At 60.8% G+C, this 56,316-nt stretch carries 54 protein-coding genes and 1 pseudogene (2 of these 55 running past the window's edge); 31 read left to right on the top strand and 24 right to left on the bottom strand.

What is annotated here, in order from left to right; all coding sequences use genetic code 11:
* Positions 1 to 420, top strand: the end of a protein-coding gene (locus NL528_RS33550; RefSeq protein WP_375144089.1) for an amidohydrolase family protein. The gene continues 894 nt to the left of window position 1, outside the view; 420 of the gene's 1,314 nt are visible here — the last part of the coding sequence; its start codon lies off the left edge, out of view; its stop codon occupies positions 418 to 420.
* 267 nt (positions 421 to 687) lie between these two features.
* On the opposite strand, the gene NL528_RS33545 is transcribed toward NL528_RS33550, so the two are convergent.
* Positions 688 to 1,820, bottom strand: a protein-coding gene (locus tag NL528_RS33545) for an IS3 family transposase (protein ID WP_143206051.1) whose coding sequence is annotated in 2 segments (ribosomal slippage) — positions 688 to 1,565 and positions 1,565 to 1,820 — 1,134 coding nt in all. Because the reading frame shifts where the segments join, the coding sequence is not laid out codon by codon here.
* 918 nt (positions 1,821 to 2,738) lie between these two features.
* Here NL528_RS33545 and NL528_RS33540 point away from each other — a divergent pair.
* Complete coding sequence (locus NL528_RS33540; RefSeq protein ID WP_309178644.1) at positions 2,739 to 3,338, top strand: hypothetical protein; 600 nt, start codon at positions 2,739 to 2,741, stop codon at positions 3,336 to 3,338.
* A gap of 35 nt (positions 3,339 to 3,373) precedes the next feature.
* Here NL528_RS33540 and NL528_RS33535 read toward each other — a convergent pair whose 3' ends face one another.
* The gene (locus tag NL528_RS33535; protein ID WP_309178643.1) at positions 3,374 to 3,949 is read right to left on the bottom strand and encodes a hypothetical protein; all 576 of its coding nucleotides are present in this window, start codon (positions 3,947 to 3,949) and stop codon (positions 3,374 to 3,376) included.
* A 450-nt stretch (positions 3,950 to 4,399) separates the two neighbouring features.
* On the bottom strand, positions 4,400 to 4,786 hold the full coding sequence (locus NL528_RS33530) for a cupin domain-containing protein (RefSeq protein WP_309178642.1): 387 nt from the start codon (positions 4,784 to 4,786) through the stop codon (positions 4,400 to 4,402).
* A gap of 259 nt (positions 4,787 to 5,045) precedes the next feature.
* Here NL528_RS33530 and NL528_RS33525 point away from each other — a divergent pair, with 259 nt between their 5' ends.
* The 3 genes from NL528_RS33525 to NL528_RS33515 all read left to right on the top strand — a co-directional run bounded on the left by NL528_RS33525 (position 5,046) and on the right by NL528_RS33515 (position 9,153).
* Entirely contained in the window at positions 5,046 to 6,038 is a 993-nt protein-coding gene (locus NL528_RS33525) for an ABC transporter substrate-binding protein (protein ID WP_309178641.1), read from the top strand.
* Between the two features lie 285 nt (positions 6,039 to 6,323).
* Positions 6,324 to 8,534: a SulP family inorganic anion transporter gene (locus NL528_RS33520; RefSeq protein ID WP_309178640.1), complete on the top strand. Its 2,211-nt coding sequence runs from the start codon at positions 6,324 to 6,326 to the stop codon at positions 8,532 to 8,534.
* Positions 8,535 to 8,682: 148 nt separating this feature from the next.
* A complete protein-coding gene (locus tag NL528_RS33515) occupies positions 8,683 to 9,153 on the top strand; it encodes a DUF6998 domain-containing protein (RefSeq protein ID WP_309178638.1) in 471 nt (156 codons plus the stop codon).
* Between the two features lie 624 nt (positions 9,154 to 9,777).
* On the opposite strand, the gene NL528_RS33510 is transcribed toward NL528_RS33515, so the two are convergent.
* Together NL528_RS33510 and NL528_RS33505 are read right to left on the bottom strand one after the other, a co-directional pair.
* Positions 9,778 to 10,755 (bottom strand): GAF domain-containing protein, encoded by a 978-nt coding sequence (locus NL528_RS33510; protein ID WP_309178636.1) that lies wholly within the window; start codon positions 10,753 to 10,755, stop codon positions 9,778 to 9,780.
* Between the two features lie 135 nt (positions 10,756 to 10,890).
* On the bottom strand, positions 10,891 to 11,685 hold the full coding sequence (locus tag NL528_RS33505) for a class II aldolase/adducin family protein (protein ID WP_309178635.1): 795 nt from the start codon (positions 11,683 to 11,685) through the stop codon (positions 10,891 to 10,893).
* A 203-nt stretch (positions 11,686 to 11,888) separates the two neighbouring features.
* Here NL528_RS33505 and NL528_RS33500 point away from each other — a divergent pair, with 203 nt between their 5' ends.
* Positions 11,889 to 13,376, top strand: coding sequence for a M81 family metallopeptidase (locus NL528_RS33500; RefSeq protein ID WP_309178634.1), 1,488 nt, complete (start codon positions 11,889 to 11,891; stop codon positions 13,374 to 13,376).
* A 20-nt stretch (positions 13,377 to 13,396) separates the two neighbouring features.
* Positions 13,397 to 14,407, top strand: coding sequence for a glutathione S-transferase N-terminal domain-containing protein (locus NL528_RS33495; RefSeq protein ID WP_309178633.1), 1,011 nt, complete (start codon positions 13,397 to 13,399; stop codon positions 14,405 to 14,407).
* Between the two features lie 66 nt (positions 14,408 to 14,473).
* Here NL528_RS33495 and NL528_RS33490 read toward each other — a convergent pair whose 3' ends face one another.
* From NL528_RS33490 to NL528_RS33465, 6 genes are all read right to left on the bottom strand, one after another.
* Positions 14,474 to 14,746 (bottom strand): hypothetical protein, encoded by a 273-nt coding sequence (locus tag NL528_RS33490; RefSeq protein ID WP_309178632.1) that lies wholly within the window; start codon positions 14,744 to 14,746, stop codon positions 14,474 to 14,476.
* 75 nt (positions 14,747 to 14,821) lie between these two features.
* On the bottom strand, positions 14,822 to 15,451 hold the full coding sequence (locus NL528_RS33485) for a DsbA family protein (RefSeq protein WP_309178631.1): 630 nt from the start codon (positions 15,449 to 15,451) through the stop codon (positions 14,822 to 14,824).
* 629 nt (positions 15,452 to 16,080) lie between these two features.
* On the bottom strand, positions 16,081 to 17,991 hold the full coding sequence (locus tag NL528_RS33480) for an NAD(P)/FAD-dependent oxidoreductase (protein WP_309178630.1): 1,911 nt from the start codon (positions 17,989 to 17,991) through the stop codon (positions 16,081 to 16,083).
* A 9-nt stretch (positions 17,992 to 18,000) separates the two neighbouring features.
* Positions 18,001 to 18,774 (bottom strand): SDR family NAD(P)-dependent oxidoreductase, encoded by a 774-nt coding sequence (locus NL528_RS33475; protein ID WP_309178628.1) that lies wholly within the window; start codon positions 18,772 to 18,774, stop codon positions 18,001 to 18,003.
* Positions 18,764 to 19,420: a TetR/AcrR family transcriptional regulator gene (locus NL528_RS33470; RefSeq protein ID WP_309178627.1), complete on the bottom strand. Its 657-nt coding sequence runs from the start codon at positions 19,418 to 19,420 to the stop codon at positions 18,764 to 18,766. The genes NL528_RS33475 and NL528_RS33470 overlap by 11 nt, the downstream gene beginning before the upstream one ends.
* Complete coding sequence (locus tag NL528_RS33465; RefSeq protein WP_309178626.1) at positions 19,417 to 20,913, bottom strand: AMP-binding protein; 1,497 nt, start codon at positions 20,911 to 20,913, stop codon at positions 19,417 to 19,419. Before NL528_RS33465 ends, NL528_RS33470 begins: the two co-directional genes overlap by 4 nt.
* A 169-nt stretch (positions 20,914 to 21,082) precedes the next feature.
* On the opposite strand from NL528_RS33465, the gene NL528_RS33460 reads away from it, so the two are divergent.
* The 10 genes from NL528_RS33460 to NL528_RS33415 all read left to right on the top strand — a co-directional run bounded on the left by NL528_RS33460 (position 21,083) and on the right by NL528_RS33415 (position 30,614).
* Positions 21,083 to 22,342, top strand: coding sequence for an ABC transporter substrate-binding protein (locus tag NL528_RS33460; protein WP_309178625.1), 1,260 nt, complete (start codon positions 21,083 to 21,085; stop codon positions 22,340 to 22,342).
* 100 nt (positions 22,343 to 22,442) lie between these two features.
* Positions 22,443 to 23,345, top strand: a complete 903-nt coding sequence (locus tag NL528_RS33455; RefSeq protein ID WP_309178624.1) for a branched-chain amino acid ABC transporter permease — start codon at positions 22,443 to 22,445, stop codon at positions 23,343 to 23,345.
* The gene (locus NL528_RS33450; protein ID WP_309178623.1) at positions 23,342 to 24,373 is read left to right on the top strand and encodes a branched-chain amino acid ABC transporter permease; all 1,032 of its coding nucleotides are present in this window, start codon (positions 23,342 to 23,344) and stop codon (positions 24,371 to 24,373) included. Before NL528_RS33455 ends, NL528_RS33450 begins: the two co-directional genes overlap by 4 nt.
* A gap of 2 nt (positions 24,374 to 24,375) precedes the next feature.
* Complete coding sequence (locus NL528_RS33445) at positions 24,376 to 25,134, top strand: ABC transporter ATP-binding protein (RefSeq protein WP_309178622.1); 759 nt, start codon at positions 24,376 to 24,378, stop codon at positions 25,132 to 25,134.
* On the top strand, positions 25,131 to 25,847 hold the full coding sequence (locus tag NL528_RS33440) for an ABC transporter ATP-binding protein (protein WP_309178621.1): 717 nt from the start codon (positions 25,131 to 25,133) through the stop codon (positions 25,845 to 25,847). Before NL528_RS33445 ends, NL528_RS33440 begins: the two co-directional genes overlap by 4 nt.
* Before the next feature lie 28 nt (positions 25,848 to 25,875).
* Positions 25,876 to 27,093 carry a CoA transferase gene (locus NL528_RS33435; RefSeq protein WP_309178620.1) on the top strand — a complete coding sequence of 406 codons (1,218 nt, stop codon included), beginning with the start codon at positions 25,876 to 25,878 and terminating at the stop codon, positions 27,091 to 27,093.
* Positions 27,090 to 27,866 carry an enoyl-CoA hydratase/isomerase family protein gene (locus tag NL528_RS33430; RefSeq protein WP_309178619.1) on the top strand — a complete coding sequence of 259 codons (777 nt, stop codon included), beginning with the start codon at positions 27,090 to 27,092 and terminating at the stop codon, positions 27,864 to 27,866. Before NL528_RS33435 ends, NL528_RS33430 begins: the two co-directional genes overlap by 4 nt.
* Positions 27,866 to 28,321: a MaoC family dehydratase gene (locus NL528_RS33425; protein ID WP_309178618.1), complete on the top strand. Its 456-nt coding sequence runs from the start codon at positions 27,866 to 27,868 to the stop codon at positions 28,319 to 28,321. The genes NL528_RS33430 and NL528_RS33425 overlap by 1 nt, the downstream gene beginning before the upstream one ends.
* Positions 28,322 to 28,326: 5 nt before the next feature.
* On the top strand, positions 28,327 to 29,184 hold the full coding sequence (locus NL528_RS33420) for a CoA ester lyase (protein ID WP_309178617.1): 858 nt from the start codon (positions 28,327 to 28,329) through the stop codon (positions 29,182 to 29,184).
* A 197-nt stretch (positions 29,185 to 29,381) separates the two neighbouring features.
* Positions 29,382 to 30,614 carry an acetyl-CoA C-acetyltransferase gene (locus tag NL528_RS33415; RefSeq protein WP_309178616.1) on the top strand — a complete coding sequence of 411 codons (1,233 nt, stop codon included), beginning with the start codon at positions 29,382 to 29,384 and terminating at the stop codon, positions 30,612 to 30,614.
* Positions 30,615 to 30,626: 12 nt separating this feature from the next.
* On the opposite strand, the gene NL528_RS33410 is transcribed toward NL528_RS33415, so the two are convergent.
* The 3 genes and pseudogenes from NL528_RS33410 to NL528_RS33400 form a co-directional block, all read right to left on the bottom strand.
* Positions 30,627 to 32,216, bottom strand: a complete 1,590-nt coding sequence (locus NL528_RS33410) for an ATP-binding protein (protein ID WP_309178614.1) — start codon at positions 32,214 to 32,216, stop codon at positions 30,627 to 30,629.
* Positions 32,213 to 32,916: pseudogene (locus NL528_RS33405) on the bottom strand (response regulator). The gene NL528_RS33410 and the pseudogene NL528_RS33405 overlap by 4 nt, the downstream one beginning before the upstream one ends.
* 23 nt (positions 32,917 to 32,939) lie before the next feature.
* A complete protein-coding gene (locus tag NL528_RS33400; RefSeq protein ID WP_309178613.1) occupies positions 32,940 to 34,721 on the bottom strand; it encodes a DUF4173 domain-containing protein in 1,782 nt (593 codons plus the stop codon).
* On the opposite strand from NL528_RS33400, the gene NL528_RS33395 reads away from it, so the two are divergent.
* Together NL528_RS33395 and NL528_RS33390 are read left to right on the top strand one after the other, a co-directional pair.
* A complete protein-coding gene (locus tag NL528_RS33395) occupies positions 34,720 to 36,024 on the top strand; it encodes a glycoside hydrolase family 3 N-terminal domain-containing protein (RefSeq protein ID WP_309178612.1) in 1,305 nt (434 codons plus the stop codon). The genes NL528_RS33400 and NL528_RS33395 overlap by 2 nt on opposite strands.
* Before the next feature lie 152 nt (positions 36,025 to 36,176).
* On the top strand, positions 36,177 to 37,205 hold the full coding sequence (locus NL528_RS33390; RefSeq protein ID WP_309178611.1) for an LLM class flavin-dependent oxidoreductase: 1,029 nt from the start codon (positions 36,177 to 36,179) through the stop codon (positions 37,203 to 37,205).
* 12 nt (positions 37,206 to 37,217) lie between these two features.
* On the opposite strand, the gene hydA is transcribed toward NL528_RS33390, so the two are convergent.
* From hydA to NL528_RS33370, 4 genes are all read right to left on the bottom strand, one after another.
* Positions 37,218 to 38,672, bottom strand: coding sequence for a dihydropyrimidinase (gene hydA / locus NL528_RS33385; RefSeq protein ID WP_309178610.1), 1,455 nt, complete (start codon positions 38,670 to 38,672; stop codon positions 37,218 to 37,220).
* 191 nt (positions 38,673 to 38,863) lie between these two features.
* A complete protein-coding gene (locus NL528_RS33380; protein WP_309178609.1) occupies positions 38,864 to 40,018 on the bottom strand; it encodes an OpgC domain-containing protein in 1,155 nt (384 codons plus the stop codon).
* Positions 40,019 to 40,158: 140 nt separating this feature from the next.
* Complete coding sequence (locus tag NL528_RS33375; RefSeq protein WP_309178607.1) at positions 40,159 to 40,467, bottom strand: hypothetical protein; 309 nt, start codon at positions 40,465 to 40,467, stop codon at positions 40,159 to 40,161.
* Positions 40,468 to 40,640: 173 nt separating this feature from the next.
* Positions 40,641 to 41,279: a S24 family peptidase gene (locus tag NL528_RS33370; RefSeq protein ID WP_309178606.1), complete on the bottom strand. Its 639-nt coding sequence runs from the start codon at positions 41,277 to 41,279 to the stop codon at positions 40,641 to 40,643.
* Here NL528_RS33370 and NL528_RS33365 point away from each other — a divergent pair.
* Together NL528_RS33365 and NL528_RS33360 are read left to right on the top strand one after the other, a co-directional pair.
* Positions 41,278 to 41,937 carry a GcrA family cell cycle regulator gene (locus NL528_RS33365; protein WP_309178605.1) on the top strand — a complete coding sequence of 220 codons (660 nt, stop codon included), beginning with the start codon at positions 41,278 to 41,280 and terminating at the stop codon, positions 41,935 to 41,937. The two genes, NL528_RS33370 and NL528_RS33365, sit on opposite strands and share 2 nt — an antisense overlap.
* A gap of 44 nt (positions 41,938 to 41,981) precedes the next feature.
* Complete coding sequence (locus NL528_RS33360) at positions 41,982 to 42,557, top strand: DUF6456 domain-containing protein (protein ID WP_309178604.1); 576 nt, start codon at positions 41,982 to 41,984, stop codon at positions 42,555 to 42,557.
* On the opposite strand, the gene bamA is transcribed toward NL528_RS33360, so the two are convergent.
* Complete coding sequence (bamA, locus tag NL528_RS33355; RefSeq protein ID WP_309178603.1) at positions 42,538 to 44,895, bottom strand: outer membrane protein assembly factor BamA; 2,358 nt, start codon at positions 44,893 to 44,895, stop codon at positions 42,538 to 42,540. The two genes, NL528_RS33360 and bamA, sit on opposite strands and share 20 nt — an antisense overlap.
* Before the next feature lie 239 nt (positions 44,896 to 45,134).
* On the opposite strand from bamA, the gene NL528_RS33350 reads away from it, so the two are divergent.
* Complete coding sequence (locus NL528_RS33350) at positions 45,135 to 46,187, top strand: hypothetical protein (protein ID WP_309178602.1); 1,053 nt, start codon at positions 45,135 to 45,137, stop codon at positions 46,185 to 46,187.
* 18 nt (positions 46,188 to 46,205) lie between these two features.
* Here NL528_RS33350 and NL528_RS33345 read toward each other — a convergent pair whose 3' ends face one another.
* On the bottom strand, positions 46,206 to 47,774 hold the full coding sequence (locus NL528_RS33345) for a winged helix-turn-helix domain-containing tetratricopeptide repeat protein (RefSeq protein WP_309178601.1): 1,569 nt from the start codon (positions 47,772 to 47,774) through the stop codon (positions 46,206 to 46,208).
* Between NL528_RS33345 and NL528_RS33340 the strand changes: the two genes are divergently transcribed.
* The 5 genes from NL528_RS33340 to NL528_RS33320 all read left to right on the top strand — a co-directional run bounded on the left by NL528_RS33340 (position 47,667) and on the right by NL528_RS33320 (position 51,388).
* The gene (locus tag NL528_RS33340) at positions 47,667 to 47,921 is read left to right on the top strand and encodes a hypothetical protein (protein WP_309185346.1); all 255 of its coding nucleotides are present in this window, start codon (positions 47,667 to 47,669) and stop codon (positions 47,919 to 47,921) included. The genes NL528_RS33345 and NL528_RS33340 overlap by 108 nt on opposite strands.
* Complete coding sequence (mddA, locus tag NL528_RS33335; protein ID WP_309178600.1) at positions 47,918 to 48,694, top strand: methanethiol S-methyltransferase; 777 nt, start codon at positions 47,918 to 47,920, stop codon at positions 48,692 to 48,694. The genes NL528_RS33340 and mddA overlap by 4 nt, the downstream gene beginning before the upstream one ends.
* A 33-nt stretch (positions 48,695 to 48,727) precedes the next feature.
* Complete coding sequence (locus tag NL528_RS33330; protein WP_309178599.1) at positions 48,728 to 49,150, top strand: GFA family protein; 423 nt, start codon at positions 48,728 to 48,730, stop codon at positions 49,148 to 49,150.
* A gap of 313 nt (positions 49,151 to 49,463) precedes the next feature.
* Positions 49,464 to 50,726: a CoA transferase gene (locus NL528_RS33325; RefSeq protein WP_309178597.1), complete on the top strand. Its 1,263-nt coding sequence runs from the start codon at positions 49,464 to 49,466 to the stop codon at positions 50,724 to 50,726.
* Positions 50,727 to 51,202: 476 nt separating this feature from the next.
* Positions 51,203 to 51,388: a hypothetical protein gene (locus NL528_RS33320; RefSeq protein WP_074274285.1), complete on the top strand. Its 186-nt coding sequence runs from the start codon at positions 51,203 to 51,205 to the stop codon at positions 51,386 to 51,388.
* 31 nt (positions 51,389 to 51,419) lie between these two features.
* Here NL528_RS33320 and NL528_RS33315 read toward each other — a convergent pair whose 3' ends face one another.
* The 4 genes from NL528_RS33315 to NL528_RS33300 form a co-directional block, all read right to left on the bottom strand.
* Positions 51,420 to 51,740 (bottom strand): cupin domain-containing protein, encoded by a 321-nt coding sequence (locus NL528_RS33315; protein WP_309178596.1) that lies wholly within the window; start codon positions 51,738 to 51,740, stop codon positions 51,420 to 51,422.
* Positions 51,737 to 52,423: a YqcI/YcgG family protein gene (locus NL528_RS33310; RefSeq protein WP_309178595.1), complete on the bottom strand. Its 687-nt coding sequence runs from the start codon at positions 52,421 to 52,423 to the stop codon at positions 51,737 to 51,739. The genes NL528_RS33315 and NL528_RS33310 overlap by 4 nt, the downstream gene beginning before the upstream one ends.
* A 94-nt stretch (positions 52,424 to 52,517) precedes the next feature.
* Positions 52,518 to 53,810 carry an MFS transporter gene (locus NL528_RS33305; RefSeq protein ID WP_309178594.1) on the bottom strand — a complete coding sequence of 431 codons (1,293 nt, stop codon included), beginning with the start codon at positions 53,808 to 53,810 and terminating at the stop codon, positions 52,518 to 52,520.
* Positions 53,810 to 54,523, bottom strand: coding sequence for a hypothetical protein (locus NL528_RS33300; RefSeq protein WP_309178593.1), 714 nt, complete (start codon positions 54,521 to 54,523; stop codon positions 53,810 to 53,812). The genes NL528_RS33305 and NL528_RS33300 overlap by 1 nt, the downstream gene beginning before the upstream one ends.
* 63 nt (positions 54,524 to 54,586) lie before the next feature.
* On the opposite strand from NL528_RS33300, the gene NL528_RS33295 reads away from it, so the two are divergent.
* The 4 genes from NL528_RS33295 to NL528_RS33280 all read left to right on the top strand — a co-directional run.
* Entirely contained in the window at positions 54,587 to 55,606 is a 1,020-nt protein-coding gene (locus NL528_RS33295; RefSeq protein WP_309178592.1) for a DJ-1/PfpI family protein, read from the top strand.
* A 55-nt stretch (positions 55,607 to 55,661) separates the two neighbouring features.
* Positions 55,662 to 55,823, top strand: a complete 162-nt coding sequence (locus NL528_RS33290) for a hypothetical protein (protein WP_309178591.1) — start codon at positions 55,662 to 55,664, stop codon at positions 55,821 to 55,823.
* 33 nt (positions 55,824 to 55,856) lie between these two features.
* The gene (locus tag NL528_RS33285) at positions 55,857 to 55,985 is read left to right on the top strand and encodes a hypothetical protein (RefSeq protein WP_309178590.1); all 129 of its coding nucleotides are present in this window, start codon (positions 55,857 to 55,859) and stop codon (positions 55,983 to 55,985) included.
* Between the two features lie 96 nt (positions 55,986 to 56,081).
* A protein-coding gene (locus NL528_RS33280) for an alpha-hydroxy acid oxidase (RefSeq protein WP_309178589.1) crosses the window boundary here: on the top strand, positions 56,082 to 56,316 show its 5' portion. Its footprint extends 899 nt past the window's final position; the window shows 235 of its 1,134 coding nt (coding positions 1-235); the start codon lies at positions 56,082 to 56,084; its stop codon lies beyond the right edge, outside the window.

The following is a 56,316-nucleotide window of genomic DNA, read 5'->3' as shown; positions in this document are numbered from 1 at the left end:
TTGAGACAAGGCTTTCCGGTAGGCTCAGTTCAACGAGCCAAGGCTGATGAAGTTTGGCCCGGCATAGCCGCGACATACGAACTGGCGAAGAAGTACAAGATCAAGACGGCGTGGGGCACCGATGTCCTGTTCTCCCAAGCGCTCGCGCAGCAACAGGGGGCAATTCTGGCCTCGCTTGTCCGCTGGTACAGCGCTGCCGAATCGCTCGCAATGGCAACCGGCGCCAACGCCGAACTGCTAGCATTGTCCGGCAAACGCAATCCGTATTCTGGGAAGCTCGGCGTCGTTGAACAGGGCGCGCTTGCCGATCTGCTGCTGGTCGACGGCAATCCACTGGAGAACATCAATCTAATCGCCGACCCTGCCAAGAACTTCAAGGTCATCATGAAGGATGGGCGGGTATACAAGAACACCCTGTGACCGTAGCCACTCCGGTCCGTTGATGTCTCTTGTTGGCACAACTCGGACAAACCGCCGTGGTCGCTCTATGTCCGTTGTTGGGGGTAGAGCGGAAAACATATGCTCCCATTGAACTTTTCAGCTTTTGGCCCAGAGCGGTCATCAGCCGCCGTATTCGGGAACGAGGTTGATATAGATCAACACTTGATGAAGTGCATCGTCGGTACTGAGCTGGCCCCGGTTGTCTGAACAAAAATTCCGCGTCGATAAGTGGAGCCTCTGCCGAGGTTAGGCCGCCGCGCGGAGCGGCGGAAGATCGAAGTAGGCTTGATCCGGGGTCATGTCGTCAAGACTCGAATGAGGACGTCGGCCGTTGTAAAAGTCGAGATACCGGCCGATCGAATGTCGCGCCTCGCCGACGGTTTCGTAGGCTCGCAGATAGACCTCCTCGTATTTGACGCTGCGCCACAGCCGTTCGACGAACACATTGTCCCGCCAGGCCCCTTTGCCATCCATGCTGATGGCGATGCCATTGCTGGCGAGCAGGCCGGTGAACGCCGCGCCGGTGAACTGAGAGCCCTGATCGGTGTTGAAGATGTCCGGCTTGCCGTGGCGAGCCAAGGCATCTTCCAGGGTCTCGACGCAGAAGGCCGCCTCCATCGTGATCGACAGCCGCCACGACAGAACACGACGTGTCGCCCAGTCCAGCACCACGGCGAGATAGACGAAGCCGTGCGCCATCGGAATGTACGTGATGTCCATGGCCCAGACCTGGTTCGGCCGCCGGATCTCGATGCCGCGCAGCAGATACGGATAGATCTTGTGGCCGGGCTCGGGCTTGGTGGTGCGCGGACGGCGATAGAGCGCCTCTATCCCCATCCGCCGCATGAGCGTCTTCACATGCCGGCGGCCGATCTTGCACCCCTGCAAAGCCAGCAGGCCTCGCAACATACGCGAACCGGCGAAGGGATACTCCAGGTGCAGCCGATCGAGACGCTGCATGATCTCGAGGTCGGCTGAAGAGACTGGACGCGGCAGATAGTACACGCTGCCGCGACTGACCTTCAAAATCTCTGCCTGCTTGGTGATCGACAGATCGTGCTTACGGTCGATCATCGCTTTGCGCTCAGCAATCCCGCCTTGGTGAGCGCGCCTTCTAAAAAATCGTTCTCCAGCGTCAGCTCCCCGATCTTGGCATGCAGCGACTTCACATCGACCGCGGGCGTGGCCGGCGTCCCGCCCCCCGATCCGAAAATATCAGAGGCGCCGCCCTCAAGCTGTGATTTCCAGGCCGTAATCTGATTGGGGTGAACGTCGAAATGCTCCGCCAGCTGGGCTATCGTCCGATCGCCCTTGATGGCGGCCAGAGCCACCTTCGCCTTGAAGGCCGGTGAGTGGTTCCGCCGGGGTCGTCTGCTCATGGTCTCTCCTGTTCACGGCAATTATCGCCGCTGTCAGGCAGAAATTCCACTTATCGTTCTGTCCAGATTTCCGCGACCGGCTCTGTACTGTAAAAATGATGCTCGTAGTCTCTTCGCTAGAAATAAGCTGCAGCAAAGGGTTAGTCAGTTGTTCAATCACTGATATCATATGGAGACGCGCAAATGAGTAAGCTTGTTTCGGTAGGACTGATCGCCGCGGCCATGTTCGCTAATCCGGCCATGGCGGCGTGGTACGACAAAAACGGCGGAGTCATCCATCCTTCCCGCGTCGTTCACTGCATCCGGGCTCCAGACGTTGGCCAGTTTGCCGGAGGTTCGTGGAATAATCCTCCCTGCGAACCGGCAACCCGGGGCTCAGGCACCAGGGCGGCGTGGTACGACAAAAACGGCGCAGTCATCCATCCCTCCCGCGTCGTTCACTGCATCCGGGCTCCGGACGTTGGCCAGTTTGCCGGAGGTTCGTGGAATAATCCTCCCTGCGAACCGGCAACCTGGCGCTAAGGCGCCAGGTAACACTAAAAGCGCGTATGGGTGGGCGAAAAGCCCGGTCTGTCCGGCGCTGCCTTCTTCGACCTCTACACCCAGCCTGTGTGAAAACGTGCACGCGTGGAGAGCGAACAGAGAAGTGTGTTCTCTGTTTTCTTCTTTCGGCGGTGCCGGCCAGAGCAGTCCTTTTCTTATTCAACGTATTCGAGACAAATATTCTCCGCGAAAGTTTGACTTCGGAGTTTTCACACAGCCTGGACCCATTTCGGAACTCGCAACTTCTTGGGTGAAGTCCGGTCAGACCGCGGACCACTCTTAGGTTTGATATTGACTCACATCAAAAATAGCTTGGCGGGGCGTGTTAACCAACAACATGGGGCGGCACCATTCGACATTCATGGAGACGAGCAAATGGTTACGCAAAGCAATATCCACTTCTTTACAAATTGGGCCAAGGAGCGTCTCGATGAAATGGACGCAACGGTGACATCGCTTGAGGGCAAGGCGGCCGAGGTGCAGGCCGATGTCCGGGACAAGGCCAAGAAGGTTCTTGCTGACCTGCGTAAGCAGCGTGATGACTTTCGCGACACCATGAAGAAGCAGTCGGAAGCTAACGAGGCCGCCTGGATCCAGGCAAAAGCAAAACTAGATGCTGACTGGCGCTTGTTCGAGGCCGAGGTCAAGAAATATATCGAAGGCTTCGGCAAGCAAATCGAGCACCAGCATGCGACGTTCAAGCTTCAAGCCGATGCCCAATTGAAAGCGTGGCGCGAAGCAGCCGACAAGCTTGGCAGCGATGCCAAGAAATTCGCTTCTGAGCGTCGGGGCGATATCGACGCCGCCGTTAAGCGTATGAACGCCGATGCAGTCGAGGCGGAGAAAAAACTCGAGAAGTTGAGCCAGGCGGGGACCCAGTCATGGTCCGCACTCATGGCGGCTTTGACGGAAACGCGAACTGCCTTCGATCGCGCCAATGAGGCTGCGCGGGAAGCGTTCAAGCGAGCTGCTTGATCGGGAGGCGGTCTTTCTTTTTTGCTCGACGAGGATCAAGAAATGACATTTGGCGGACTTCCGATTTTGGCACGAAGCTGCCGAACCGAGATGTCCGCTCTACAGTCGCTATCGGGGGTAAACCGGACATGACGCGGACAGGCCGATTCGGTCAGGAATGACCCGAAGTAGCGGAGATGCCTGAGGCAGACCGCACGGGTGTGGAGACTCACCTCAGTGGGCCCCGAATGCCCCCGGTGTTCTTCTGAGAACACGTGCGCATAGAGGTTAGCTATCCATTGCTTGCCCTCCTGCGTGACCTGCAAATACCGGAGTGCATCGCCGATATAGGGACGGACCGCCTGCCAGAAGAAAGCGGGGTACGCTGCTCTTAAATCATCCGGAGTCTGATATCCGAGCTTCTCGCTCGCGCCGGTTTCCTGGAATTCTGCAAACAACGCCGACGTCTTGCGCAGATAATCAATGTCGGCCAACTGGCCGATCAAGTCCGCGGCACGAAGCAGGCCTGGGTAATCTGCCGTGCTGGTATGCTGCTCGTCCTCCGGCACCGGAAACCGCGTGTGCTCGATGTTTGCCTCAATTTCTCGCGTATCGATGTGGGCTAAGCTCACTTTCCCGCAACGCTCGCGGACAAAGACTTTAGATCGCGTGACATGATAGCTCCCGCGGATATGGGTACGAGATCACCGTCTTCGTTACAAACATAATGTCCATTACGGTCGCCCCGACATACCCTCCGTACATAGCCGATGTCGTGGCATCAGAGGGAAATCATAAAATGGAGCCAATCGCGTGGGGTAACGCCGCCCTCGCTGGTGTGTTTCCCAAGTAAAATTTCCTGGCCGACTAACGTCACCATGATGGTGTGGTTCATGTCGTGGTAGGCCGCTTCACTATTGGCAATATTCTCTAGCGCGAGGCGCCCAACAAAACCAATGATGTCCGGATAGGCGGGCTCAAGGATTCCATAGATTTAGCCGTACCTATTTTTAAACTCCCCGACAAACGCTTGGATGACAATTTGACTAGGATTGAATATGATTTCCTCCAATCCTCGGATGCTATTCCGGTTCGGGCGTAAGTGCGGCGGCGAGAAGATAACCCGATGTGAGAGGAACATAATCGTATTCACCGATACCCTGTAGAACCAAAAACGTGAGCGACTTGGTGCCACCGTTGGTCACTAGATGAGGTCGCGCTGCCCTAACAACACGGATTTCGCCGGGCTTCAGATTCACTTCCTCTTTCGGGTCCTGCAAGAACAGCCTCATGTGGCCTTCCAAAACGTAAAAAGTATCGGTGATATTGGTGTGGCTGTGCCACGGCACCTTCTGCGTCGGCGAGAGCTGCAACTCCATAATGCGAAAGCCGGGGCGCGCGGCATGCTGAACGCGACGCTCCACTTCGTAAAGATGACTGGCGTCCCGAATTGACTGCCCTTGGCTCATATCGACCTCCCTCAATTACTGCGGAGGCTGCTAGTAAATCCCACGCTGCGACGCATCGCAATGTGAATGGTGTTCTTCCGCTGTCGGCACGTTTGAGACATGCCGACTGACGCCGGCAATGTCTGCTTTCTGGGCTATTTCGGAAGTCCCGTTTCAGGCTCGTCAGGACCGGTTTTGACCCGACTCCGACATTGCCGCTGACTGATGGTCGCAAAATGGGTATTCTAAGGTGCGATCCTTGGCTCGTTGAGAGGGTCGGATGCAATTCGATCAACTCAAACGCCGCGACTTCATCGCGCTTCTCGGCGGCGCGGCGGTATGGCCAATGGCTGCGCGCGCGCAGCAGGCCGGGAAGCTGCCAACCATCGGGTTCTTCAGCCCTCGTTCGGCTGCGGCGGCGAGGCGTTCGGTTGCTGCACTGGTACAGCGGCTGGGCGAACTCGGCTGGATCGAAGGTCGCACCGTGGCGATCCAGTATCGTTGGGCGGACGAACATGACGAGCAGCTCGCTGCGATCGCGGATGAGTTCGCCCGCCTCAAGGTCGATGTCATCGTCACACACGCGACCGCGCCAGTCAGAGCGGCAAAACAGGCGACAGCGGTTATCCCCATCGTGTTCGCATCGGCTGCAGACCCGGTCAGCAACGGACTGGTCGCGAGCCTGTCCCGGCCGGGCGGCAACGTCACCGGAATATCGAGCTTGACAGTGGAGCTTGCCGGGAAGCGTCTCGAACTTCTGCGCGAACTCATCTCCTCTGTTCACCGGCTGGCGATCATGAGCAACGCCGACGGCCCCGGTGCCGTGCGGGAGATGGCCGACGCTCAGGCAGCCGCGCGCACGCTCGGGCTTGAGATCGTCACATCAGAAATTCGACGAGCCGAGGATATCGCGCCTGCATTCGAGGCGCTCAAAGGCCGTGCGGATGCACTTTATGTTGTGACCGACCCGCTCGTAAACACTAATCGAATTCGGATCAACGCTTTGGCGCTTGGCGCGCGACTGCCGACGATGCATGGGTCTCGGGACTACGTGGAAGCCGGAGGCCTGATCTCCTATGGACCGGACGTTCTCAGTATGTACCGGCGCGCCGCCGAATTGGTTGACAAGATTCTGCGCGGTGCGAAGCCAGCCGACATTCCGGTCGAGCAGCCCACTAGGTTTAATCTTGTGGTCAATCTTAAGACTGCCAATGCCCTCGGGCTTGCCATTCCGGAGGCTTTCCTCGCGCGCGCCGACCAGGTGATCGAATAGAGTTTGCTGCGGTGCATGAGTCAGGAATTGGCACTTTTGAGACATACAGACCGTCCCTGGGGATGTCCGTTCCCGGAGGAAGACCGGAAGTCATCGGCCAACGTCTAAAGCGACGCGATTGCCCAAAACGGCCAATCGACTGAATGCCCGCTGTTTCAACCCAGGCAGACATGCCAGCATTGGGTTCTCCACCATAATGATGAGACGATGGAGCTGGATGCGTCGTCTGACGTCTTCGCAACGATGCAGATATACAAGTGAGGTATGGCAGTATAAAAACACTGCATGGGGGAATTCCGACAATCCACGCTCCGCGACGACTTATTCGGGGGGCTTGTCTCCGTCTCCCTCGCGATCCCGCTCGCCATGGGCTACGGTATGTTTGCTTTCACCGCTCTCGGTGACAGCTATTTTGCACATGGTGCGCTTGCGGGCCTCTACGCTGCGATTGTGGCCGGTGTTGTTTGCGTCGGACTGGGCGATCGCACCACAACGGTTTACGCACCGCGTGTGACCACTACGTTTTTGCTCGGCGCGTTGCTATACGACCTGGTGCATTCCGACGCAGAAGTCCTGCGTGGTGGTAATGTGCACCTCATTGTCATCGCCTTCTTCTCGATTATTTTTCTTGGCGGCGTGTTCCAGGCATTATTCGGCTTGGCTCGGCTTGGTTCACTGATCCGATTTGCGCCGCATCCTGTTATGGCCGGCCTGCAAAATGCCGCAGCAGCGCTCCTCTTTCTCGTACAGTTGGGAGATGTGTGCGGCTTCGACCACAACATCCCCTTCAAGGCGGTCTTGGGACATCTGGCGGAGGTGAAGCCTCTCAGTTTGGCGGTGGCCCTTGTTACATTCGTCGTGATGTGGAAGGCGCGCGTCAATACTACGAAAATCCCCCCGCTGCTGGTCGGCCTCGGCATCGGCACCGTGCTTTATTTTGTACTTGTGCTGACGGGGTTCGGCGCGCAGCTCGGTCCTGTGATCGGCGTGCCGGTTGCGGTGGAAAGTCCAACGCCTTACAGGGCCATCAGCGATCAGATCCACCTCGGAGACTTTGCCGAACTTTTTCCGTTCATCGTCGGTGGCGCTTTCGCGCTTGCGCTTGTAGCTGCAATCGACGCGCTTCTTTGCGCCAAACTTGTCACGCCGGCTGGTGCGAAGAAAGCCGACGGCAACCGGCTGCTGATGCGGCTCGGTATCGGAAATGTGCTCTCAGCCTGTGTCGGCGGAATCACGAGCGGCATCAACATCGGACCGAGCCTTGCCAACCGTGCTTTTGGCGCAAAGACATCGCTTTCGGTCCTGATCAACGTGACGGTTTTGCTTCTGATGAGCAGCGTGCTGTCCCCGGTCGTAAGCTACATACCTCGTGTCGTACTTTCGGCCACCATCATGGTCATCGCAGTCCAGCACATCGACCCCTGGTCGATTGACCTCGTTCGCCGCATAAGCACGAGCGCATCGCGCCACCGAGGTTTGATGCTGCTCGATCTGTTGGTGGTAGCGGTCGTGACCGCTCTCTCCGTAATTATCAATATAGTAACCGCTGTCTTCCTTGGGATTGTCATCGCGATAGCGCTTTTCATCGTGCGCATGAGCCGTTCAAACATTCGCCGACGGTATAACTGCGACAAGATCCATTCACGCAAGGCGCGGACACCGGAAGAGGCGGCGTTACTTGAGAAGCGGGGCGGAGATATTCTAGGACTTGAGCTCCAGGGCGTGCTCTTTTTCGGCAGCGCCGAAATGCTCAGTGACGACATCGAGCGCGCGTCCGCCGCCGGCCTTCGTACGATCATCCTCGACCTGCGGCGTGTGACAGAAATCGACGCGACCGGCGCTCGAATATTGGCCGACATTCAGGTCTCACTCGCTCGCAAAAATCAGCACCTAGTGCTTGCGCTCGCCAAAAATAGCGAGACTGCCGCACGTCTTTCTGAGGCCGGTATTATTGAGGCGATGGGGGCCGGTTGCCTGTTCGAGGACATCGATCGGGCCATGGAGTGGGCCGAGGATGAGCTGATCCGAACTGACGCCAAGGATACGAAGAGCAACGAGATTCCGCTCGCCAGCGTCGATCTGCTTTCAACCTTGACCTCCGCGGAACTCGAAGCCATAGAACACCACACGCGGCGTGAAACCTTTCCCCGCGGGAAAGTCATTTTCCGAGAAGGCGATCCGGGCAGCGAACTTTTTATCGTCACCAAGGGCCGCACCAGTGCCTATCTCAACCTGATCAACGGTGGGGATATTCGTCTCGCAACGTTCGCTCCGGGCACCATATTCGGCGAACTCGCCATTCTCGATACGGGACCGCGCTCAGCTTCCGTCGTCGCCGACGATGACGTTATTTGCTACGTTCTCAGCGAGCAGCAATTCGCCGCTCTTGCAAAGGATGCGCCTGCTGTCGCCATCAAGCTACTTTCGGGTCTTGGGCGCGAACTGAGCAGAAGGCTTCGCCGCGCCAACCAGACCATTCACCAGCTGGAAACTTGAGTTGTACATTCGCAAGGCCCGGGCAGCCGTTGCAAAGCCGTCCCGGATATAAGGCGCTCATGATAAATCGCGATGTCCGTTGATAGGGGTAGAGCGGAAGTGACGGACCGGGTGCCAAACCGTCGCTTTATTCCAGCTTCCACTCGAAGTGCGCCCGCTAACCGACGCCCGGATCGCGGTTCGCGACTACCATCGTCGCAAGGGACTGAATCTCGAATTCTCGTTCGACGGCAACTTGGTCGGCGATTTGGGCGAGGCCTGCGCCGTCGAGGAATACGGCATGAAACTCGTCAAGGCTCGTTCAAACGCCGGGTTCGACGGCTACACGCCCGACGGAAAGCGGACCATTCAGGTCAAGGCCAAAGGCCCTTCCACCAAAAACATCGCGTTCAGCTACTCGGAGGTGCATGCCGACCATCTGCTCGTCCTCGAACTCGATTTTGATCGCGGCACAGGCCGCGCCGTCTACAATTGTCCGGAGCACTATGTGCGGACGTTCCTGCCCGGCGAGCCGTGGAAGGGGCAGAAGCAAGTCCCTCTTTCGCGGCTTCGACAAGCGGCGGCACGGATTCGCGATGACGAGCGTCTCCCGATGGTCGGGACCATCAAAGAATGCTGACCCGCCGCCTGACCGATCTCCCCGACCGTCATCAGGATGTTTAGCAAGACACCCGACACCATCTCTTGCTAGCGGTTCGTGCTGACCCGTCCGACATTGCGCCCGCTGGCATCAGAGCGGACCAAAAAATAATATCAACAGTGACCGGCCTTCGCGCTGAAAAGCTCGTGGGGACACAAGCGAGGACACAACAGTCGTACCGCATTGATTTGTCGAGACTTTCTGCGTCCTTATTCTCCCTTGCGCAGGGAATGCCGGAGTGCCTCCGCTGAACCTGTATGCTCGTGTGCGGCTCTTCGCACAAATTTGCACACGAGACCGCGGGTGCAGCGTGCGCCCGGCATTCCCTGCACCCTCCTTGTTGAGGGGGGACAGACCGGCTCCAGCAAAGCTCGGGCAAACTGTGCCGCGAGAGGGCGGACGCGTATCTGTGGTTTGAAAATTGAATCATGATCTCACCACGTCATTGCGAGCGAAGCGAAGCAATCCATTGTCACCCCGCTTGCGGAAGGATGGATTGCTTCGCTTCGCTCGCAAGGACGGGGAGAGAGCCGCGCGATCCGGTGGCTCGCAATGACGGTTAGAGTTGTCGTGGCTGTTTTGAAAAATCGAATCCGTTGCAATTCACAGATACCAGGCGAGCACTGCCTTGAGCAGAGCGTTTTCGATCACCGGCAGCACGACGATTTGATTCATGCCGGCCGCACGGGCCAGCGACGACGCCACCGATTCGTCGATCTTCAGATGCTCATTGATGGCGGGCATCCCCGTCGCCCAGGCACCGCCGATGCTGCCTTCGCCCTTGCCGATCGTCTGCGAAGCGTAGAGCGATGCGAGATCGGTGTTCTTGCTGCAATCGCCGGAGTGAAACACCAGCGCCGATCGCGCCCGATCCGGCACCCAAATTTCAAAGCGCTTTGCGATTGGGGTTGCCTGTGCCGACAGGAACGTCATGACCCAGGTCTGGTCGTTGCCTGTCGTGTAGGGGATGCCGACGCCGCAATTGATTCCGATTTCGGAGGCCTCTTCCCAGCGCAAAAATCCCTTGGAATTGTGCAGGTCCTTGATGATCAAGAGCATGCCGGCTTTCCAGGTCCGGCCGGGCAGGCCAAATCCCCGCGGGAATTTGGTGTGCCGGGAATTGAACTCGAACATGTCGGCGGTGCCGTAATAGCCGTCGACAAGGCCCATCTCGTGAGAGACTTCCGCATCATTGTGCCAGAGCTCGATGGCGCCGATTTGCTTTTCGTCGTCGCCGCAAAACAGCACCATCACGGCCATCAGGAATTCGCCGGCAAAAACCGGCAGCGCGACGCCGCAGGTCAATCCGGCTTCGATCGCCTCGTCGGTGCGCTTGAAACAGGAGTCGGCGAATTTCGTCAGAATGACCGGATGGCCGGCGGCCCGCGCCTTGCCGGGCAGGCCCTCGTCATAGGCAAACAGCGCGTTTTCACTGATCGCCTTGAACTCCGAAAACTCCGCGCTGCAGAGACTGCCGCCGAATTCGAGTCGCGTGCGCGTCCGGTCCGGCACCCACAATTCAACAACGCGAATGAAGGTCTTCATCGGGACGCACCTGATCGCCTCACCGATGACAACCATCGGCGATTTTCCGGCAGCGTGTGCGATCAAATTACAGGCAGCTTGCGCCCAAAGATCGTGCGAAAGCTGCGAGCATGGGGAGTGACAGCGTTGCCGCCATCACCGCTAATCAGGGCTGTCGAACCTGACGGAACCTCAGTTCCGATACGACGGATCGGTGCGATCGAGCTTGCGCAGCAGCGCCGGCCAGGCGAGGCCGCCGTTGCGCGCGGGCCGGTCGGGACGCGATCGCATCTTGTCGTAGGTCTCTTCCATCACGCTTTGCGGCGGGTAGGCCAGTTTGGTGTTGCAGGACAACGCCATGACCTGCACCTGGCAGGCGCGTTCGAGGCGCCACAGCACATTGAAAGCCGCGGGCACGGTGCGGCCGACGACGAGCAGGCCGTGGTTGCGCAGGATCATGGCTTCGTGGTCGCCGAGGTCCCTGACCAGCCGCGCGCGCTCGTCGACATCGTCGGCGATGCCTTCGAAATCATGATAGGCGATGTGAAGAAACCGCATCGCGGTCTGCGCCAGCGGCAGCAGGCCGCATTCCATCGCGGAGACGGCCATGCCGGCCGGCGTGTGCGTATGCGCCACGCAATCCATATCGTGCTTGGCCATATGAATGGCGCTGTGAATGACGAAGCCGGCGAGGTTGACGTTATAGTCGGTCGCGTTCAGCAGCGTGTTGCCCTCGACGTCGACCTTGATCAGGCAGGAGGCGTCGATCTCCTCGTAAAGCATCCCGTAGGGGTTGATCAGGAACTGATCCGTCGTTCCAGGCACCCGGCAGGAGATGTGGTTGGCGATCATCTCGGTCATTCCGTAGATCTCGGTGAGGCGGTAGCAGGCCGCGAGATCGACCCGTGCCTGCCATTCCTCGGGGCTCACCTGTTCGCGGACCGACTTGACGACCTTGACGGCGGGAGCGCTGACGGGAGGGTTCATGGCGTTTCTCCACTGGGGCGGGTTATTGGGCCGGGCAGGGCCCGATCGTTGGCGGCCAGGATAGCGGCAAAATTCGCTGCGCCGCAAGGCAAGCCCGCAGGCTTAATTGCAGGTCTGGCGGGCGAAATCCGAATGCGCCGTTGGCGCCAAATCCGCTGTGATGCCAGTATGAGGAAAGGGTAGCCACCGAAGGCCGAGCCGCAATGAACAACCGTTCCATCCGTATCGCCGTGCTGCATTTTTCCCATGAAACCGTGACGTTCCTGAAGAACGACACGACCCTCGACGACTTCATCTATCCGGGGTCGCCGGCCAGGGGCGAGGCGTTGCTGGGATCGTATCCGAAATCCTATATGGGCGGCTTTGTGAAGCTGGCGCGGGAGTTCGACGGCGTCGAACTGGTCGGAATTGAATCGCCGCTGTGGCCCAGGACAGGCACCGGATCGGGATGGATCACCGAACAGGCCTTCGAGACCTTCGTCGGCAGGATGATTGCCGGCATCAAGGCTGACGGTCCGTTCGGCGGCGTCTATCTCTGCCTGCATGGTGCCATGGCGGTGCGCGGCGTGCCGAGGCCGGAGGCAGAACTGGCGCGGCGGGTTCGCGAAGCGGCCGGGCCGAAGGCCTTCATTGCCGCGACCTTCGACCTGCACGGCAACGAGGATGAAGCGTTTTTGCAGCATGCCGATATGGCGTTCACGGTGAAATACTTCCCGCATTACGACGAATACCTGCAGGGCGAGCGCGCGGCGCGCACGCTGGTGCGGGCGATCCGGGGTGACTACAAGCCTGCGCACGTGACCATCCGCGTTCCCGTCATCTCACCCACCGTCCTGCAATGGACCGGTGCCTCGCCGTGGATGGATCTGGTGCAGCGCGCGTTGGTTTGGGAGGCGCGCGAGCCGGATGTGTATGTGAATGTCTTCTTCGGTTTTCCGTTTGCCGATGTGCCCGACGTCGGCATGACGGTGCAGGTCGTGACCAACGGAAATCCTGAACTCGCTGAACGTATCGGCCACGATCTTTCGAACGCGATCTGGCGGCAGCGCGAGGCGCTGCTAACATCCACGAAAATCCACACCATTCCGGGCGGCGTCGCGCTGGCAAAGCAGGCCGTGGCCAGCGGCAACACGCCGGTCGTTCTGGCCGATCACAGCGACCGTTCCGGCAATGCGACCTGGCTGCTTCGGGAGATCGTGGCGCAGGATCTTTCCAACACGCTGATTGCGACAATCGCCGACGCCAAGGCCACTGCCGCGCTCAAGGCGATGGGCGCCAAGGCCGGTGACAGTTTTGACATGGAGATAGGTGGCCTCGCCGATGAATCCGCCGGCGATCCCGTGCGCATCCAGGGAACGATCATGAACGCGGTCGAAGGCTATGGCCAGTTCTGGGTCTGCATCCGGTTCGGCCGCAACAACGTCCTGATCCTCACGACATATCTGATGCAGATCATGGAGCCGTTTTCACTGAAGGCGCTGGGGCTGGACATCGGCGCGTTCGAGGTGATGGCGATCAAGTCGCGGGTTCACTTCCGGCGCGGCTTTGACGACAACGGTTTTGCCAGGACGATCCTGCTGGTTGAGCCGGAGCAGCCCTTCCTCGGAACGACGCGCCTCGACAAGTTGCCGTATGAGCATGTCGATCTCGCGCAGTATTATCCTTACGGCGATCCGGCGTTTCATGCCTGACCCATCAAGTGAGCAATGCAATGACCGAAGGACGCTATCGCCTGATCGGATCGACCGCGTCGCCCTACGCCATCAAACTGCGCGCGCTGTTGCGCTATCGAAGGATTCCCTTCGACTGGATCATCATGACCAAGGCGCTGCGGAAGGCGACTGAGCATCTGCGCCCGAACCTGATCCCGGTGCTGCAATATCCCGATGGTACGTTCCGTGGCGAGACCACGACGCTGGCCTACGATCTGGAAGCGCGTCATCAGGAGCGCTCTGTCATTCCCGGGGACAAGGCGATCGCGTTCGTCTGCGATCTCCTGGAAGACCTCGCCGACGAATGGGCGGTCAAACCGCTATTTCTGTACCGGTGGTGGGATCCGGAGGATCAGGCCTATGTCTCGCGCTGGGCCGGCGAAGAGTGGTCGGTGTCGGAGGCTGCGACCGGCAGCACCGAAGAGATCGAGCAATTTCGCCAGCGGCAGATTTCGCGCATGGTGATCCTTGGTGCGACGGCGGAAAACAAGCCGCTGCTCGAGGAAAGCTACCTGCGAATGCTGGCCGCATTCGAGCCGCATGTCAGGATGACCAACTATCTGTTCGGCAACCGGCCGTCGCTTGCGGACTTCGCCTGGTTCGGCCAGCTCAGCGAAATGGCGACCGATCCGACGCCGATGCGGATCATGCGCGCGAAGGTGCCGTTCACCGATCACTGGGTAAGGCGGCTGGATGATGCCTCCGGCGTTGAAGGCGAGTGGTATCCGCGCGAGCGTGCGCTTGGTGGAATGGCCGAGGCGTTGCTGCAAATTGCCGGCGAACTCTATTTGCCGTTCCTGGTCGCCAATGCGGAAGCCTTTGCGAAGGGCGTCGATCGGCTGGAGATCAGCGTCTGGGGCCTGACTTATGCGCTCGCGCCGTTCAAATATCAGGTCAAATGCTTGCAGCAACTTCGCGGCAAGTTTGCCGCGCTCAATGGGGAAGACCGAGCGGCGCTAAAGGCTGTGCTGGAGCGTACCGGCTGCTGGGCGCATTTGAATGCCAACTAGAGCGTTTTCAAGCGAAGTGGACTCCGGTTCGCGTGAAGAAAACGCGTCAAAAAAGTCTATGGCCGCTCAGCCCTTTGGAAAATCCTTGCGCATCGCAATTTCGGCGGCGTCGCCGGGCGACAGGACAGGGCGGTCGAACGCCGGCTGGCGTTCCGTGAAGATGTCGTAGAGCGAGATTTGCTTGATCGGCTTGGCCAGCAGTTCCCTGATGCAGTCCGCCAGCGTGCCGTTGTAAACGAGATACGGCGTCTTGCTGGTGACCCGCTCGTTCCTGAGCGAAGGCCACTTTTTCAGGTCGGCAGGCGCGTCATAGGCGATCGGGAGGCTTTCTCTGAACATGCCTCGGTTCCGGCGTTTCAACCATCCCGCAGGGTAGCCAAGGATGGTAAACAGATTCGAAACGCGGCGGGCGTCTCATGCCCGATGCCGGCTACCCAGCGCGGTCGCGATGGATTCCGGGTTTTTGATGCGCTCGATCAGCATGTCGATGCGGTCACCGCCCCAGAACAATTCGCCGTTGAACACCATGGTCGGCACGCCGAATACGCCGAGCGTCTCCGCCTCGTCGATAATGCGGTCATGTTCGGCCCGCGCCGGGCCGTGGACGTAAGCCTCGAACTCGCTCGCCGAGCCGCCGACCGAAGCGATCACGCCCGAAATATCACTGAGCTCGTCGATTTCGAGGTCGTGGCTCCAGAAGCGGCGGAACACCGTGTCATGGTAGGGCCGGAACAAGCCATGACGTTGCGCGAACAGCATGCCGGCGCTGGAATAGAAGGCGTCATAAATGCGCCGCGGGCCTTTCATGGTGAGGCCCTGGGCGTTGGCATAGCGCCGCGCGTCCATATAGGCGTAACGCACCTTGCGCCAGAAATGCGGCGTCCGCTCTTCGACCGTTCCCATGAATTCGGCGACCCGCAGCGTATAGGGCAGCCATTCCAGTTCGACGCCGTATTTTTCCTCCAGCTCGAACAGCCGCTTGTTGGCCACAAACGCATAAGGACTCTTGTAGTCGGTGTAGATGCGCACGCGCGGTTTGGCCATCGCCGGTCCTCGTTCCGATCGAACGATCCTTCCCGATCCGGACCAGGGATGCAATCTGCGGGCGCTATCATTGATGTGGGAGAGCGGTCGACTGACCCGGTGTCAGCAGATTTGGAATCAGAAGATTTGAAGTCAGTAGAACTTGCGCCAAACGAATGGGCCCCGGTGCATTCAAGCATCGCGGGGCCCTACATCTTCGTTTTAGGCGAAGGATTTCTGATAGACATCAGCTCATTTTCAAGATCGAATACCGCGTGGCCTTTGCGTTCCGATCCCGTGGATATGATGTTTAGATTGTTGGCGACGCAGTGGGGCGAGCAGCTGCTGTTCACCTCTATGCGCCGAGACCTTGCCGCTGAGCAAGGTCACTGGCCTGAGCCGGTGGCGTCATGCTCCTCTCCAAGTGTGGTCCCCACGGAAAACTGTCCGCGTCCGCTGCCTGCCGTTCGATCATATGATCGGGCGCCAATACCCGCGAAGCGAGGAGCCAGATGCTCCGCTACCCCGATGGGCGCAGCGTCGAAATGCTGCGGCAGATATCGTCGGGTGTCAAGTTAAGTCGGACGGAACCCGCTTGAGTTCCACCGCCGGCCTCACTATCCACACGCGAAACATGCGACCGATCGAGGTCAGGCCTTGGTCTGGCGATACTGGCTGAAGTCGGGATCGTGGGTCATTTTCCAGTAGTCCACGAACCGCCACGGCATCGCCGAGAAAACCCGGCCCTGACTGTTGCGGTAGTAGGTCGTCATGCCCGGATGCGTCCAGATCAGCTGCTCATGCTCGGCGTCCACTTGTCGGATGTATTGATCGTGCGCGTCGTGGCGAACGTCGATCGCGGCGATGCCATGCTCGATCATCTCGACGAGGCAGGCTGAGATGTAGCGGCTCTGACACTCCGATTGAAAGATCACGCTGCCGCCGTGCGCCGGACCGGAATTGGGACCAAGCATCAGGAAGAGGTTCGGAAAGTCCGGTACGGTAAGGCCGAGATAGGCGGTGGGATTGTCGTTGGCCCAGGCAGCCCTGAGATTCTTGCCGTCGCGTCCACTAATGTTGAGGCGCGCCGCCATTTCCGAGACTTTAAAACCCGTGGAAATCACGATGATGTCGGCCGGCCGCAATTTCCCATCCGATCCAACGATGCCATCGCGCGCGAAATGGTCGACCCTGTCGGTGACCAACTCGACGTTGGGCTTGGTGAGCGTCTTGAACCAGTTATTGTCCAGCAGGATGCGCTTGCCATAGGGCGGATAGGTCGGCACGCATTTCTCGATCAGGTCGGGGCGCTCCCTCAGTTCGGACAGGATGAAATCGGTCAGTTCCTCGCGATGCCGGTCGTTGCCCTTGTTGACAGCGCGATCGGGGTGCGGCCAGTCCGGGTCCTTGCGCAGGAACGGCAGCAAGCCGTCGCCGTAACGCCAGAACATGTTGAAGCGGTACCACTGCACGTAGAACGGCAGATGCGCGAGCAGCCATTGCGCCCCCTCGGCGATCCGATCGGAATAGCCCGCGACCGGCCGCGCCCATTGCGCGGTGCGCTGATAGACCGTGACCGACGCGACGCGATCGGCGATCGCCGGCACCAGCTGCATCGCGGTTGCACCGGTGCCGATGACGGCAACGTGCTTGCCGTCGAGCTGGATGTCATCGGACCACAGCGCGGAGTGCAGCATCGTGCCCTGAAAATTTTCCTCGCCCTTGAAATGCGCAGGCGAGGGGTCGTTGAGCTGCCCGATCGCACTGACAAGCGTGGTCGATTCAAACGTCTCCTCGCCATCTCCGGTCTTCAGCGTCGAAATCCAGCGTCGCTTGTTTTCGTCCCAGCGCGAGGCGATCAGTTCCGTGTTGAGGCGGATGTGGCTGCGGATGTCGTATTCGAGCGCGACCTTTTTGAGGTAATCGAGCAGTTCCTGTCGTTGGGCGAAATACCGTGTCCACGGGTTTCGTGCACCGAACGAGAAGGAATAGGAATGGTTCGGCGTATCGACGCCGCAGCCGGGGTAGCGATTGACGTACCAGGTGCCGCCAAGCTCATCGTTCTTCTCGACAATGGTGTAGGGAATCCCGAGCCGGCCGAGCGCGACGCCGAGCGCAATGGCGCAGACGCCGGCGCCGACGATCAGCACATGCTGCTGCGCCAGCGCCTCATTGGGCGGACGCCTGGTCCAGCGCGCGTCGCGCGGAATAAAATCCATTTCCTCGCGCATCAGCGGCGCATATTCCGGGGCGACGTTTTCGCCGAGCGTTGCGTTCATCATTCTCAGCATCAATTCGTTGCCGGGATCAGTAATGACGGGCTTGGGTTCACCTTTCGAAAACAGGTTCAGCACCGCGGCGCGGATTTGGTCCTGGATTTTCGGCGGCAAACCGGCCTGGGGATCGGGGATCAGGCGGACATCGCGCCGGGGCCTGTAGGGCGGCTCCAGCCAGCGCGCGTCACCGGTCATGTGCACCAGCACCATTAGCAGGACGCGGATATCGCCTTCGGCGATCGCCGACGACAGATCGAGCTTCTTGCGCGGTACCTCGATGTTCATATTTTTCCTCTACGCTTCCGGTGCTTCCGGCAAGCCGCCATAGGCTGCCCATGTGGTGCCAGCGATAAATCCGGCATCGACCGGCAGATTGATGCCGGTCACGCCGCTGCTCATCGGCGAAAGCAGCCAGGCGATCGCCTGCGCCACCTCGACCGGCTCGACCAGCCGGTTCATCGCCGTGGGGTGTGCAAGCAGATCCTTGTTCAGTGCGCCCGAAGCGATGCCGGCCTCGAGTGCGACGGTGCGGGTAAATCCCGGTGAAACGGCGTTGACGCGCACGCCGACGCGGCCCCATTCGGCCGCGAGCGTCTGCGTGATCTGAATGACGCCGGCTTTGGCGGCGGTGTAGGCGTGGATCGGGCCGGACGTCATGCCGGCGATGGACGCGACATTGACGATGGCGCCATGCCGCCGCTGCGCCATCCGCACGCCGACGCTGCGGGCGACCAAAAACGTGCCGCGCAGATCGACATTGACCTCACGATCCCATTGGTCCATCCGCACGCGTTCGACCGGATGCATCTTGCCGAATACGCCGGCGGCATTGACGAGGCCCGTGATCGGGCCGTGCGCGGCCTCGATATCGGCGATGCCGCTGACCACGGCGCTTTCGCTGGCGACATCGAACGGGGCGGGCCAAAGGATCGTCCGCGTTCCCGCAGGCGGCTCGGGCGCGATATCCGATATCACCACGCGCCGGCCTTGATCGGCCAGAAGCGTTGCAGTCGCGGCACCGATGCCGCGGCAACCGCCGGTGACGAGGACAACGCCGTCAGCGGTCATGGCCGTTTCCGTTGTCGGGCACATTGAACAGCCCACGGATAATCAGCTTTTGATAGGCCGTGATGACGTGACCGGGCACGGCGGTGACCGCGCCGTCGGAATAGGAGTAGCGCCGGCTGAGATAACCGCGCGCGCCCATCAACATTTGAACGACCGCTTCGAACTCCTCGTCGCTGTAGCCCTCGATGGTGCCGGCAAGCCGCGCGCGCTTCAGAATGCGGACATAGGCGGTCGAAATGTTATCGAAATGCTTCTGGTAGCCGACTGGCGCAAAGAATTCGGCCTCGTTGAGAATGCGCAGGAATTCCGGTACCTCGCGGATGAAATCGAAGAACGCGCCGAACCGTTCGATTTCCTGCCGCGCGGTTTGCGGCGTACCGGTGCGTTCGCGGATGAAGCGCACCATGTCGATGCCGATCGTCGGCAGTAATTGGTCGAGCAGTTCCTGGCGGTTTTCGAAATGGTTGTAGAACGTGCCCTGGGCGACACCGGCAGCATCCGTGATGCGGGCGACGGAGGCTTCGGCATAACCATATTTGCCGACGACCTTGGTTGCGGCGTCGAATATCTTGCGCTTGGTCCATGCGTTGCGCTCGACGCGGTTGAGCTTTGTGACCTTGCCGGATGCTTGCGAAGTTTGCGTCATGCGTGGGCCTCCAGTTCGGCGCGCAGCACGCGCTTGAGCACCTTGCCGGATGGGTTGCGCGGCAGGCTGTCGCGGATGATCAACTGCTTCGGGATTTTAAAGCCGGCTAGTCGTGCACGGCAGTGGTCGGTCAGATCGGGCAATTCCAACGTGGCGCTTTCCGCCAGCACCACGATCGCGACCGGCTTTTCGCCCCAGCGTTCATCCGGCAGGCCGATGACGGCGACTTCGCGGACTTGCGGCAGTTCGTAGATGACGCGTTCGACCTCGGAGGAGGCGATGTTCTCTCCGCCGGAGATGATCATGTCTTTCTTGCGGTCGGTGAGATAGAGGAAGCCGTCCTGGTCGAGATAGCCGACGTCGCCGCTGCGAAACCAGTCGCCGAAAAAGGCGGCGGCGGTTTTCTCGGGATCGTTCCAGTAACCCTGCGTGACCTTCGGTCCCCGCAGGCAGATCTCGCCGTTTTCACCCGGTGCGAGGCGATTGCCCGCTTCGTCGCGGATTTCGATCTCGACATGGGCGATGGCGCGGCCGGTCGAACCGATCTTTTCGATCTCGCGGCCGGCCTCCATAAAGGTATCGCCGCCGCAGGTCTCCGTCAGTCCGTAGGCGTCGATGTAACGGGCATTTCCAAAATATTCGGAGAAGGCGCGGATACGTACCTCCGGCGTCTTCTCGCCGCCGCCGATTGCCCACCGCAGGCTGGAGACGTCATAGCGTTGACGAGCAGGGCAGGTGAGGATCGCCGTGGTCATCACAGGGGCGAACCAGGCGGCGTTCAGCTTTTCCGCGTCAATCGCGGCCAGTGCCTGCTCCGGTTCGAAATTGCGGTGGATGGAGAGCATGCCGCCGTGCCAGAGCACCGCGATCCCCGGCAGATCGAGCGCGCCGACATGGTAGAGCGGACCGACCACCAGCAATCGCGTATCCGCGTTCAGCCCCAGCACCAGCGTCTGATCGGCCGATTTCCAGTAGATGTTCTCGTAAGTGAGCATCACGCCTTTGGGGCGATCCGTGGTGCCTGACGTGTACATCAACCGCATCAGGTCGCGCGGCTGCCGCGGCTGTATCGGCGCCGGCGCGATATCCGGCGCCAGCCGTGTGGCGCTCGATTGCGCGGCTTGGTCGAGCAGCACGACGGGCACGCCACCTGCGGCGATACCTGCGAGTTCTTCGTCTGCGATCAGAATGCGCGCGCCGGAATTGCCGACGATATAGCCGACCTCGTCAGCGGAGAGGCGATAATTGATCGGCAGAAACACCGCGCCGATGTGGCTGGTCGCGAACACGAGTTCGAGGAACGCGGCACTGTTTTTCATCAGGGCCGCAACGACGTCGCCGGCGCCGATCCCTTGCGACGCCAGCCAGCCACCCACCTTGCAGATCCGCTGGTCGAAACCGGCATATGAAATGTCTTCGCCACGGTATTTCAGCGCACAGCGGTCCGGGGTCCGCCGGGCGTGAAACCTGATGAAGCTCGAAAGATTGATCATTCGCCGCTCAAAAGGGCCGCTTTCGGCCTCGTTTCACCCTAGATGAATTATGACTCGTAATTCATCTTTGGCTTGACGTCACCCCCCTTGCTCTGAAAACATTGTGGACATGGAGACGGAACGATCTCCGCCAGGGGATTCCTGGGAATACGACCACAGGGAGGGGAAAATGCAGAGAACCCGCAAACCGGGCATTAGCCGCCGCTCGACTCTTGTACTGATGGGCACCGGCGCAGTGACGTTCGCGACGCCATGGGTGGCACGCGCAGAAGCCAAAACCATCAAGGTCGGCATGCCGACCATTCTGTCCGGCCGCGTGGCGCAACTCGGAACCTCATCGCGCAACGCGGTGATGCTGGAAGTCGAGAAAGTCAACGCCGCGGGCGGCTTGGCCGGCCGACAGATCGACATGGTGATCCGTGATTCCAAGGGAGCGCCGCAGGAAGCCGCGCGCGTCGCCCGGGAACTGGTCAACACCGACGGGTGCGAGCTTCTGATCGACGCCGAAGCATCCTCCGGCGCGTTCGCCGTGCACGAAGTCGCGCGCGATCTCGGTGTGTTCTGCATTCACACTAACTCGGAAACCTCGGCACTTACCGCCGATCCGAAGCAGCACATCCCCAATGCGTTCCGCACCGCGCGCCAGGGCGTGCACGACTCGATCGTCGGCGGCAGCTACGCGGCGGAGATCGCGAAAACCAAGGGCCTGAAGAAATGGGCGACCTGCGCGCCCGACTACGCCTACGGCCGCGATACCACCGGCGAGTTCACGCTGTATCTCAAGCGCTTCGCACCCGATGTCGAAATTATCAGCGAGTCCTGGCCGAAACTGTTTCAGCCGGACTACACGGAAGTCGTCACCAAGATACTGCAGGTGAAACCGCAGGCGCTCTATACCTGCCTGTGGGGCGGCGATCTCACCTCTTATATCGATCAGGCCAATATCTACGCGATGTTCAGCCAGATGGAAGTGTTCGCCGTCAACATGGCTGATTACACAGCGCTCACGGTGGTGAAGAACCTGCCGAAGGGCATTCATTCCGGGAACCGCTATATCAAGACCTATCCGGCGACCGCAGAGAACGCCGCCTGGGGCGACGCCTACAAGGCGAAATACAATGAGTACCCGACCAACTGGTCGTGGGAGAATGCCACCGCGGTCATGCTGATCGCCGAAGCGTCGAAGAAAGCCAATTCTGCCGACGGCAAGAAGATTGCGGAAGCGATGCGCGGGCTGACCATCAAATCGCCGTTCGGCGCCGATGGCACCGTGACGATGCGGGCCGAGGATCAGACCCTGATCGGCTACGCGATCGGCTGGGGGACGACGATCCCGCAAGAGCCCTACGTGCCGGACGTCAAGCCCGGCGACTGGAAGACTATTCTCGAACTCGAAGCCGAGTGGAAGAAGAGCAAGGGCTACGCCTGACAGTCCGGCGAAGGCGGGGGTGGCGCGAGCTGCATCCGCCAACCGCTGCACATTTTCTCGCGAGCCGATAAGCCCGGCCACGCCGTAACGGATATGTTCCTTGGATATCGACGCGCTCACCGGCTGTCTCGCCAGTTCCGCCTGTCTGGTGACGCAAACCACCAGTGGCTTCATCATCGGTATGCTGCTGTTTCTCGTCGCCGTCGGGCTGACCCTGATCTTCGGCGTCCTCAAGGTCGTCAATTTCAGCCACGGCGCGTTCTACATGTTCGGCGCCTATTTCGCGATGACGGCCTACCAGCTGTCGGGCAGCTTCGCGCTGGCGATGTTTTGTGGCGCCGGCGGTACCGCGCTCCTCGGCCTGATCTTCGAACGCGTGTTCATGAGCCGGGTCTATGGCGCCGACGTATTGATGCAGCTTCTGGTCTGCTACGCCTTCGTCCTGATCTTCGACGACGTCGTGCGGATGGTGTGGGGACCGGAGTTCAGGTCGATGGGGATGCCGGCAGCCTTTCAGGTGATGCCGCTGCTCATCGCCGGCGGCGTGGTGCCGCCATATTATCTGCTGCTGATCGGCGTAGCGCTGGTGATGGCCGTGATCCTTGGGCTCGGGCTTGCCCGCACCCGGCTCGGCAAGGTGATCCGGGCGGCGGCGCATAATCCGGGCATGGTGTCGGCGCTCGGCATCAATACCGGCCTGATCTATGGCGGCGTGTTTGCGCTTGGCGGCATGCTGGCGGGCCTTGCCGGCGCGCTCGCGGCACCCGTGCGTTCATTGACACCGGGCATGGGATTCTCGGTGTTGATCGAGTCCTTCATCGTCACCGTGATCGGTGGCATGGGCTCGATCCTGGGCGCGCTGATCGGCGCGCTGCTGATCGGCATGATCCGCTCCTTCGGATCGCTCGGCTTTCCCTTGTTCACGGAAGGCCTGATGTATCTGTTCATGGTGGTCGTGCTGGTGATCCGGCCCACCGGCCTGTTCGGCAAGGAGGTCGCATGAGCGAGCTGCAGGCCGGACGGACCGGCGAGGCCCTCAGCGTTGCGCGCGTCGAAGCCAGGTCGCAGCGCTCGCGCTACCTCGATATCTTGATTGCGTTCGCGGCTTTTGGCGTGCTCGCCAGCCTGCCGCTGTTCTTCGGCAGCAAGGCGCTGCTGGATTTTGTGATTCGTTGCTCCGCGTTCGGTCTGTTCGCGACCTCGCTCAATCTTCTGGTCGGCTACACCGGCATGATTTCGTTCGGGCACGGCATGTTCTTCGGTCTCGGCGCCTATGGTTTTGGGTTGATCATGCAGCGCACAGGCGTGCCGGTCCCGATCGCCTTTGTCGCAACGCTCGTCATCACGGCCGTCATTGCGACCGTGATCGGGGCGATCTGCGTGCGGCTGAAGGAAATCTACTTTGCCTTCGTGACGCTGGCGTTCCAGATGCTGATCCACTCGACGATCCTGTCCTGGGCGTCGCTGACCGGCGGCGATCAGGGCCTGCGCGGGGGCATTCCACGTCCGGTCTTCCTCGGCATCGATCTGTCGAACCACGTGCATCTGTATGTCACAAGCTGCGCGCTGCTGGTGATCGGGCTGCTGTTGATGCGCCAGATCGCGCAATCACCGTTCGGCTACACCTTGCGCATGATCCGCGACAACGCGAACCGTGCGAGTTTTATCGGCATCGACGTCTGGCGCGCCAAGCTCACGATCTTCGTTCTCGCCGCACTGTTTGCATCCACCGGCGGCATCGTCATGGCGCTGTTCGTATCGGGCGCCTATCCCGAATTCGCCTACTGGACGATTTCGGGCGAGGGCATCTTCATCAACATGCTCGGCGGCGTCACGACGTTCCTGGGCCCGATGGCAGGCACCGTTTTGCTGCTGATCCTCAATGATACCGTCACGCGCCTGACCGAGTATTACGGCATCGTGCTCGGCATTGTGATCCTGTTCTTCGCCATCGGCCTGCGCAAGGGCCTGATGGACTTTGTGGTCGAATGGTACGTGCAGCGCCGCGACAGTGCGGAGGAGCGTAGCTAGCCATGCTGGAGATACGCAGGCTTTCAAAATCGTTCGGCGGCGTCAAGGCGACCGATAACGTCACGCTCGACTTTGCCGAGGGTTCGCTGACCGCCGTGATCGGCCCCAACGGCGCGGGCAAGAGCACGTTCTTCAATTTGATCACCGGTGCGCTGAAACCGGATTTCGGCCAGATCCTGCTCAACGGTGTCGATATGGCGGGGCGGACGCCGCCCGATATCGTCCGCCACGGCATCGGCCGGGCATTCCAGGTGGCGAACATTTTTCCGTCGCTTACGGTGCATGAGACGATGCTGGCGGCGGTCTGTGCCGATCAGCGCCGCGCGAGCGTGCTGCACCGGCGCTTTCCGCTCGCCGAGACCCGCGACCGCGCCGAACACGCGATGGAATTGCTTGGTCTTGCCAGCAAGCGCAACCGCACCGCAGCGACGCTGTCGCACGGTGACCAGAAACTGCTCGATATCGCGCTCGCTTTGGTGCTCGAGCCCAAGGTGCTGCTGCTGGATGAGCCGACCGCGGGCATGGGGACCGAAGAGCGCTGGCGCATGATCGACAAGGTGAGGGAGCTCTGGGAGACGCAGAAGATCACCGTCGTGTTCATCGAGCACGACATGGATATCGTGTTCAAGATCGCGCCCGCGATCGTCGTGCTGTGCTACGGCCGGATTCTCGCCACCGGTACGCCCGATGCGATCCGGCGCAACGAGGCCGTCATAAAAGCCTATCTCGGCACCGAAAATCCCGCCGAGGCAGCGATATGAGCGCGCAGCCGGTCGTGCAGGTCGAGGACCTCGACGTCTATTACGGCACCAGCCAGATCCTGTTCGGGGTCGGCCTCTCCGTGCGGCAGGGCGAGACCATGGCGCTGCTCGGACGCAACGGTGCCGGCAAGTCGACCACCATGAAGGCCATCATGGGCCTGGCGCCGGCGCGCCGCGGCAAGGTTACCTTGCGCGGCCGCGTGGTGTCCGGGCTGAAACCGCATCATATCGCCCGGGCCGGCCTCGGCTTTGTGCCGGAGGACCGTCAGATCTTTCCCGAACACACGCTGGAGGACAATCTGGTCATCGGCCAGAAGAAAGGTCCGGACGGGCAGGACGAATGGTCGATCCGGCGCATTTATGACGTGTTTCCGTTGCTGGAGCCGCTGCGATACCGGATCGCGGGAAGGCTGTCCGGCGGCGAACAGCAGATGCTGGCGATCGCGCGCACGCTGATGGGCAATCCGGTGCTGTTGTTGCTGGACGAGCCGAGCGAGGGGCTGGCGCCGATCATCGTGCAGCGGATCGGCGAATTGCTGCGGCAGCTCCGCGGCACCGGCGCCACGGTGCTGATCGCCGAGCAGAACATGCATTTTTGCCTTGGCCTTGCGAGCCACGCGACGGTTATCGACAAAGGCCAGATCGTCTACACATCCGGGATCGAAGAGCTGAAGGCCAACGACAACATTCGTCAGCGCTATCTTGCGCTGTAGTTTTCAGCCAGCCGGTCCGGGAGAGTAAATGCCAGTTGAACGGAAGCTATCGCCGACACACGACGCGCCCTATCGCGGCCTGCGCGTGCTCGATTTCGGGCAGGGCATCGCATCGCCCTATTGCGCGATGCTGCTCGGTGTTTACGGGGCCGATGTGATCAAGGTCGAGCCGCCCGAGGGCGACTGGTCGCGGTATCTCGGGACGACGTACGGCAGCCACACGACGCTGTCGGCGGTCTACAATCGCGGCAAGCGCAGCCTGTGCCTCGATATGAAGCATAAGGACGGCGTCGCCGTCGCCGAAATGCTGGCGAGGGATTGCGATGTCCTGATCGAGGGTTTTCGGCCCGGCGTCGCCGCCCGGCTGGGCATCGGCTACGAAGACCTCGCGCGCGAGAACCCCGGGCTGATCTATCTCTCGGTCAGCGGCTTCGGGCAGAGCGGGCCGTATTCAAAACGCCCGGGTTCGGATTCCGTCGCACAGGCGTTTTCCGGTCTGGTGTCGATCAATGTCGGCAACGACAAAACCCCGCACCGGGTCGGCACGACGATCTCCGACGTCGTCACCGGCGTCTACGCCTTCCAGGCCATCGCCACCACGCTGTTTGCCCGCGCGACCGTGGGCACCGGCCGCTGGATCGACGTCAATCTTTCGCAATCGACCGCTGCGCTTCTCGGCCACAAGGTCGCCGAGCATATTCTTGAGGGCGGCGCGCCGCGCGCCCTCAACGTACCGGCGGGCTCCTATCAAACCAGCGATGGCTGGATGATGGTGACGCTGGTGAACGAGCCGCAATACAAGCGCCTTTGCGCGGCCATCGATCGCGACGACCTTGCCAGCGATCCGCGGTTTGCCGATTTTGCCGGGCGAGCCGACACAGCTGATGCGCTGATCCCGCAGATGCGGGAAATCTTCCTGACGCAGTCGACAGAAGCGTGGCTGGCGCGGTTGCATGCGGCAGACATCATTGCCGAACGCATCCTCAATCCCGGCGAGTGGCTCCGCAATATCCACGTCGAAGCGACCAAGGGCGCAGTTTGCCAGGATACGCCCGGCGTCGGCCCGGTCTATGCCCCGCGGACGCCGGGCATTGCGAGCCTTTCCGAAGACAGGCTATGTCCCGCGCCGGATGTCGGACAGGATAGTTATGCGGTACTCATGGAAGCTGGTTTCGAGCGCGGTGCAATCAATGATCTGGTCAAGACTGGCGCCGTGCGTCAGGCCAAGGGAGGCGCGGCATCATGAGTACGGAACTTGTTCGCTATTCTGTCTCCGACAACATTGCGGAGATCATGCTCGATCGCGCACCGGTCAATGCGCTCAGCATGGCGCTGATCGATGCGCTGCTGGCGGCGCTGGCAAAAGCGAGGGATGACGAGACCGTGCGCGCCGTCATCATCGGCAGCGCACACAAGGTGTTTTGCGCCGGGCTTGATCTCGACATCGTGCGCGGTAAACCGGGCATCGAAACCAAGAAATTCCTCGAGCGGCTGTATTTTGCGCTGAACGATACCCAATACCGGATGGGCAAGCCGACCATCGCGGCGATCGACGGCGCGGTGCGGGCCGGCGGCATGACGATTGCCATTTCCTGCGACATGATCATCGCCGGTGATGCCTCGACCTTCGGTTATCCCGAGATCGATGTCGGGCTTATTCCGGCAATCCATTTCGTGCAACTGCCACGGCTGGTCGGTAAGCATCAGGCTTTTGGCCCGCTGTTTCTGGGCGAGCCCTTCGATGCCGCGACCGCGTTCCGCATGGGACTGCTCAGCGAGGTCGTGCCGAAGGGAACCGCACTGGATCGTGCCCGCGAGATTGCGCGGCGGCTCGCCGCCAAGTCGCCTATTGTCATGAAGATCGGCCGTGATGCCTTCATGCGCGCAGTCGATGCCGATTTTCGGCGGTCGGTCGAGAATGCGGCCGAAAGTTTCGCGCTTGTCGCGACCACGGAAGATTGCCAGGAAGGCTTGAACGCGTTCGTCGAGAAGCGGACGCCCAACTACAAGGGACGGTGATGGCTGGGTTATATTTTGAGGAGTTCGAGGTCGGTCGGGAGTTTCATCATGAATTCTCCAGGACGGTCACTGAAATGGATAACACGATGTTCAGCCTGCTGACGATGAATCCGCAGCCGCTGCATATCGACGCGCACTTCTCCGAGAAGACCGAGTACGGCCAGCGGCTGTTCAACAGCCTTTATACGCTTGGCATCATGATCGGCATGAGCGTCTATGATACGACGCTGGGAACCACCGTCGGCAATCTCGGCATGACCGACGTCAAATTCCCAAAGCCCGTGTTCCACGGTGATACGCTGAAGGCGCACACCAAAATCATCTCGAAGCGCGCCAGCAAGTCGCGGCCGACGCAGGGCCTGGTCGAGTTCGAGCACACCATGACCAACCAGCGCGGGGAGGTGGTTGCGAGCTGCCGCCGGACCGGCCTGATGCATTGCAAACCGAAGGCTTAAAGCCGATGCGCTCGTTCCTGTTCGTTCCCGGCGACAGCCTCCGGAAGTTCGAAAACGCCAAGAAGACCGCGGCCGATGCCTTGATCCTCGATCTCGAGGACTCGATCGCGCCGGACGAGAAGGTAGATGCGCGGCGCACGGTGCGCGAGATGCTCGATGCCCGCAATCCGAGCCAGAAAATCTATATCCGCGTCAACGCGCTCGACACCGGCATGACGCTTGGCGACCTTGCGGCGGTCATACCCGGCCGGCCCGATGGCGTCGTGCTGCCGAAATGCGCGGGCGCCGCCGATGTCAATCGCCTCTCTCTGTATCTCGATGCGTTCGAGGCCGCTTCCGATATTGAGGCCGGCACGACGCGGATCGTCACCGTCGCAACCGAGACGGCGCGCGCGGTGCTCAAACTGCTCGACTTCGAGAATATGAGCCCGCGGCTGTGGGGCATGATGTGGGGCGCGGAAGACCTCGCCGCATCGCTCGGCGCATCGCGGAACCGCACCAACGGGCGCTTTCACAGTCCGTTCGTACTTGCCCGCGATCTCTGCCTGATCGCCGCGACCGCCGCCGGCGTCGTCGCCATCGACACCATCGCCACCGACATCAATGACCTCGAAAGCTTACGGGAAGATTCGATCGCGGCGCGTCAGGATGGCTTTCTGGCCAAGGCGGTGATCCATCCAAAACATGTCGACGTCGTCAACGCCGCCTTCATGCCGACGGATGAGGAGATTGCGTGGTCAGAGAGGATCGTCAAGGCGTTCAACGACAATCCGACTTCCGGCGTGGTGAAGATCGACGGCAAGATGATCGACAAGCCGCATCTGCGGGCGGCGGAGAAGATTCTCGCATTGCGCGGGCGGTAGGTTTGATAATCTTGTAGCCCGGATGAGCGAAGCGATTCCGGTCCATGGCATCTGGTTCCCCGGATTTCGCTTCATGGCTGATGCCACTACCGGGAAGCGCAGACCCGCGTCAAATGCCTGCCGCTTGCCCCGCGAATTGACTTTGCGCCGCGATCGTCGGCAAATACGGTCAACCAAAATTCTCTGAGGAAAACCCCATGGTAGACGCGCTGATCATCGACGCATGCAGGACGCCGCGAGGCATAGGCAAGGCGGGCAAGGGCGCACTCTCGGGCATCCATCCGCAGCAAGTCGGGGCCGCGGTATTGCGCGCGCTCGCCGATCGAACCGGTATCAATACTGCCGACGTCGACGACGTCATCTGGGGTACCAGTTCCCAGCGCGGTCCGCAGAGCGGCGACCTCGGCCGGATGACGGCGCTCGATGCCGGCTATGACGTGCGCGCCAGCGGCGTCACGCTGGATCGGTTTTGTGGTTCCGGCATTACCAGCGTCAACATGGCGGCCAACTCGATCATGTCGGGCTCGGAGGACCTCGTGATCGCCGGCGGGACCGAGATGATGTCGATGGAAGGCCGCCGCGGCGAGGGGCCGTTCATGATGGACGCCGGCAATCTTCGCCTGCGCGCCCGTCACCCGCAGTCGCATCAGGGCGTCTGCGCGGATGCCGTTGCGACGCTGGAGGGCATCACGCGGCAGGACGTCGATGCACTGGGCCTTGAAAGCCAGAGGCGCGCAGCCGCCGCCATCAAGGGCGGTCATTTCGACAAGAGCCTTGTTCCGGTTCACCGCGAGGATGGCAGCCTTGCGCTCGATCGCGAGGAATATCCGCGCCCGCAGACCACGCTCGAGGGACTTGCTGGACTGAAGCCCGCGTTCACCGCGGTGGCGGACTATCCGCTCGACGACAAGGGCACGACCTATCGCAATCTGATTCTGGAAAAGCATCCCGGTCTCGATATCAACTTCGTGCATCATGCCGGTAACTCCTCCGGCGTCGTCGACGGCTCGGCGGCAATCCTGCTGGCTTCACCGAGTTACGCCAAGGCGCACGGCTTGAAGCCGCGTGCCCGCGTCGTCGCGATGGCGAACATGGGGGATTCGCCGACTCTGATGTTGAACGCACCGGTGCCGGCGGCGCGCAAGGTGCTGGCCAAGGCAGGCCTCACGCTCGACGATATCGACCTGTTCGAGATCAACGAGGCGTTTGCGGTTGTGGCCGAAAAGTTTATCCGGGATCTCAAGCTCGACCGCGACAAGGTCAACGTCAATGGCGGCTCGATCGCGCTCGGTCATCCGATCGGCGCGACCGGCTCGATCCTGATCGGCACGCTGCTCGACGAGCTGGAGCGGCGCGATCTCAGGCGCGGTCTGGTGACGATGTGCGCCGCCGGCGGCATGGCGCCGGCAATCATCATCGAGCGGGTCTAGGGCTATAGAATCTCAGCCGACCGGAAACTGGAGCTCGAACGCAACGCCCTTGTCCGACGGCAGCAGCCGGATCCATCCGCCGTGGCTGGTCATGACGGCTTGCACGATCGCGAGCCCCATTCCCGTGCCGCCGGTATCGCGGCGCGTCGTGAAAAAGGCGTCGAATATCTTTTCCCGGTTTGGTTCGGAAATCGGGTCGCCGTCATTGCTCACGGTCATCCTGACCGTCGTATCCTCACCGACCGCTTCCAGCCGCACATGTTTCGCATTGTGACGGATTGCATTGTCGGTCAGATGTGACAGGACGATCAGGGCCGTTTCGCTGGACATGCCGATCGAACGTTCGAGGCAGCCGTTTGCGTCGATGGCGCGCGTCGGGAACCGGCTTTTCAGCCCCCCGACTACCAGCCCTAGTTCAGTGTGCTCGTTTTGCGGAGCGGTTTCGGCGCGGGCCAACTCGCGCAGCCGCTGAGTCATCGCCTCCAGGCGCTCGGTGTCGCCCAGAATGTTCGACACGAAGTTCTTCTGTTCCATCCGCGTGAGATTGTCGGACTTGCTCTGCAGCGAGTCGAGCAGGAGCTCGGCCGCGCCCTTGATCGACGTCAGCGGCGATTTCAATTCGTGGGTGAGGTGCGACGAGAAGATCGCAATATAATCCGACCGTCGCGACAATTGCTCCGCCATGTCCAGGAAGCTTTGCGACAATTGCGCAAATTCGCGCGTACCGTAATGCGCGAGTGGCTGAAACGCATCGCCATCGCCGCGGCTGATACGCGCGGCGCGATCGATCAGTTCGCGCATCGGCTGGGTGATGGTCCGGGAAAAGACCAGGCCGATGATGATGGTCGCGAAAATGACGGCCAAACCTGCCAGGATGAACTTGCCGCGCTCCTGATAAAGATGATCGAAGATATTGCTCGGTGTTCGCGATGTGTAGATGACGCCGGCAACCCGGTTGTTGACGATCACGGGCATCGCCGAAAATACGTGAACGCCGACGCCACGGCTGATGGAATAGATCGGGGGAGGGGGCTTGTCCGGAACCCGGATCCGCAATGCCGCGCGATACTGTCCCTGCAGCGCGGTTGCGACTTCCTCGATATGGGCGAGCGATTGCCCCATTTCCTGCCGCCCGGCAATTACGACGCCGCGCGGATCGAGAATCCGAAATCCGGCGAGCGTGACCTTCTGCGTCTCCAGAATGATCGGCATCAGCCGTGCGCCGATCTCGACGTAGGCCGGATCGGCCGGCGCGCTGGCGGCAAGCGCATCAGGCCGTCGTCGCAGCAGGTCATTGCCGGCCAGATCGAGCGCAGGCCGGATCGGGGTGACCTGCTCTTCCGGATCACGGCGTGCCCCCAGCGGAGTTTCAGCGCCGAGAACGATCCCGGCGTCGAGGCGGCTTTCCACTTCGCGTGCGAAGACCGCTGCCAGCACCCGGCTTTGAGCGATCAACTCGGCCTGGGTCTGGTGAATAAGCTGGTTGTCATAGAGGCGGAAAAAGAAAAGTCCGACCAGAGGCAGCGCGGCCACCGATGCCAGCACGGCAAAAATGACCAGGCCCAGCGACGGTCGCCATTTTTCGTTCCTCGGTTTCATCATGCCTGTGGCTCGCATCGCCCGAGCTTGAAGCCGACACCGTGGATCGTCTCGATCACGTTGTCGCAGTTCACGGCGGCAGCTTGGCGCGGATATTGCGAATATGGCTGTCGATGGTGCGGTCCGAAACCTGGATATTGAAGTGATAGGCCGCCGTCATGATCTGCTCGCGATTGAAAACCGCGGTCGGCCTTGTCAGAAATGCCCTCAGGATTCCGAATTCGATGGCCGTCAGGCGAAGCGGCGTGCCCGAGAACGCCGCGACGTGCTGCTCCGGATCGACGGATAGCCTGCCTTGCGAAAGCGCCGCCGACGTCGTCTTCGCATCCGGTCCGCGAGCGGCCATGCGGCGCAAGATGACGTTTACCCGCGCGACGAGCTCACGCGGGCTGAAAGGCTTGGTGACGTAGTCGTCGCCGCCGATCTCGAGGCCGAGCACGCGGTCGATTTCATCGTCGCGGGCCGAAAGAAACAGGATCGGAACGTCGGAGGATTTTCGGACCTCGCGGCAGACGTCCAATCCGTCGAATTCGGGCATGCCGATATCCAGAATGATGAGATCCGGCCTGTCGGCAGCGAAGCGGGTCAAGGCTTCCTTGCCGTCGCGCGCCTCGAATGTGGTCATGCCGGCCTTCTTGAGGGCGACACGGATCACCTCGCGAATGTGCAGGTCGTCGTCAACGATGAGGATGCGGTGCGTCAAACGTCTCTCCGGGCCGAAAGTCGTCAGCTTGCCGGGGTCTTCCGGTGGTCGTCGAGGAAGCGCTGCAGCCGCCAGCGCCGAAAACCCCAGGAATGCCAGGAAGCCATTTCCCTACGTTGTTGTTCTACAAGACAATTACGGCGGGAAACAAGATTAGGGTCGGCGCCGCGAAGCTGAATCGCCCTATCGATGGCCGGTAACGCCTGGGGCCCAAGCTGAACCAGATAGTTCATGTCGATCTGGACGCCCTGGCCGGACGCTTCGTGGCCATGGCTGACATCGTAGTCGGCAATAATGGCGGCGAAATTGATCAATGAGCAGATGTAGAGCGTTGCCGTCAGGGCGATGAGGTTCGCACGGATCAGCCAATCGTTGGATCTGTGCAGGATGATACGGGCAACAATGAGTAGAAGCCCCAGTGCGACCAGCAGCATCCAGATGAACGCCGCGACGCGCCAATAGGTCAGCAAGTAAATCTGCACATAGAGGCCAAGGCGAAGTATGGAGGAAGCCATCAGCAGGACGTTCTGCGCCACCCACAGATAGACCAGCGGCCGGATCACCTTCGATCGTTCGGCCGGACCGCCCGGTCTCATCGCCACCAGGACGAAGCCTGCTGCCAGCAGCGCCGTAAGGATCAAGGGATAGGCGCCGCGATGCGCATAGGCCGCGTAGGTGATATCGGCGGGCAACGCCGCATTTCCCCAAAGAAAGATCGCGTCGAGAAGGGTCTGGACCGCAAACAGCAAATTAAACAGGATCAGCGAACGCAGGATGGTCGCAACACCGAGGAAGCCGGAAAAATCGGACAGCCTTTCGTGTTCGTGCTCGATGGCTTCGGCCGGAGTTTCCATAACCTCGGCTTTCTTGCGCCACCAGACATGAATGAACGGCCAAACGACCGATAGCGCCACGGCCCAGAACAGCACTCTTCCGAAATTGACATAAGACGCGGCGTTGCCCGGATTCATCAGGTTGATCCATTTCTCCAGTAATGGATTCGCCGAGACGAGCAGGGCTGCAAAGATGCTTCCGAAAAACAGCGGAATGAACCATACGGTGAGACCGGTCGTCAGCGCCGGGAGATTGAACATGCCGATGGCGTCCCGGAAAAACCGGAATGGACCGATCAGAAGCAGGTCACATAGGGCCGCGGCCCGGTCTGCCAGACCAACCTGTTCGCGGCCGGTTGTCAGCAGGAGGCCAACCCCGAGCGCCAGCACAATCAAACACAGCGAGACGGCGTTGAATTCCTCGACGGCAGGTACAAGGCCGGCGATGACGAGGACACCGGCCAACAACGTCTGCTTTTCGTTCAAGCGAGAGAAATTGGCGAGCAGCGATCCGCAGGTCACAGCTAACGCAAAAACGACGGCCGATATTCCAATTTTCTCGCCGTAGAACAGCCCGTCGGCCAGGGCGGTCAGACAGAGGGCGATCGTCAGTTTAACCGGGAAGATGTCTTCTTGAGCGGACCGGACGTCGGACTCCGCCGTGGAGAAGCTCGTCATTTTCGCGCTATCTATCGGGAGGGGAATATTGTGAACCAATGCGAACGAAGGGTTGTCGCAGAGCCACCACCCGTCATTGGCTAATCGTGAAGGAACAGGCATTCGATGACCGCATTCCTGGTTTGCAGGACGAACTATCGATTGGCATTGTGCAATTGACTGGAAGGCTGTCTGCAAGAGTTCAGGATTTTCATGCAGATTCTGTGCAGACGTGGTTACGCGCTCGCGCCGGATGGGCAAGTTTGATACGGGCGATGGTCCCGCCCGGTCACACGGAAGCACCGTCACCTTCATGCAAATCCTCAGACGTGTCGGCGTCATCCTGGTCTGGTTCGCCGGACTGGTTTTCGTTTTCGCCGCAGCCAACAAGAACGATCCCTATTTGATCGCGCTACGAGGCTCCGGAAACGTCGTTCTCACCGTGACGAGTCTGGCTGCTTTCGCTGTCTTGATCCGTCGCGGCTACTGGAGCAGGCGAAGGATCGCAGGAAAACTGCTCGTCCTGATGTGGTGTTTGCCGTCATTGGCGATGCTGGGCGCGCATGTTTTCTTCGAGGTTCGCAAGCGAAACGTGCTGCAAACCGATACCGCGCAGGCGCGCAGCCTCGGAAAGCATTTCCTCGTGGGCTATTCGTCGTTCGACGAGGTGGCGACGTTGGCCGAGAAGGGCCTGATCGCCGGTATTTACATCACCAAACATAACGCTAACGGGAAGACGGCGGAGACGCTTAAAGCTGAAATCGCCGCGCTTCAAGACAAGCGGCGCGCCGCGGGCCTGCCGCCGTTGACGGTCGCGGCCGACCAGGAAGGTGGCATCGTTTCGCATCTGTCGCCGCCCTTGGCCAGTTTGCCGGCGCTATCGACCCTGGCGAATCTCCCGCCTGATATTCGCGCCGAGAAGGCAACGGAGTTCGGGCGGATTCACGGCGAGGGGCTGGCTTCGCTCGGCGTCACGCTCAATTTTGCGCCGGTGCTGGACCTTCGCCCGGAACTGAAACGCAATCGCTTCGACTTCAATACGCTGATCGGCTATCGGTCCATTTCAAGCGATCCGGCCACGGTCAGCGAAATCGCGCGGGCCTATATTCGCGGTCTTGAAGCGTCCGGCGTCGGCGCCACCGTGAAGCATTTTCCGGGATTGGGACGCGTTCGTACTGACACGCATCACTTCAACGCCGATCTCGATACGCCGGTAGAGGAGCTTGAAGCCTCCGACTGGCGTCCCTTCAGGGAGGTTCTGGCGGCTTCAAAAGCGCAACTGATGGTCGGGCATGTCACGCTGACGACAATCGATCCGGATCGGGCGGCGTCGCATTCGAAGGCTGTGGTCGACGGGATCATTCGCAGGAAATGGAATTATCAGGGCGTCGTCATCACCGACGATCTGGTGATGGGCGCGATCTATCAACACAACGTCTGCACGGCGGTGGTGGAGGCGCTCAACGCCGGGGTGGATCTGCTGCTGGTCGCTTACGACGGCGCGCAGTTCTATCGTATCTTTGCCTGCGCCTCGGACGCGTTCGGCCGGGGAAAGCTTGATCCTGCGATGCTGCACGACAGCGAGGCGCGGCTGAATCGTGCTTTTCCGGTGGACTAGGGAGGGGGACACCAGGCGGCCGATGGAGGCGGGCAAGGCGGCCTGATCTCGATGCTGGTAGATCGAGACTTGTCGATGTAAAACCATCCGACGACGCACCGGCCGCCGCTTATGTCAGCGTGGCCCGTAAAAGACGTCGATGGGGTGGTACAATGCAGTTCGGGATATTCGATCAGAACGACCACGGGCCGTACCCGCTCGGCGAACAATACGAACGCCGGCTGCAACTGATCGAATTCTACGACCGGGCGGGATTTCGCACCTACCACATGAGCGAACATCACTCGACGCCGCTCAATCTGACGCCGTCGCCGAGCGTGTTCCTGGCGGCGGTCGCACAGCGCACCGAACACCTTCGTTTGGGTGCGCTGGTCTATGTGCTGCCCGCGCATCATCCGCTGCGGCTCGCCGAAGAAATCTGCATGCTCGACCATCTGAGTGGCGGCCGCGTCGAGGTCGGTATCGGCCGCGGCGCGTCGCCGCATGAACTGCAATATTTTGGCGTCGACCCGGACCAGGCACAGGCGATGTATGTCGAGGCCTATACCGTCGTCATGCAGGCGCTGACGCAGGCCGAAGTGAATTTCAAAGGCAAGCATTACGTATTTGAAAATGTGCCGATTGACATGAAGCCGGCGCAGCTTCCGCATCCGCCGGTGTGGTACGCGGTCCCGGTGCCGGAGGGAGCGGCATGGCCAGCACAACACCGGATCAATGTCGTCTGCGGCGGGCCGCTGCAGCGTGTGCGCGAGATCACCGACCGCTATCGCGCTGAATGGGCGGCAGCCGGAAATTCCCTGGATGAATTGCCGTTGCTTGGGATCAACCGTTTCGTCGTTGCGGCCGACACCGATCGCGAAGCGACGGAACTCGGCCGCCGTGCCTGGCCGGTGTTTTACGCCAGCTTCATGAAGCTTTGGAAAAAGCATGGCACCCAGCCACGCTATGCCCGAATACCCGAAGATTTCGATACGGTCGTGCAGAACGGCGGCGCGATCGCGGGATCACCGGGCACCATCCGCGCGCAGGTGAGAACGATGACGGAGGAAGCGGGGGCGAATTATTTCATCAGCCAATTTTCCTTCGGCGATCTCAGGCATGAGGAGGTGTTGCATTCTGCCGGCATCTTTGCCCGTGAGGTGCTGCCGGCAGTGCGGGAACGCGTGGCGCAGGCGGTTTGAGAAACTCAACGCCTAAGGCGTTATGCCGGAGCGCCGCACCGCGTTGGTCGCGGTTTGCAACTTCCAGGTCGAATTGGCGACGTGAATCGGCGAAAACGGCGGCCGCTCGATATAGCGGCCGTCACCCTTGTCCGCACGCAGGTCGCCGTCTTTCCAGGCGATCTTGCCGCGCGACAACGTGGCAACAGGCGCGCCCGTGCAGGCGTAACCCTCGAACACGTTATAGTCGATGCGGCTGAGCTGACCCTTGGCGCTGATGGTCTTGCTCGCCGTCGGATCCCACACGACGATGTCGGCGTCCGAACCGACCGCGACCGCACCCTTTCGTGGGTAGATATTGAGGATGCGGGCGATATTCGATGACGTCACTGCGACGAATTCTTCTTTCGTCAACCGGCCGGTGTTGACGCCGGCAGTCCAGAGCACCGGCATGCGGTCTTCGAGGCCGCCGGTCCCGTTGGGAATCTTGCGAAAATCGCCGGTGCCGACCCGCTTTTGCTCTGTTGTGAACGCGCAGTGGTCGGTCGCGACCACCTGAAGCGAACCGGATTGCAGCCCGGCCCACAGGCTGTCCTGATGCACCTTGTCCCGAAATGGCGGCGACATCACGCGCCGGGCCGCATGATCCCAATCCCTGTTTTCATATTCGGTCGCGTCGAGCAACAGATGTTGGATCAGCGGCTCGCCGTAAACGCGTTTGCCGCTGGCGCGGGCTCGCGCGATCGCCTCATGCGCCTCGCGGCAGCTCGTGTGCACGACATAGAGCGGCGCGCCGGTCATATCGGCGATCATGATGGCACGGTTGGTCGCCTCGCCCTCGACCTCCGGCGGACGCGAATAGGCGTGGCCCTCGGGGCCGAGAATGCCGCGTGCTAGGACCGCTTCCTGCATCCGGGCCACGACGTCGCCATTTTCGGCATGGACCAGCGGGATGGCGCCAAGATGGGCGCAGCGTGCAAACGAGTTGTAGAGCTCGTCGTCATTGACCATCAGCGCGCCCTTGTAGGCCATGAAGTGCTTGAAGGTGTTGATGCCGTATGTCTTGACGACAATCTCCATCTCGTCGAACACCTGCTTCGACCACGACGTCACCGCCATGTGGAAACCATAGTCGGCGGCGGCCTTTTCGGATTTTCGCCGCCAGTCCTGATATGCCGCGAGCATGGATTGCCCAGGGTCGGGAATGCAGAAATCGACCACCATCGTTGTGCCGCCGGCAAGCGCGGCCTTCGTTCCCCACTCGAAGTCGTCGGCCGACACGCTGCCCATGAACGGCAATTCAAGATGGGTATGCGGATCGATGCCGCCCGGCATCACATAGCAGCCGCCGGCATCGATCAGCTCTACGCCCCTGGGCGGATCAATCGAGGTACCGATAGCCAGGATCGTCTCGCCGTCGACGAGAACGTCCGCGCGACGGGATAGATCGTGGTTTACTACCGTGCCACCGCGGATGAGGAGGGGCATGGAGTCTCCGATATCAGATCTACGAGGATGACAGCGAAGGGTCGGGCTGCCTGCCGGCAGCTTAGCTCGCAATGCCGTTTTGGACAGCCGAAAATTTGGTCAGCACAAATCCGCTGTCGCCAAGAAATTGATCGACCAGCGCTGGCCGCGGGCGGTTGCTGTGCCGCCGGAGAACCGCGGACATTCGGCCGTCAGGATCGCGCGCCAAGCGCGGATTTATAGTCCTGCCGCCGGGACCACGACACGTAGTAAGCGACGGCGGTCATCATCAAAATTCCGGCGGCGCTGACGAGAACCTGCATGGCGAGTGAATTCGGCCCGGTGATCAGGATAAAATGCGCGGCGAACGACAGAAAGACGCCGGCGCAGAACACCGCCAGCCATTCTTCGCCGCATTTGATGAGCGGCTGCAGGACCGGCCACCGAAATCCGCGCCAGCCTCTCGGCACCGCCAGCGTAAAGAGGAAGGCCATGGCGAGCAGATGCAGCACCCTGTAAGGCGCCAGGTTCTCCCTGTCGTTGGGCAGGAATGCACTGAGCAGGGAATCCGGGACCATTTCCGCCAACGCGGGCAGCTTCCCGGCAGAGGTGATCACGAGCGCGAACAAGAGATAGAGCAGTGCCGCAATGCGCAGTGCCGGAAGCCCCTGCATCGATCGGATCAAGCGGGCCTGCCTGGCACCGCTCAGCGCAAACCAGGCACCCAACACAAACAGCAATTGCCAGCTAAGCGGATTGAAGACCCAGTCTCCCTCCGGAAACGACAATAGGTTCCGGTCAAATATGCGCGCCGTGACATACAGCGCGGCCGATCCGGCCAGCGTCACGGTCGGCCAGCGCAGCATGCCGATCAAGACGATCGGGAGGAAAGCCATGAGCACGATGAACAGCTGCAAGACGTCTAGATTGAGCGGTGTGGCCTGTAGCAGCAGGCCGCGAATCAAGGTGCGGATCGGGTGGTCAATGAATCCCGCAATGTTGAATTCGGCGATGATGTCGGGTGCCGCGGTCTGTGCCGCGACATAGCCGATCAGGTCGACATAGATCACGAACAGGACGACATAGGCCGCGTAAAGCTGCCATAGCCGTTTGAAGATGCGGGTCGCCCCCACCACAGAGCCGCGTTCCACCATTTTTTTCGCGTAGATGATCGCCGCGGCATAGCCGCCGACGAATACGAACAGGTCGGTTGCGCCGCTAAATCCAAAATTCCGCAAGGTCAGCGAGCTGACCGCGTTGTGCGGAACGTGATCCACAAACAGAAACCAGTTCGCGATGCCAAGCAGCAGCAGGATCCGGAGATCGCCATCGCGTGCCGCGATCTCAGTCTTCATACATTGGTTCATTGAGAGTGAAACTTCACAAGCCCGGAGCAACGAATCGCCATTCTAGCGTGACGATACGCGCGATCCGAGTAGACTTTGCGTGAAGAATATCTAATTGGCGCGCTGGCGGATTGAAACTGCCGGCGATCACGTTTTCGAAATCAGGACGTGATCGCCTGCGAGAACATTGGCCCGTCTGCCGGCTCATGTTTGCGCAGGTCGCGGGCGTGATCGAAATGGCCGGCCTGCAGATCTGCGCCCGTTGCGCCGATCTCGGGAACTGCGGCCTCGGCCAGAATATCGGCGGTGACATCCTCGACCGAGGAATCGGCGACTTCGTGGATGAAACTGATGTTCTTGTATTCGCCGGACACAATGCGCGAGATGACCTCGCGCCGGGTGATTTCGGGATCGACAATGGCTTCGCGGCCGCGCCGGCCATAGTCGATCATCACGACGAAATACTGCATGTTTGCGAGCCGAAGCACATCCCGGGCGTTGGAATCGAATGACGGCATTATTTCTGAAAATCAGAAATAGGTCAAGCAAAAAATTCGGAAAAACAGAAATTATCCTGGAGCGGCTGATATTACTCTGGGCGGCCGGTCGAATCAGGCTCCGGTAACTATCGCGGAAAGGATCCTTATTTCTCAGGTGCGCGCCCGCCCTGCGCCTTGGCCGCCTTGCGCGTTCGGGCCGTCGCCTTGGTCCGCAAGCGCTCGATCTGACCCCTGGGCAGGGTGACGCAAATCTCGCCGATCCACTCCAGCTTTACCCCGCTGATTGGCTTGGCATTGAAGCTCGTGAGGTTGACCAGCGTCGACGACTTTCCGCGCTCGATCGTCTTCAGGTAACGCTCCCCGGTTTTCAGGCGTACCGCGGCTTCTTCGCCGTAGAAGCTCGACAATGGATGACGCTGCTCGCGATAGACCACGATAACATCGCCATTTTCGTATTTTGGCAGCATGGAATCGCCCGCCACCTCGAAGGCGATGATCTCTTCGGCAATCGGGAAGGGCAGTTCAACCTCGCCCAGGCCTTCCGGCGGCACCTGTTCATGTTCCGGCTCGATCGACGCGCCTGCGCCGACGCGGCCCATGATCGGCACCGAATTCAGTTCGAGGTACTCCATGATGGGTGCGATCTCGGATGCCTTGATCAGTCGTATCCCGGACAGGATTTCCGAAACCGCACCCGGGCGAACGCCCATCGCCGTCGCCAGACCGCCTTTGGTCTTGCCCGGCTTCTCCAGTCCCCGCTCGATCAATCTGACGTCCAGCATGGCCTTTCCTTTCACGGATGCCGGGAATGATAGCAATTCCGATTATCCGAAATCAAGCTTGACTTTTGTTTCGGAATATCCGAAATTGTGGAGGCGTCGGGCGACGCCAGGAAAGCAGGCAGGAATGATGGAAGCGACAAACTGGGCGCCCGAGCACTCGGACGCGCTGCGGGAACTTTTTGCCCGAGGCATGACCTTTTCGGAAATCGCCAAAGCGATCAACTCGAAATTCAAAACCAAATATTCACGTAATGCCACGCTCGGCCGCGCCAAGCGGATGGGGCTCGGCCGGCCAGTCCGGCCGGAATCGCTACCTCAGGCGAAGCCACGGCTGAGCAGGCTTGGCGAACTTCGCCCCGCTGAACCCAGGCTGTCCAAGTTCCACTGGTCGCCTCCGGTATTCGAAGAGGCAGAGCCGCTTAATCTGCGTTGCGTCGAGATCGAGCCGCGCCATTTATCGCTGGTCGAACTGGAGCGCCGTGATTGCCGATACCCGTACGGTGGTGATGCCGAGGGCGAAGCCATTACCTTCTGCGGCCACCCAAGGCGGCCAGGCTCCAGCTATTGCACGCCGCATTTTCACCTGAGCCGCAACCCCGATGCTGCCCTGGAACGCCCCGCGAGCACGGCTGCGCTGAAGGTCATCGAAGCGGCCTGAAGGACGATCCATCGCGCCCAGATTCACAAAGGAGGCCATGAGACATGCCACGAGCCAAACGAAAGAAGCCACATGACCCGGCACGGGCGCACGACCGCCGCTCGCGCGATCTGCCCCGCAACGCCGAAGTCGCGACCGTCGAGGTCGACAACCCGCTGGCGCTGGAGCCGGGCGCGAAGATCGTCGTGTTGCGCTCCATCCGTAACGATCCGTTGGGCCGCCTGCATTCGCACCGTCAGATCGACGAGGCGCAATACCAGGGCGGGCGGGCCTTTCAAGACGATTGGGAGAAGGCCGAGCGCGGCCCGCGCGCGGTCGATCCGACTAGAGAATATGTCGATGGCGGGCAGGCGCGCGAGCCGATTACCGAAGGCCAGCGCAAGGCGGTGCTGCGGCTGAACCGCGCCGAGCGCGAGCTTGGCGCCGACGGTTCGGCGCTGGTGCACGACGTGCTGGTCCAGGGCATGACCATGGAACAGATCGGGCAGCATCGGGGATTGCGCACCAAGCGGTGGCACGACTATTTCGCGCGACGTCTCAAGGAATGCCTCGACCGGCTGGCGCTGATCTATGGATTTGCGACAGCCAATCCCATCGCCGTCAAAAACCTCCGGCGCTGAAGCGGAACGGCTGCACCACGTCATAAGCCGCCTTTGTGATCGGCACCGCGTAGTCGACCGTGAGCGCGCCGAACGGCGAGGCCCAGGTCAGGCCGGAACCGACCGACGAGCGTACGACATTCTTGTTGGCGACCTGAAGCGAAGAGCTCCCAAAACTGGTCGGGCCGCCATAGCCGAAGACGCTGCCGGCATCGACGAAGGCCGATGCCTTGAGGCCATATTCGTCGGGCACGCCGGGAATCGAACTCTGCAGCTCGGCGGTCGTTGCCCAGTACATGTTGCCGCCGACATTATCCATGGTGGTACCGGGCGTGAGATCGCGCGGGCCAAAACCGTTGGTCGCAAATCCACGCACCATGGTCGGACCGCCGAAGAAGCTGTTCATCAGCGGCACCTGCTGTCCACCCCATCCGGTGACGTAGCCACCTTGTGCGCGGACCATGCCGACCAGATCGCTGTTAAGCGAATGGTAATAGCGTACGTCCTCGGTGGTCCGCAGGAATTTGACGTCACCGCCGAGGCCGGCGAGATCCTGGCTGAGCTGCGATTTAATGCCGTCGGTCGGGCTCTTTGGGTTGTCGAGCGTGCTGTAGGTCGCGGTGCTGCCGACCGCCGAGACCCACGCGGGTCCGTTCGCTGCAGCCTGCTGGATCGCCAGTGATGGCGGCAAGCCTGAGGTGGTCGTGCCAAGCGTGATATTCTGATTGTAGATTGAGTAGCGCCACAGCACGTCGAGTTGTTCCGTGATAGGCGTGCCGAACTGCAGTGCCCCGCCGTAGGTGGTGCTGTTATAGGACTGATAGCTGGTCACGTCGCTCTGCCGGCCGAATAGTTCGATTCCGGCCGAAACCCTGGTACCAAGAAAATACGGTTCCGACGCCTTCAGATCGATCCCGCGCGCATACTGACCATAGGTCACGGAGGCCTGGACGTCTTTTCCGGTGCCATAAAAGTTGCGGTCGCCGGCTTTGACCTCGATGAGCGCGCCATCGGTGGTCGAGTAACCGCCCGCAATGTTGAAGTCGCCGGTCGACTGGTCGGCGGCCTCGACATCGAGCACGATTCGATCCGGCGCCGAGCCGGGTCTGTTCGAGATCTTGACCGTTTTGAAATAGTTCAGATTCTTCAGGCGCCGCTCGGCCCGATCGATCAGGGTCTTGTTGTAGGGATCGCCTTCAGAAATGTCGAATTCACGCCGTATCACGTAGTCGCGCGTGCGGCTGTTGCCGTGGATCTCGATACGCTCGACATAGGTCCGTGGTCCCTGGTCGATCACGAACGCGACATCGATACGTTGCGCGGCGGCGTCCCGCGTGATGTGAGGTACCGCTTGGGCAAAGGGATAGCCGAGCTTCGCCATTTCGATCGCGAGAACTTCGGTGGTCTTGTCCAGTGCGTTGCCGTCGAACACCGCGGCAGAGCGGGCAACGGGCAGCCGCTGAAGTTTGCCGGAATCCAGCTCCGGAATATTGCTGACGACGCTGACATCGCCGAAATGATAAAGTGGGCCTTCGTCGATAACAAACGTCAGCGTAAATCCCCTGGCTGCGGGATCGTATTCGGCCCCGACAGTTGGCACGATGGCGTCGGCGTAGCCCTTGCCGCGATAATATAGCCGCAACTGTTCCTGGTCCTGCGCGATGCGGTCGGGGTCGTAGACGTCGCCGCCGGTGAGGAAGCTCAGCATATTGGTGGCAGAGGTCTTGATCACGGCGTTGAGCTGGCGATTGCCGAAAGCCCGATTGCCCGTGAAGTTGATCCGCCGCACCGTCGTTTTGCCGCCCTCAGTAATCGCGTAGACGAGATCGACGCGGCCGTTGCCGCGGTCGATGACCTCCGGCACCACGCTGACGTCGTCACGTCCGGCATGGCGGTAGGCCTCGATGATGCGGCCGACATCAGCCTGCACCGCGGCGCGCTGCAGTGAGCCACGCGGCTTGGATTCGACGGCGGCGGCAAGCTCGGTGTCCTTAACTTTCTTGTTGCCTTCGAATGCGACGCGATCGAGCACGGGCGCCTCGGTCAGATGCACGACCAGCCGTTCGCCGGCGCGCTCGAGCCAAACCTTCTCAAACAGGCCCGTTGCGACCAGTGCCTTCAGGGCCGCGTCGCGCGCGGCGTCGTCGAATCGTCCGTCAGGCGCAGCATGAATATAGGAACGCACGGTATCGGCTTCGACGCGGCGATTGCCCTCCACGACGATGGCCTCATGCGAGGGCGGCGCGCTCTCGGCCGCGGCAGGCGTCACAGCTATCAGCCCGAGCGCGGCGGCAAGCCACCAGCTGGCAACGTGCGGCCGCGATGATCGCCAATATTGCGTGATGCGTTTGACCTTCACGTCCTGCCGGTCTCCCACCTGACCGTCCCTGATCGAATTGCTCGCGCGGGGCAAAACAATGTCTCACGTAAGGTGAGTTGCGGGCTGGATTCGTGCTGGCCGCCACAATTTCAACGCCTTAACTTAACCTGCGCGTTCTCAGAATTGTCGCAATGGCCGCTTCATGCTTCGGGGATCAAGGAGACCGAGACGTTCGCGCTGTGACCGTTGCATGCGCCAACGCTCGCCAGGAGCATCACATGCGTTATGCAGCCCTCGTTGCCGCCTCGCTCATGCTGATCCAGTCCGCCTATGCGGAGAAGACACCGGATATCGATCCGCGCGCTTCGCTCGGCGTGGTTCAGCAATGGATCTACAATTACCGGGCTAAACCCGACTACGCGCATGTCCCCGCAGCCGTGCGCGTGCTGTTTCATTCACAGAGTTTCAAGGAGCCGGAGAACGCCGGTATCTATCTGGGTTTTATCGCCGGCGCTATCGGCTCGAACCCCGAAAAGGCCGAGCAGCTCATCGCCGGTTTCTTTCCGGTCCCTCCGGAAGACGAATGGGTCGTCGTCCGCGCCATCGCCTATTCGGGATTGCCCGACTGGAGGAATATACTGCGCAGGGTCGCGCCGCGAATGCCGGCGCGACACGTGATGATCGACAGCTATCTCGCGGGCAAGCTGCCGACCTTGACCGACATCCCATTGGAAGAAGCAAAGCCCGGCATGCTCGACAGGCTGCGCGGCGCGTTCACGCGCAATCCCTTCGCCAAGGAGGATAGGAAGCTGAACACGACGCTGACGTTTGCGGGCAATCAGGACCTGCTGGATACGTTATGGGGGTATTATTTCGCGACCGGCTCGCATGTTCCGATCCAGCGCATCATGCAAATGCTGCCGTGGAGCAAGAGCCGCGACACCGTCGACAAGCTGACGATCGGAGCCATGGCGCGCTACACGCTGGCGAGCTACGCGATCCGCGACGCCGGTTTGCGCGAATTTCTCCGCAGCGAACTTGCCAGACAACCGGCGCCGGTCAAGGCGCCGCTCGGCGAGGTAGTGGAGGCGGCAGACACCGTGCAAATCGCGGCACTCCGCAAGGATGCGCTTGCCGCGGTGGACGAACTCAAGACCAAGGGCTCGGACTCCAGGCGCAACCTCGACTTCTGGGGCCAGGTCGGCGTCGGCGCGGTTGCGCTCGGTTGCGTCTCGGCTGCGGCGCTGGGGCAGGTGGCGGTCGGTATTCCCTGCGTGATCGGCGGCTCTGCTTCGCAGGGGCTGTTGTCGTTCTGGGAAAAGCAGCCATGAGGCAGATCAGCCGCGGACCTAATCCAGCCCGGCGCGGCGAAAGCCTTCCAGATAATGCTCGCGGTCGGAGTCGAGCTTCCATGGCAACTGGTTCGAGATCCAGGCAAGCGAGATATTGGGTTGCGTCCGGCGTAACTCCTGGAGTGCGGCCTTGGCGACGTCGATCTGACCGGCCATGCCGGCTGCGACTGTCAGCACTCGGTAGGCGCCGGTGAGATCGCCGCGTTGACGGGTCGCTTCACGCGCCAGCGCGATCGCTTCGGAATAGTTCCTCCCGACGAACTGGGCATAAGCGGCGACGCCATAATAAATCGCGGACGAGGGGTCACGCGGGCTGAGACGGATGGCGCGTTGGGTCGCCACATAGGCGTCCTGCCAGCGCCCGGAATACGACAGCGCCAGGCCGTAGTAACCCTGAGCCAGCGAAAAGTTTGGGTTGAGCTGCAGCGCCAGTTCGAACTCGGCCAGCGAGTCGTCGAGACGGCGTGTTGAAAAATAGACGCTGCCGAGTGCGGTATGTGCCCACGAATCCTCGCTGTCGGCGGCGATCGCCGCAAGTGCGGCATGCTCGGCGACAGGCGCCGCCGTTGCAATATCCACCCAGCCGAGATGGACGCCGAACATGTGATTGGTGGCGAACAGGGCCAGCGCCTGGCCGTAGTTCGGATCGATCGCAATCGCCTTTTCCAGCAAGACCTGAGCCGCCGCGCTGTCGCACCGCGTCACCCGCCAGTGATGCGACAGCGCCCGCATCACCAGGTCCCACGCGTCAACGCTGTTGGGCGGTTTACGCCGGCTGCGAAAATTCTCCGCAACGTAGATCTGCGGCTCGATCGCCGTGACGATGGCATCTGTAATCTCATCCTGCACCGCGAATACGTCGACGAGGTCGCGGTCGTAACGTTCCGCCCAGATGTGGCTGCCGGTCGCGGTGTCGTTGAGCTGCGCGGTGATGCGCACGCGGTCGCCGCTCCTTCTCACGCTGCCCTCGACGACGTAGCGAACGCCAAGCTCCGCAGCGACCTGTTTCATGTGCACCGCCTTGCCCTTGTAGGTGAACGAGGAGTTGCGGGAGATCACGAAGAACCAGCGCAATTTCGACAGCGCCGTAATGATGTCCTCGCTGATTCCGTCGGAAAAATACTCCTGCTCCTGGTCGCCGCTCATATTATCAAACGGCAGCACGGCGATTGCCGGCCGATCCGGCAATTGCAACGGCGGACGCAGTCGTTCGTTGACGTGTTCCGGTGACATGGCAGCCGGCTGATCGCCGTCCGGTTGGCCGTTCACGGAGCCAACGAAACGAAGTCCCTTTCGCGGAATGGTCCGAATCAGCTTCTGTTCCTTGCCGTTATCGCCGATCGCGTTTCGGGCGGCGTTGATGCGGCTGTCAAGCGTCGAGTCCGACACGATCCGGCCGCCCCATACCAACTCGATCAAATCATCCCTGCTGACGACGTGGTCGCGGTGCCTCAACAGATGAACCAGCAGGTCGAATACCTGCGGTTGCATCGCAACAAGCTCGCCGCCACGGTGCAACTCGCGAAGGGCGGTGTCGAGAACATGATCTTCAAAGTTAAATTTCACGTGCGTTATCGCATCTTTTCTCAAGAAACAATCAAGTCGGTCTCAGGGAGAGATCAAGCACTGGGCAAAGTCTTGTCGGCGCGTCTCAGGCATTCTGCACAAATTGAGGTTGCGATCCCATTGCCCCTGGCGGAGTCAATTTTATGACCGAAACCCGAGTTATTAGCCCGGCCGTGCCGGGAAATCGGATACTACGATTCACTGCATTTCTGTTCGGCGCTGTGTCCTACATCACATTTCTGGTCACGATTCTGTATGCCATTGGCTTCGCGGAGGGGCTTGTCGTGCCGAAAACCATCGATACTGGCGCAGAATCGCCGGCTCTTGAGGTGATCGCCGTCAATCTCGCGCTCATGTCGTTGTTCGCCGTTCAGCACAGCGTCATGGCGCGCAAACAGTTTAAACAATGGTGGACGCGATTTATTCCCAAATCCGTAGAGCGCAGCACTTATGTGCTTCTCGCCAGCCTGACGCTGCTTTTGCTGTTCTGGCAGTGGCGTCCGCTGCCGGCCGTCGTCTGGCACGTCGAAGAGCCCGCAATTGCCACGGCGCTCACTGGATTGTCATTCCTCGGCTGGGTGATCGTGTTCACCAGCACCTTCCTGATCAATCATTTCGAGCTGTTCGGATTACATCAGGTTGCCAATAATCTCGTTGGCCGGAAAACGCCCGTGCCGATCTTCCGGACGCCGCTTTTCTACAATTTTGTGCGGCACCCGATTTATCTCGGCTTCATCATCGCGTTCTGGGCCGCGCCGACCATGAGCACCGGGCACCTGCTGTTCGCGGCGGTGACGACGGCCTACATCTTCGTCGGCATTCTGCTGGAAGAGCGCGATCTCGTCGACATGTTCGGCGACGAATATCGCCGCTACAGACAGCAGGTATCGATGCTGGTGCCCTGGCGCAGGACGATCTGACCAATCCCTAATTGTCTGTTGGAGACATATACCATGAAACATACTGGAACTTGCTTTTGCGGCGCGGTCGAAGTGCAGGTCACGGGAGCGCCGGAAGGCATGGGTTACTGCCATTGCGGCTCCTGCCGTTCGTGGTCGGGCGGACCGGTCAACGCCTTCGCCTTGTGGAAGCCGGAGGCGGTGCGGATCACCTCGGGCTCGCACCACGTCGCGACGTTCGAGAAGACAGCGATGAGCCAGCGCAAATATTGCACAAAATGCGGTGGGCATTTGATGACCAATCATCCGACGCTCGGACTCGTTGACGTCTTCGCCACGACAATTCCGACGCTTGCCTTCACGCCCGGCGTTCACGTCAATTATGCCGAGACGATGCTCCCGATGCGGGACGGTCTGCCCAAGCTGAAAGACTTTCCCGCGGAGTTGGGTGGCTCAGGTGAAATGATCGCCGAGTAGGGAAATCAGTTTCCGACAACAACAACGCAGCCAAGACCATTCGCCACGGGCTGACCGATCAATCTCCGCCGCTCGATCTCTGGGTAGGACCAGGATCGGGCGGCGGTCTTGTGGGACTGAGCCTTCGAAGTGCCCGAGAACCAGGCCTCCGCGCCAGCTCCCGGAGGGAAGAGCTATGTCAGCGGCAGCTCCGGCCCTGCAAAATCCGGGTTTGGCGTTACCTGCAGGGTTCCGGTAAAAGGCTTCCGAAGCCGCATTTTGCGGCAAGGGCGATCAGTTCCGCCTGACAAAATAACCAAGGGAAGCGCCTGACATGACTGCCAGACCGCAATTGCCGGAGCGCACGCCGCGCGCAAAGGGCGAACCGACTGCCCTCGATGGTCTGCTGGTCGTGGATTTCACCCGCGTCGTTGCTGGTCCCGCATGCACGCAAACGCTCGCGGATTTCGGCGCCGAGGTCATCAAGATCGAAAACCCGGACGGTGGCGACGACACACGCGCCTACGAACATGCCGAAATCGGCGGCGAGAGCGCGGCTTATCTCAGTCTCAATCGCAACAAGCGCGGCATTGCGCTGGACTTCACCAACCCGGCGGCGCTGGAGGTCGCGCGTGAGCTCATTGCGAAAGCCGATGTTGTGGTGGAGAATTTCTCCGGCGGCGTGATGAAGAAATTCGGCCTCGACTATGCGACGGTCGCGCCGACCAATCCGCGCCTCGTGTATTGCTCGATCTCGGCCTATGGCCGTAAGGGCGCATACGCCCTGCGTCCAGGGTTCGATCCGGTCACACAGGCTGAAAGCGGCTTCATGTCGCTGAATGGTTTTCCCGACGGGGAGCCGGTGCGGACCGGCCCGCCGATCGTCGACATGGCGACGGGAATGTCGGCCTGCAACGCCATCCTGCTTGCGCTACTGGCCCGCGACCGGCTCGGCCGCGGCCAGCACGTCGAGGTCGCGCTGATCGACATCGCCGTGGCGATGACCGGCTTCTATGGCATGGCCTATCTGATCAGCGGCGCGAACCCGGGCCGCTTTGGCAACTCGCCTAACGGCTCGCCCACCGTCGGCGTCTATCAGGCGTCCGACGGACCCCTCTACATGGCTTGCGCCAACGACCGGTTGTATCGCCGGCTGGTCACCGAGGTGCTGGCACGGCCCGATCTCGTCACCGATCCCGAATTTGCTCACCGGAAGAACCGGACGGCCAACAGGGAAAAGTTGCGAGCCATCATTGCCGGGGTCCTTGCCGGCGACAAGCTCGAGAACTGGATGGCGAAGATGAAGAAGGCCAACATACCGGTTGGCTATCTGCGCACCGTTGAGGAGGGCTTCAACGCGCCGGAGGTGCGCGATCGTCATCGCCTCAGCCAGATCCCGCATCCGACCGCGGGCGCCGTTCCCAACATCGAGACGCCGCTCAATATGAGCTTGACGCCCACTATCGATCCCATTGCAGCGCCACTACTCGGCGAGCATACGAAAGACGTGCTGCGCAAGACGCTCGGTTACGATGACCGCCGGATTGCGGCGTTGGCCGAGGCGGGTGCATTCGGAAAGAGCGGGAATACCGGTTGACGGGAGGCTGGCTGGGTTGACTAGCGCAAGCGCAATCCGTCGCCATCCTTCCGATGGAAGCTTCCGCGCCATTCGCCGGTGATCCCCGAGCCTGTCAACGGGCCGCGCCTTGCGGGAAACGATCGCGCCGACCTCCCTGCAATTGCGAACACCCGCCCGATAGCGGACGCACACCGCCGGGTATGGGCCTTTCAGACCATCCCGGGATGTTACGCTAATACCGCAAACCGTTGTTCAGAGAGCCAAATCGGGCCGTTTCGGCCGTTCAGTTCGGCTTGCTGCGCAGGTTGTTCCTTGGCATACTTTCAACTTCGTCGGGTTCCGCCCGGTCAATCTCGAGGCGAGCCATACGAAGTATCAAGGTAGCTGTCGTCAGGCCGAGACGTTCGGCCTCCTGCGCTGCGGTATCGACTCTCTGGGCCAAGCCCTCACGTTTACCTGGGTATGCCATTCCTGTTCCTCACCTAAGGTGCGAGATGAAAAATCCCACATATGTTGCAGAGCTGCAGAAGAAACTCGGAGCTCCATCGAGCGAAACCGTGGAAAGCCTGCGGCTGTTGAAGGCTTTCCTCAAACTTGCGCCCGACCAGCGTTCCGAAATCATTGAACTGGTCGAACGTTTGGCGACTGACCCGTCGCCGAGCGATCCCTCATTGTCTTGAAAACATCGTTTGCCTCTTAAGCGTCCTCGTTTCAGTTGCTGATTGGATTGGCGGGCGGGCGCGTCGCGATCGCATAGACCGCGCCGCCCTCCAGCGCTTCGGATTGGTGAAGCGTACCGGCGGGCAGCAGGATGGTGTCGCCGGCGCCGACGATGCGCTGGCCGCCGTCCCACATGAAGTTCAGCCTGCCGCTGATGATCACCAGGATCTCGTCCACGGGATGGGTGTGGAAGCGGTGTACCTTGCCCGCAGCGTCGTGCTGCAATTCGATACTGCCCTGCTCCGGGAGCAGGTTCAGGATTGCGGGATCGATGGCAAATTCGGTCTTGTGACCTTCGATGATCTGGGTCATGCCGCTTGCTCCTTGTTTTCGATGTGAGCCGTCTTCGTTTGTGCGAGCTTGGCAAAAGGACAGCCGCCCGCCACCTGATTGTCGTCATGCAGGAAGTATTGCTGGTACTCGCGTCCGTCGGTCGCGCCGTAACGTCCGAGGTGCGGCGAGGGACTCGCGCTGTCGTAGGGAATTAGCCGTTTGCGCACTTCCGCGAACGCGGCATTGGCAGCCTTCTCGGTTCCAAGAATCTTCTCAAACACCCATCGTGGCTGGAAGGTAAGCATGAAAGCGCTTGATCGGCGGCTCTGCCGCATCACATGTGCGGGCGTCGTGCAGACGACGAAGATCGGCTCCCCTGCGAACGAGAACTCCCACATCGGATGATCGATCTGTTCGGGAATCTCCTCGGGCCACGGGCTCTTGTCGAGTCGCGCCAGCTGGTCGAGCGTCAGCCACATCTTGCGATAATAGGCGTCGAGCGTCTGCACCGGGCGTGGCCTTGTAAACACGATCAGCGATGTGTTGGGTCCATATGATCTGGATTCGGAAACATATTGCGCGAGTTGAACGCCGAGCACTTCGACGTCATAGGGGTCAAGGAACAAATAGCGCAACTGGTCCTGGCGATGGCCGGCAACGCCGAAAACACAGGGAAAGGGCCGCGCCTCGCTGCTCATCTGCGCTTCGAATTCAGAGAACATCACGCATTGCCAGCTGCTCACTGGATACGTCGAAGCAACGTCCCCTTTTCTTAAAAACAAGCGCTCCATAATGCCCCCTGTAAGTTTAACGTGACTAACGAATTATCAATTTGCCTCTCATCAATAACGGTCCGGCGATACCCGGCAGCGACATCAGCAGCAGAATTCCGATCAGGATGCCATAGCCGGCGTCGCCGATTGCCGCTGGACCTTGGGTTGCGTCGGTTGCAGCAAATCGGCTGGCGGCAACCATGGCGAACCCGATGACAGGCTGCGAGATGCCTGCGAAAATTCCCGCCGCTGTCGTATTTACCGACGCGCCAACGCCGATGAGGTCCGCGGTGTAAAGCTTCTTGGTGCATTTCAGCACGAGCGGTACCGTCCCGCCGGCGACAAGCCCGAGTGCGGTGAACACGATGGTGACATAGACGAGGCCGAACGCATGCGCGACCGGTGGCAGCAGCATCGCAATCAGGATCATCCGCAGCGAACAGATGCGGATCAGCGCGCCGTCGAGTGCAGCCGCCGCACGGTCGGCGGCGTGGCCAAGAAAGATCGAGCCGACCGCATTGCCGATCATGAAGGCGAGCAGGGGAGTTCCTGCCGCCGTCGGAGAGATATTGAAGAAATGCGCCACCATCGGAATGCCCCAGACGCCGGACAACGTCGTCACAACCGCGAAGTGGGACGCAAAGGTCATGGCGCAGCCCCAGTTCGCGATATGCGACAGGGATTGCCGGGCAGCGACGACAACGCTTTTCAGCGTCTTGTTGCTGCGCGGCGCCGGATCAGGTTTCAGCGTGACCTTGGCGAAAGCAAGGTTGGCCAGACCAACGCCGGCGATGAACAGGAAACAGGCGCGCCAGCCAAAACCCGTCACCGCCGCCGCGAGCGGCGTTGTCGCGAGGACGCCGCCGACGTAGCCCGACACCTGCGAGATGCCAGACATAACCCCGAACCGCTCGTCGGTGAAGCTCAGTGCGACAAGCTTCAACAGCGCGGTGAAGACGAGCGCGTCTCCGCAGGCGACGATGAGGCGGGCCGCAAAAACGTCCAGCAGGTTCGGCGCCAGCGCAAATGCGGCACTCCCCAGCGAAGATGCCGCCATGCTGCACAGCACCACCCGCTTGACGCCATAGCGGTCGACCAGAAGGCCCGCCGGAATCTGCATCAAGGTGTAGCCCCAGAAATAACTGGAGGCGAGCATCGCGACGCCCGCGGCGTCGGTGCTGAAGTCGTGCATGAAGTTGAGGCTGACCGATTGCGGCGATACCCGTTGCAGGAATGCGATCGCGTAAGCGGTGGCCACCGTCCCCCAGGCCAGATAGGCACGATCAGCGAACCGGGAGGTCGGAGCGAACACGGCTTGTTGTCCAAGCATCGACATCACACCCTCGCATAGCCGACCGAGAACAGGGCATCCGCTGAATTTGGAATCATGCGGGACATCGCGGCATCGACCAGCGACGCCGTGCCATAGTAGGTCTGCCGATGATGCTCGATATGGCCATAGGCGCCCCGCATGATCATGCCGGGCACTTCGAGTGGCTTGCCCGGATAAAGCGACGAGCACAATTCGACGCAGGCCGCTTGCAATGCGGGATCCTGCGCGTCGCCAAGCAGCGAGGGTGTCACCTTTTCGCAGATCTTGGCGTTAGCCGCCCATACGATGGGATTTCGTGTCCGCCATCCGTAGAGCACGCTACAGTCGCCTTTCTGGGCGGCTCCGGAGCATTTCAGCACTTCGGAGGTAAAGAAACCGTAAAAGCCGCGGCCCTGGTGGGCGGGAAGCACCTCCGTACCGCTGCGGTAGACCGCAAGCCCGCCCGAAATCTGCAGCACGCGATAGACTGAAAACGCCACCAGGCCGGAGCCGTCGTAGACCAGTATGAGGCTGTACTTGCTGTCGAATGGGGAGGAGGCTGCGGTCCAGTGCGGCTCCGTCGCCTTCCAATTGACGGCGATGATGCCGTTCATGGCGTCCATCAGCGGCTGCCGGTCGGAGGCGGCGATGCGTGACGCGTCAGGGAAACTGTAGACTGCGCAATCCGTCCAGGGCGAGGTGATCGCCCGACATTGGCTGCCCAGATTCCGCAACATGGCCGAACTCCAGTTACCCATCGTGAGCTATACAGGCGAGGCTCGAATGGCTTAAAGGACAATATGCCCTCGAAATCTGCCAAATCCCGCCGTCCCGACCCGCGCGAAGAAACGCTGACGCGGTGCATCGCGATCGTCGCCTTCCCCGGAGTAACCCTGCTCGATATCTCCGGGCCGGCGCAGGTGTTCGCCGAGTTGCAGGCGATCGAACTACCCGGCCCCGGCTATTCGCTGTCATATCTCTCGACCTCGGGCGGGCTGGTGCCGACAGACGTCGGCATGATGGTGGACACCGCGCCGATCGACAGCGTCCGGCCGCACCAGGTCGATACGCTGGTGATCCCGGGCGGCCCCGGCATCTGGGAAATGCGCAAAGACGCCCAGTTGATGAAGTGGATTGCGCAGACGCTGCCCAAGGCACGCCGCGTCGCCTCGGTATGCCTCGGGGCTTTCGCGCTGGCCTGGACCGGCGTGCTGGATGGAAAGCGCGCCGCGACCCATTGGCGCTATTGCCCGAGACTGCAGGACAGCTTCCCCAACATCCGCGTCGAGCCGAATGCGATCTTCGTCAAGGACGGACGGGTCTGGTCATCGGCCGGTGTCAGCGCCGGCATCGACCTGGCGCTGGCCATGATCGAGGAGGATTTCGGCCATACCACCGCGCTCGACGTCGCGCGCAGACTGGTGGTTTTTCTGAAGCGGCCTGGCGGTCAGAGCCAGTTTTCTACCGTGCTCGCGGCGCAGGCCTCCGACGTCGAAGGGCGTTTTAGTGCACTGCACGCCTGGATCATCGAAAACATCGCAAGCGATCTCAAGGTCGAGACGCTCGCTGAAAAGGCCGGGATGACGCCCCGGACCTTCGCCCGCACTTACGCCAGCCGTACCGGCATGACGCCGGCGAGCGGCGTCGAGGCGTTGCGTGTCGAAACTGCGCGGTTGTTGCTGGAAAGCAGGCAAATCGGCGGTGTGGTGGAGGTGGCCAAACGCGCCGGCTTCGGCGACGACGAGCGCATGCGGCGGGCGTTCCTGCGGCACCTCGGCGTATCGCCCACAGAGTACCGAAATCGCTTTTCGGGCGGCTGAACGGTAGGGGGCGCCGCGCCCGCGGCCACGAAGTTCCCCTGTGTTGGTCCGGAAAATGCGCCAAGCTCAGGCCTTTTTGGCCGCAATCGAACCCGACGCTGGCCTCATGAAAATGCTGGCCGTCATTTCGCTTCTCGCGCTGCTTACGATTTCCGGGGCGGCCTATACCGACCAGCTTTTCTTGGGCGATCAGCAGATGACGCAAGGGACGAATTAAATTCGCCTCTGAAGCGCCTTGGGGACGACAGCAATGCTTTCGATTGATCAATTCCTGAGATTCATCAGCGTCCCGGCCGTCATGGCGGCATTCCTGATCGCTTCCCAGGTCTCGGGCGAGGGAATTTTCCACGCCGCGCCGATGCACCTCGCTGGCGAATAGCAGCCCTCCGTTTCTGCGCCGGATTCACCCGTTCAAGGCGGTAGCTTTTCCCGTTTATCTGCGGCTAATGTGCCGCCAAAACGGGAGAGAAGCACCATGAATGACGGGACCCCCATCCGGCCCGCGAGAAACATCGAACTCGGCGCCAGCGGCGAAGAATTCCAGAATCTCCACGAATTCGTGCGGAAAGCCCGTGCCCGGCTGAACCAGAACGCATGGGATTACATCGTCGGCGCCTCGGAGACCGAGACCACCATGCGCCGCAACCGCATGGCGCTCGACGAAATTGCGTTCCGGCCGCGCGTGCTGCGCAATGTTGCCCAGGTCGACG

Origin of the sequence: Bradyrhizobium sp. Ash2021 (assembly GCF_031202265.1) — a bacterium.
Taxonomy (GTDB): domain Bacteria; phylum Pseudomonadota; class Alphaproteobacteria; order Rhizobiales; family Xanthobacteraceae; genus Bradyrhizobium.
This window is presented reverse-complemented; position numbering and strand designations above follow the sequence as displayed.

Excerpts from the sequence above, each read along its gene's own strand:
- NL528_RS33450 (WP_309178623.1), top strand. The coding sequence starts at position 23,342 with ATGAGCGAGCTGCAGGCCGGACGGACCGGCGAGGCCCTCAGCGTTGCG.
- NL528_RS33415 (WP_309178616.1), top strand. The coding sequence starts at position 29,382 with ATGGTAGACGCGCTGATCATCGACGCATGCAGGACGCCGCGAGGCATA.
- NL528_RS33490 (WP_309178632.1), bottom strand. The coding sequence starts at position 14,746 with ATGTTCAGAGAAAGCCTCCCGATCGCCTATGACGCGCCTGCCGACCTG.
- mddA (WP_309178600.1), top strand. The coding sequence starts at position 47,918 with ATGACCGAAACCCGAGTTATTAGCCCGGCCGTGCCGGGAAATCGGATA.
- NL528_RS33400 (WP_309178613.1), bottom strand. The coding sequence starts at position 34,721 with ATGAAGGTGACGGTGCTTCCGTGTGACCGGGCGGGACCATCGCCCGTA.
- NL528_RS33365 (WP_309178605.1), top strand. The coding sequence starts at position 41,278 with ATGGCCTTTCCTTTCACGGATGCCGGGAATGATAGCAATTCCGATTAT.
- NL528_RS33435 (WP_309178620.1), top strand. The coding sequence starts at position 25,876 with ATGCCAGTTGAACGGAAGCTATCGCCGACACACGACGCGCCCTATCGC.
- NL528_RS33525 (WP_309178641.1), top strand. The coding sequence starts at position 5,046 with ATGCAATTCGATCAACTCAAACGCCGCGACTTCATCGCGCTTCTCGGC.
- NL528_RS33520 (WP_309178640.1), top strand. The coding sequence starts at position 6,324 with ATGGGGGAATTCCGACAATCCACGCTCCGCGACGACTTATTCGGGGGG.
- NL528_RS33485 (WP_309178631.1), bottom strand. The coding sequence starts at position 15,451 with ATGGCCAAACCGCGCGTGCGCATCTACACCGACTACAAGAGTCCTTAT.
- NL528_RS33325 (WP_309178597.1), top strand. The coding sequence starts at position 49,464 with ATGACTGCCAGACCGCAATTGCCGGAGCGCACGCCGCGCGCAAAGGGC.
- NL528_RS33340 (WP_309185346.1), top strand. The coding sequence starts at position 47,667 with ATGAACCAGCAGGTCGAATACCTGCGGTTGCATCGCAACAAGCTCGCC.
- NL528_RS33395 (WP_309178612.1), top strand. The coding sequence starts at position 34,720 with ATGCAAATCCTCAGACGTGTCGGCGTCATCCTGGTCTGGTTCGCCGGA.
- NL528_RS33310 (WP_309178595.1), bottom strand. The coding sequence starts at position 52,423 with ATGTTCTCTGAATTCGAAGCGCAGATGAGCAGCGAGGCGCGGCCCTTT.
- NL528_RS33410 (WP_309178614.1), bottom strand. The coding sequence starts at position 32,216 with ATGATGAAACCGAGGAACGAAAAATGGCGACCGTCGCTGGGCCTGGTC.
- NL528_RS33420 (WP_309178617.1), top strand. The coding sequence starts at position 28,327 with ATGCGCTCGTTCCTGTTCGTTCCCGGCGACAGCCTCCGGAAGTTCGAA.
- NL528_RS33440 (WP_309178621.1), top strand. The coding sequence starts at position 25,131 with ATGAGCGCGCAGCCGGTCGTGCAGGTCGAGGACCTCGACGTCTATTAC.
- NL528_RS33480 (WP_309178630.1), bottom strand. The coding sequence starts at position 17,991 with ATGAACATCGAGGTACCGCGCAAGAAGCTCGATCTGTCGTCGGCGATC.
- hydA (WP_309178610.1), bottom strand. The coding sequence starts at position 38,672 with ATGCCCCTCCTCATCCGCGGTGGCACGGTAGTAAACCACGATCTATCC.
- NL528_RS33380 (WP_309178609.1), bottom strand. The coding sequence starts at position 40,018 with ATGAACCAATGTATGAAGACTGAGATCGCGGCACGCGATGGCGATCTC.
- NL528_RS33510 (WP_309178636.1), bottom strand. The coding sequence starts at position 10,755 with ATGGTTGTCATCGGTGAGGCGATCAGGTGCGTCCCGATGAAGACCTTC.
- NL528_RS33425 (WP_309178618.1), top strand. The coding sequence starts at position 27,866 with ATGGCTGGGTTATATTTTGAGGAGTTCGAGGTCGGTCGGGAGTTTCAT.
- NL528_RS33330 (WP_309178599.1), top strand. The coding sequence starts at position 48,728 with ATGAAACATACTGGAACTTGCTTTTGCGGCGCGGTCGAAGTGCAGGTC.
- NL528_RS33370 (WP_309178606.1), bottom strand. The coding sequence starts at position 41,279 with ATGCTGGACGTCAGATTGATCGAGCGGGGACTGGAGAAGCCGGGCAAG.
- NL528_RS33465 (WP_309178626.1), bottom strand. The coding sequence starts at position 20,913 with ATGATCAATCTTTCGAGCTTCATCAGGTTTCACGCCCGGCGGACCCCG.
- NL528_RS33540 (WP_309178644.1), top strand. The coding sequence starts at position 2,739 with ATGGTTACGCAAAGCAATATCCACTTCTTTACAAATTGGGCCAAGGAG.
- NL528_RS33295 (WP_309178592.1), top strand. The coding sequence starts at position 54,587 with ATGCCCTCGAAATCTGCCAAATCCCGCCGTCCCGACCCGCGCGAAGAA.
- NL528_RS33445 (WP_309178622.1), top strand. The coding sequence starts at position 24,376 with ATGCTGGAGATACGCAGGCTTTCAAAATCGTTCGGCGGCGTCAAGGCG.
- NL528_RS33495 (WP_309178633.1), top strand. The coding sequence starts at position 13,397 with ATGACCGAAGGACGCTATCGCCTGATCGGATCGACCGCGTCGCCCTAC.
- NL528_RS33505 (WP_309178635.1), bottom strand. The coding sequence starts at position 11,685 with ATGAACCCTCCCGTCAGCGCTCCCGCCGTCAAGGTCGTCAAGTCGGTC.
- NL528_RS33300 (WP_309178593.1), bottom strand. The coding sequence starts at position 54,523 with ATGTTGCGGAATCTGGGCAGCCAATGTCGGGCGATCACCTCGCCCTGG.
- NL528_RS33500 (WP_309178634.1), top strand. The coding sequence starts at position 11,889 with ATGAACAACCGTTCCATCCGTATCGCCGTGCTGCATTTTTCCCATGAA.
- NL528_RS33430 (WP_309178619.1), top strand. The coding sequence starts at position 27,090 with ATGAGTACGGAACTTGTTCGCTATTCTGTCTCCGACAACATTGCGGAG.
- NL528_RS33475 (WP_309178628.1), bottom strand. The coding sequence starts at position 18,774 with ATGACCGCTGACGGCGTTGTCCTCGTCACCGGCGGTTGCCGCGGCATC.
- NL528_RS33350 (WP_309178602.1), top strand. The coding sequence starts at position 45,135 with ATGCGTTATGCAGCCCTCGTTGCCGCCTCGCTCATGCTGATCCAGTCC.
- NL528_RS33320 (WP_074274285.1), top strand. The coding sequence starts at position 51,203 with ATGAAAAATCCCACATATGTTGCAGAGCTGCAGAAGAAACTCGGAGCT.
- NL528_RS33285 (WP_309178590.1), top strand. The coding sequence starts at position 55,857 with ATGCTTTCGATTGATCAATTCCTGAGATTCATCAGCGTCCCGGCCGTC.
- NL528_RS33315 (WP_309178596.1), bottom strand. The coding sequence starts at position 51,740 with ATGACCCAGATCATCGAAGGTCACAAGACCGAATTTGCCATCGATCCC.
- NL528_RS33360 (WP_309178604.1), top strand. The coding sequence starts at position 41,982 with ATGCCACGAGCCAAACGAAAGAAGCCACATGACCCGGCACGGGCGCAC.
- NL528_RS33470 (WP_309178627.1), bottom strand. The coding sequence starts at position 19,420 with ATGACGCAAACTTCGCAAGCATCCGGCAAGGTCACAAAGCTCAACCGC.
- NL528_RS33305 (WP_309178594.1), bottom strand. The coding sequence starts at position 53,810 with ATGTCGATGCTTGGACAACAAGCCGTGTTCGCTCCGACCTCCCGGTTC.
- NL528_RS33460 (WP_309178625.1), top strand. The coding sequence starts at position 21,083 with ATGCAGAGAACCCGCAAACCGGGCATTAGCCGCCGCTCGACTCTTGTA.
- NL528_RS33390 (WP_309178611.1), top strand. The coding sequence starts at position 36,177 with ATGCAGTTCGGGATATTCGATCAGAACGACCACGGGCCGTACCCGCTC.
- NL528_RS33290 (WP_309178591.1), top strand. The coding sequence starts at position 55,662 with ATGCGCCAAGCTCAGGCCTTTTTGGCCGCAATCGAACCCGACGCTGGC.
- NL528_RS33375 (WP_309178607.1), bottom strand. The coding sequence starts at position 40,467 with ATGCAGTATTTCGTCGTGATGATCGACTATGGCCGGCGCGGCCGCGAA.
- NL528_RS33530 (WP_309178642.1), bottom strand. The coding sequence starts at position 4,786 with ATGAGCCAAGGGCAGTCAATTCGGGACGCCAGTCATCTTTACGAAGTG.